Consider the following 55,854-nt stretch of genomic DNA (forward strand, 5'->3'; position numbering starts at 1 on the left):
ATGCGGAACACCCGGTGCGCGGGTTCTTCGTCGATCACGTCACGGCGGTGCGCCGGAGCATCGCCGACGTCGTCCGGGATCGCCAGGCTTCCGGGCGGGTCGCCGCGGGCATCGATCCCGATCACGTGGCGCGCGTCATGGTCGCCCTCGCCGACGGGCTGCAGGTGCAGTGGACGCTCGACCCCTCCGTCGACATGGCCGGTGACCTCGAGCGCGCCTGGGCCCTCCTCGTCGGCGACGCCGGCGCGGTGCGCTGACCCGAGCGCCGCGGAATCGGCGTGGGCGCGCCCCGGGCGCGTGAGCGCGACCCTCCGGAGACCCGCGCTCACGCGGCTGGGGTGCGCTCGCGTCAGCGCACCGCGCTGGCAGCAGCCACCCGACAGGTTTCGTGAAAACCTATTGACCGCTCGGGTTTCGCGCCTATACTCAAAGCCGTGCAGTGATCGGTTTCCCGATCCTGCCAGGACAGCACCACCCGCGGGCCAGAGCCGGTCCGCAGCTCAGCGTTGAGAGGAACTCGGATGTCCAACCCACCCCGCCGCCCCAAACCCACCGGCCAGCGAGCCTCGAGCGGCCCCTACGTCAGCCTCGTCACCGGTCCGTCGGGGCCGACGGAACGGGCGTCGAAACGGGTCGTCACCACCATGGCGCTCGCCCAGTTCGGTCTGTTCGTGGCCCTGCTCGCCCCGGTCACCGTGAGCCTGGCCCTCAAGACGCAGCAGCTCGTCCCGGGTGACCAGGCGGCGGTCGTCAACGGCAACGTCCTCTCCATCGCCGCCCTGTTCGCCCTCGTCGCGAACCCGGTGATCGGCCGCCTGTCCGACCTCACCCTCTCGCGGTTCGGTCGCCGTCGGCCATGGATGTTCCTCGGCGCGATCGGCTTCGTCGCGTCGCTCACGATCGTCGCCCTCGCGCCGAACGTCCCCGTCCTCATCGCCGGGTGGTGCCTCGCCCAGCTGACCGGCAACGCCATCCTCGGCCCGCTGCTCGCGACCATCGCCGACCAGGTCCCGCCGGAACAGCGCGGGAGCGTGTCCGCGAACGTGGGGGTCATGCAGAACGTCGGCATCCTCGCGGCGGCCTTCGTGGCCAGCTGGTTCGTCACCGACATGCTGCTCCTCTTCGTCGCCCCGGCGGTCTTCGCGCTCATCACCGTGTGGCTGTACTGCTTCGTCCTGCCGGACCGCGCGATCACGACCCGACCGGATGTCGGCGGCTGGAAGGGCCTGCTCTTCACCTTCTGGGTGAACCCGCTCAAGCACCCGGACTTCGGCTGGGTCTGGCTCTCACGGTTCCTGCTGACGCTCGCGTCGTTCCTCTTCGTCGCGTTCCGCCTGTTCTTCCTGCAGGAGGAGGTCGGGCTGACGCAGCAGGGCGCCGTCGACACCCTGACCATGGGTGTGCTGATCTACACGATCGCGCTCGTCATCACCGCGAAGCTCGGCGGTTGGCTGTCGGACCGGATGCTCAACCGCAAGGTCTTCGTCATCGGCTCCACGGTGGTGTTCGCGGTCGGACTCATCCTGCTCGCCCACACCACGACCGTGCCCATGTTCTACGTGGTCGAGGCGATCATGGGGGCGGCGTACGGCGTGTACGTCGCGGTCGACACCGCCCTCGTCGTGGACGTCCTCCCGAACCCCGACGACGCGGCGAAGGACCTCGGCGTCCTCAACATCGCGAACGCCCTGCCGCAGTCCCTCGCCGGCGCGGTGGGCGCGTTCCTCCTCGGACTCGGCGCGGTCGGCAACAACTACACAGCCCTGTTCTGGGGCGCCGGGGTCATCGCCGTGCTCGGCGCGCTGACGATCCTGCCGGTCCGACACCGCATGACCCGGAACGCCGACGGGACGATCACCGGATCGATCGCGACCCGTGGGTGACCCCGGTCACGCCTCCCGCACCCCGATCACCAGCTCCACTCCATCACCCAGCGACGCCAAGGACGGCGTCAGAACGGACGGCAACACCATGACCGCACCAGCGCTCTCCGTGCAGCTCTACAGCATCAAGGAGCACCTCGATCAGGGCCTCGACGACGCCCTCGCCCGGCTCGCCGGCATGGGCCTGCGCGAGGTCGAAGCCTTCGACTTCGTCTCCCGCGCGACCGAGCTCCGCGAGGCGTTCGACCGTCACGGGCTCGCCGCCCGCACCGGGCACGCGACCCTCCTCTCCGACGAGATCCGCTTCGGCGACCAGGTCATGCCGGTCGCCCCACAGGAGGACGTCTTCGCCGCGGCGAAGGCCCTCGGCCTCGAGATCGTCATCGACGCGTTCGTCAGCCCCGACCGCTGGCTCGACGAGGCAGCCGTCGCCGACACGGCGTCCCGCCTGAACGCCGCAGCGGAGCGCGCCGCCGACCACGGCCTCCGCGTCGGGTACCACAACCACTCGCAGGAGTTCGTCGCATCGTTCGGCGGACGCAGCGCGTTCGAGGTCTTCGCCGATCAGCTGCGTGACGACGTCGCCCTCGAGGTCGACCTGTTCTGGGCGGCGACCGCCGGTCAGGACGTCCCCGCGCTGCTCGGTCGCCTCGGCGACCGCGTTCAGGCGCTCCACGTCAAGGACGGCCTGCTGCCCGCCGACCCGTTCGCACCGGGAGCCGCGCCCTTCGTGCCGACGAGTCTCGACCAGCGACCGTTCGGGCAGGGCGAGGTCCCGCTGCGTGAGTCCCTCGCCGCAGCGCCCTCGGCGCGGTTCGCGATCATCGAGTTCGACCACTACGGCGCCGGCGACATCTTCGACGGCATCCAGGCGAGCGTCGACGCGCTCGTCGCCGAACAGCTCGTCTCGACCGAAGCGGTGGTCCGCTGATGCCCGCGGCCGCGCAGGGCACGACGGCACGCGCACCGCAGGGCAGCGGCCCGGTCGGCGTCGGGTTCATCGGCACCGGCATGATCAGCGACACCTACCTCGAGCACCTCACCGCGTTCCCCGACGTCCGCGTCGTGATCCTCGGCGACCTCGACGTCGACCGCGCGAAGGTACAGGCGGAGAAGTGGGGCGTCGGCGAGTGGGGGACCGCCGACGACGTCCTCGCACACCCGGACGTCGAGCTCGTCGTGAACCTCACGATCCCCGCCGTCCACGCGCAGGTCGCCTCGCAGGTGCTCGCCGCCGGCAAGCACGTGTGGACGGAGAAGCCGATCAGCGTCGACCGTGCGAGCGGGCTCGCGCTCCTCGAGCAGGCCGACGCCGCGGGACTCCTCGTCGGCATCGCGCCGGACACGGTGCTCGGCCCGGGCGTCCAGTCCGCGCGTCGCGCCATCGCCCGCGGTGACATCGGTCAGCCGCTCACCGCCCAGACCGTCATGCAGTACGCGGGGCCGGACATCTTCCACCCGAACCCGGAGTTCCTGTTCGCGAAGGGTGGCGGGCCGCTGTTCGACATGGGGCCGTACTACCTGACGACGCTCGTGCAGGTGTTCGGTTCGGTCGCCTCGGTGTCGGCTGCGGGCTCCCGTGGGCGTGCGACGCGGACGATCCAGCAGGGCGACCGCGTCGGCACCGAGTTTGCCGTCGAGGTGCCGACGCACGTCAGCGCCATCGCCCGCTTCGTGGACGGCGGCGTGAGCCAGAGCGTCTTCAGCTTCGAGTCACCGCTCGCGAAGATGGGCGTCGTCGAGATCACCGGCACCGAGGGGACGCTCGTGATCCCCGACCCGAACATGTTCACGGGCGAGGTGCGGATCACCCGCGCGGCACCCATCGAGCGGATGCAGCAGGATCCGGAGTGGGAGGTCGTGCCGACCGAGGGTGTCCTCGCCGGCCGCGGGACCGGGGTCCTCGACCTCGCCCGGGCGATCCGTTCCGGCGGCACGCCGCTCGCCTCGGGCGCCCTCGGCTACCACGTGCTCGACACGCTCGTCTCGATCGACGAGTCCGTGGTGTCCGGCCAGACCGTCGACGTGGCGAGCTGGGTCGCGCCGGTCCCGCTCGTCGCCGAGGACTGGGACCCGTTCGCCGCAACACTCTGAGCGCCGTGAGCCGAGCTGCCACGAGCAGAACAGAACCGAGCAGCATCGGAGCAGCCTGAGCAAGCCCCCGGTGGTGTCCGTCGCCCCACGTACGCTGAGGCGATGGACACCACCGGCCGGAGCGCCGCCGAGCACCCCGATGACGCGGCCCCTCGCCGGCGATGGATCCTCACCGGCCAGCTCGGCCCGGCGTTCGACGACGGCGGACCGATCCTGCTCATCGAATCGAAGTCCACCTTCACCAAGCGACCGATGCACCGGGCGAAGGCGCACCTCTTCCTCTCGGCCATCCGACATCGTGCGGCGGAACTCGGCGACCGGGCGGAGTTCCGCCAGGTCGACCGCTACGAGGAGGTCGTCGAGGTCGGCGCCGACCTCGAGGTGATCGACCCACCCTCGTGGACGGCTCGGCGCTTCGTCCGTGAGCGCGGCCTCCGGGTGCTCCCGAGCCGCGGCTTCGTGACCTCGGAGCCGGACTTCGCGGCCTGGGCGTCGACGCGGGACGGCAAGCGGCTCCTCCTGGAGGACTTCTACCGCACGGTGCGGGAGCGGACCGGGATCCTCATGCGCGGCGACCAGCCGGAAGGTGGCCGCTGGAACTACGACCACGACAACCGGAACCCGCCGCCGAAGGGGGCCGCCCGGCTCGGTCTGCCCGAGCCGCTCTGGCCCGAGGAGGACGACATCGACGCGGAGGTCCGGGAGGACCTCGACCGGTGGCAGCGCGACGGACTGGTCCAGCTGGTCGGCGACGACGGGCCGCGGCGCTTCGCGGTGACAGCGGCCGAGGCGGAGGCGGCGCTCGCGGACTTCATCGAGACCAGGCTCGGCGACTTCGGCCCGTTCGAGGACGCCATGCTCGGCGGCGACTGGACGATGGCGCACTCCCTGCTGAGCGCACCACTCAACCTCGGCCTGCTCGACCCGCGCGACGCCGTCGAGACGGTGATCGCCGAGTACCACGCCGGTCGTGCACCGCTGTCGAGTGTCGAGGGCTTCACCCGTCAGATCATCGGCTGGCGCGACTACGTCTGGCATCTCTACTGGCACCTCGGCGAGCCGTACCGGACGAGTCACAACGCCCTCGGAGCGCACGAGCCGCTCCCTCGCCAGTTCCGCGAACTCGACGCCGCCGCCATCCAGTCCAACTGTCTCCGCGAGACGATCGACGGGATGCGTCGCCACGGTTGGGCGCACCACATCCAACGGCTCATGGTGCTCGGCAACTGGGCCCTGCAGCACGGGTACGACCCGGTCGCACTCAACGACTGGTTCATCGACATGTTCGTCGACGGCACCCCCTGGGTGATGCCCGCGAACGTCATCGGCATGTCGCAGCACGCGGACGGCGGCATCGTCGCGACGAAGCCCTACGCCTCGGGCGGTGCGTACATCGACAAGATGTCTGACTACTGCGGTGGGTGCGTCTTCAATCCCAAGGTGCGGCTGGGCGAGGACGCCTGCCCCTTCACCGCCGGATACTGGGCCTTCCTCGACCGCGTGGAACCGCGCATCCGGCACAACACCCGCATGGCGCAACCGCTGGCCGGGATGCGACGACTGTCCGACCTGCGCGCCGTCGTCGACCAGGAGCGCACCCGCGAACAGTGGTGATCGGAGCAGTCGTCCAGCCCTCGCGCGACCCCTCGACCGGTGGGGAACGCCTCGCTAGGCTCGGCACATGACGCCCAGTGATGCAGCATCCGACCCGCAGATCGCCGCACTCCAGGCTGCCGCCGCCCAAGCCCAGGCCGAGCTCGAAGCCGCCCAGGCGCAGGCGGCGCTCGCCGCAGCGAAAGTGAAGGCGGCCGAGGCGGCAGCGGCGCTCGCCGGGGCCGGGATCACCGCGTCGGGCGGGGCCACCGGAGCGGCGTCACCGGTCGAGTCTGGGGACCCCGGTTCCGCGAGTGATGCGCCGGCCGCCGAGGCCCCATCCGACGTCCTAGCCGGCGTCCCAACCGACGAAGCGGTCGGTACCGACACCAGCACCGCCGGCACTGGCACTGCCGACACCAGCAGCACGGCCCCGAGCAGCAGCAGCGGCGACGGCGCCAGCAGCACCGACGACCTCAACGCCGACACCATCGGCCCGGGCCCGCTCGGCCTCGACGACGTGCTGAAGATCCGCGACGGCTACCTCGTGCACGGCCCGGCGCTCGAGATGGGTGCCCTGGTCAACGGGGAACCGGTGCCGGGGGTGCAGGTCCGCATCCCGCTCAGCGTCATGAACCGGCACGGGCTCGTCGCCGGCGCCACCGGAACCGGGAAGACCCGCACGCTCCAGGGCCTCGTCGAGCAGCTCTCGGCCGCCGGCGTCCCCGTGTTCGCCGCGGACATCAAGGGCGACCTCTCGGGCATCGCGACCCCGGGGGAGTCGAACGAGAAGCTCCTCGACCGCACCCGCGGGATCGGCCAGGACTGGACGCCGGCCGCCACCCCGACGGAGTACTTCGCGCTCGGCGGCGTCGGCAAGGGCGTCCCGATCCGCGCCACCATCGCGGCCTTCGGCCCGCTGCTGTTGAGCAAGGTCCTCGGCCTCAACGCAACGCAGGAGTCCAGCCTCGGTCTCGTCTTCCACTACGCCGACCAGGCGGGCCTGCCGCTCCTCGACCTGAGCGACCTGCGCGCGGTCCTCACCTACCTCGCGAGCGACGACGGCAAGGGCGAGCTGCAGGAGCTCGGCGGGCTGTCGGGCGCCACCGTCGGGGTGATCCTGCGGGAGCTCATCACCTTCGCCGACCAGGGCGCCGACGTCTTCTTCGGCGAACCCGAGATCGACACCGCCGACTTCATCCGCCTCGACCCGAGCGGCAAAGGCATCGTCAGCCTGCTCGAGGTGCCGGGCGTCCAGAACCAGCCGGCCCTCTACTCGACGTTCCTCATGTGGTTGCTCGCCGACCTCTTCAACACCCTCCCCGAGGTGGGCGACCCCGAGAAGCCGAAGCTCGTGTTCTTCTTCGACGAGGCGCACCTGCTGTTCCGCGACGCGTCGAAGGACTTCCTCGCGCAGATCACGCAGACGGTCCGGCTCATCCGGTCGAAGGGTGTCGGCATCTTCTTCGTCACGCAGACACCGAAGGACGTCCCGGGCGAGGTGCTCGCGCAGCTCGGTTCGCGCGTGCAGCACGCCCTCCGTGCGTTCACCCCGGACGACGCGAAGGCACTCAAGGCGACCGTGTCGACCTACCCGACCTCCGGCTACGAGCTCGGCGAGGTCCTCACCTCGCTCGGCACCGGTGAGGCGGTCGTCACCGTGATGAACGAGAAAGGGGCACCGTCGCCGGTCACGTGGACGAGACTGCGGGCGCCGCAGGGACTCATGTCGCCCAGTGCCGACACCGCGATCGACGCGGCGATCGCGGCCTCACCGTTGCTCGTGCGGTACGGGACGCCGGTCGACCGAGAGTCGGCGAGGGAGATCCTGACGGCGAAGCTCGAGGAGGCGAACCAAGCAGCGCTCGCGGCCGAGGCCGAACTCGAGCGGCAGCGCATCGCGGCGGAACTCGCGAAGCAGCAGGCCGCCGCCGACAAGGCGCAGGCCGCGGCGCAGAAGAAGGCGGACGCCGAGTACGAACGGTTGCTCCGGAAGACCGCCGGCACGACCCGCCGGACGTCGACGAGGTCGTCGTCGACGTCGACGTCGTCGAAGAGTCCGCTCGAGGAGATCCTCGGGTCGAAGGCGACGCGGTCGATCCTCACCGGCGTCGTCGAGGGCATCTTCGGGACGCGTCGCCGTCGCTGAGCTGCTGCTCCGGTCTTCAAGCGGTGTCCCGTCCCCTGAGCGGTTTCCCGTTCCCTGAGCGGTGTCCCGTTCCCCTGAGCGGTTCCCCGTTCCCGGAGCGGTTTCCCGTTCCCTGAGCGGCTCCCGGTCCCTTGAGCGGTTTCCCGGTCCCTGAGCTTGTCGAAGGGCGCGAACCTAGCGGAGGCCGTCTTCGGCGAGGCGACCGAGCTCGACGGTGGCGCGGGCGTCGTCGAGCAGCCCGTCCTGCAGCGACCACACGGCGGACAGCGCGGAGCGCGCGACCACCCACTCGAGGAGGACGGTTCGCGACAGGCCCAGTGATCGACTCACCAGCCCCACCCGCTCGGTGAACAGCCGCGGATTCCGCGCCGTCGCTGGATCGGGGTTGCTGAACAGCGCTGTGGCGTCGAAGGCGCGGTGGCCGATGATCCCCTTGGGGTCGATCGCCCGCCAGTCACCGGGTGCGAACTCGAGCACGTTCATGTGGTGGAGGTCGCCGTGCAGCACGACGACGTCGGCAGGCGTCGTGGTGTCGAGCAGTCGATCGGCGAGCTCCCGCCCACGCTCGAGGAACGCGGCGCTCGCCGGATCGCCGAGGAGGGTGCCGAGGGCGGGTGCGTCGTCGGCGAGCAGCTCGCGGAACCACCGGCGGAGCGTGGGGAGTTCGGCGATGACATCACCGGCATCGGTCGGCGCCGGGGTGGGGATCGCCGCGTGCAGGGTGTCGAGCACGGAGCACAGGATCGCGACGGCTCCGAGGTCGTCACCTGCGCGGGTCAGTGAGGCGAGATCACGGCCGCCCGTCGCGCGTTCCAGGACGATCGCGTGGTCATCGCCCGCGAACACCGCTGCACACCCGGCGCCGTCCCACGCCGCGAGCAGCTGACCGCCGAGTGCTTCTTCCTCGACGAGCGGAACCTTGAGCATCGCCGGTCGTCCGTGATGTGTCACGGGGAGCAGCCGGCTCGACGGCGTCACGATGAGCTCGCCGTCGCGGACGAGCCGCCACTGCTCGACGGCCGCGTCGATGCTCCCTGGTCGCCATGTCACGGGACTCAGCCTAGGCAACCCGGTCGGACCGGTGCCTGGGTCGTGCCTCGGGCGGTCTCGTGATCGCGCCTCTGTCCTTGGGTCGCGCCTCGATCGCCGCCTCGATCGGACCCTTGGTCGCCCCCGGGCCGCACCTCGGTCGGTTCCTGAGCTTGTCGAAGGGCACACGGGCGAACATCGCCCTTCGACAAGCTCAGGGACCGGAGGGTGGTGGAAGGGCAGACGAAGGAACGCCGCCCTTCGACAGGCTCAGGGACCGGGAGGGTGGGGCTCAGGGACCGGGAGGGTGGGGCTCAGGGACCGGGAGGGTGGGGCTCAGGGACCGGGAGGGTGGGGCTCAGGGACCGGGGAGGGCGGGGCTCAGGGACCGGGAGGGTGGGCTTCAGGGACCGGCGAGGATGGGGCTCTGGGACCGGGGAACGCCGGTTAGGCTGGCGCGGTGACCGAGATCCGCGCGTACCGACCGACCGACCGCGCCGCCGTGGCGGCGATCTGCACCCGAACGGGCGACTCGGGGGCGGACGCGACCGGACAGTTCAGCACGGACGACCTCCTGCCCGACATCTACGCCTTGCCCTACGTCGAGCACGAGCCCGAGTTGGCGCTGCTCGTCGACGCCGGTGCCGGTCCGATCGGGTACATCCTGGGCACCGCGGACACGACCGCCTTCGACCGCTGGTTCATCGAGCGCTGGTGGCCGACCGTCGAGGCGAAGTACGCGGTGGCCGCGGCCTCCGGTGCCGCCTCGGAGGAGGAACGCGGCATCGTCCGATCCGCGACCGATCGCGGCGGGCTGGCCCCGGACCTCCTGGCGCAGTACCCGGCGCATCTGCACATCGACCTGCTGCCGGAGACCCAGGGGATGGGTGTCGGCAGACGGCTCATCGACGCGTTCTGCGAGCTCCTCGCGGAGCGCGGCGTCCCGGGTGTTCACCTCGGCGTCGGCGTCTCGAACACCGGTGCACAGCAGTTCTACCAGCGGACGGGCTTTACCCGGGTCGACGGCGATCCCGGCGCCCACTGGTACGCGAAGGCGCTCTGACCCGGGCGGTATTCGCCTCGAGCCGGATCCCGCGGGGTGCGACGACGCCCTCGCGCTCCGTCGCGGTAGCCGGGGCAGGCCGACTCGGCGAGAGCAGTTCGGCTAGAGCAGTTCGGCGCGCGCCCAGCGCAGACGCTCGAGCGGGGTGAGCAGGTCGGGGTGGTCCTCGCGGAGGTCGTCGAGCGAGACCGGCTGGCGAGGTCGTTCCACCGGGCCGTCGTAGGCGGCGACGACGGCCGCGATGCTGTCCGTGCTCCACCGGTTGCTGCGCATGCGGAGGAGTGGGCGGTTCTCGGCGTCGCAGACGAAGAACTGCGAGCTCGCATGTAGACCCCGACCCCGGAACTCGAAGAGCAGACTGCGGCCGATCGCCTCCCGTGGAACGAACCGCTGCCGCCCGACGATGGGCTGCTCGACGAACCCGTCGTGCCGCACGACGATGCGTTGGCGACGGGAGAGGACGGCGACGCCGAGCAGGACGACCATGCCGATGATGCCGAGCGTGATGACCCACGTGCGTTCGACACTCGGGCTCGGGCCGACGAGCCAGAGCGAGACGCCCCAGACCGGGAGGACGACGATGGCGGCGCTCAGGACGGCGCTCCAGAGCACGCGAGGATGCGGTCTGACCGTCACCGGTTCATCACCCCGTTGCACCACGCGCTCACCCCCGCCGACCATGGTGTCCTGCTTTCAGTGGGTGGACAATCCGCTATCTGGGGGACAAGTAGGACGAATACCCCATTCTTCGAGCCGGTCCACTCGCTTGCGCCGATGCGCTTGACTTCTCAGTGGCGCGATGTGCAATATATTGCATGCCCGCTCCCGCTCAAGCCAACCCGCAGCGCCGGGCGCTCCTCCGCGACGACGTCTACCAGTCGCTGCGCAATGCGATCGTCGACGGGACCTTCACTCCGGGCGAGAAGCTCGTCGACACCGAACTCGAACGCTGGCTCGGCGTCAGCCGAACGCCCATCCGTGAGGCCGTCCTGCGTCTCGCCCGGAGTGGGCTCGTCATCGCGAAACCCGGACGTTCGACCGTCGTCGCCCCGCTCGACAGCCGGGCGACACTGCAGGCTCAGGCGGTCGCCGCGGCGATGCACGAACTCGCCGTCCGTGAGGCGGTGCCGCACCTGAGTGCGGCCGACCTCGACCGCATGCGCGCGGCGAACCGTGACTTCGCAGCCGCGCTCCAACGTGACGACGCCGACGCCGCGCTCGCAGCGGACGACGCCTTCCATGCCGTGGCCGTGGACGTCGCCGGGAATCCGTTCATCCGTGATGCGCTCGAGGCGGTCACTCCGCTGCTGCGCCGGATCGAACGGCTGCGGTTCTCCTCGGTCGCGGCACGCGGGTCGATCGCGCAGCACGATGCCGTCATCGAGCGCTGTGCGGAGGGGGACGTGGATGCGGCGGCCGCGCTCGTCCGGGGCAACTGGACGACCCTCGCCGACCTTGTCCTCGCCCACCTCGACGAGGACTGACCAGCTCGCGCCACCCGACCCGTTTCCCGGCACCGATCGCCACCACTCAGCCGCACCACCGAGACCCAGGAGCCACCACATGTCCCTCAGCGACTTCGCCCGCTACCCGCTCACCTTCGGACCGAGTCCCGTCCACGAACTCACCCGCCTCACCGCCCACCTCGGCGGCGCGACGATCTGGGCCAAGCGCGAGGACGTCAACAGCGGTCTCGCCTACGGCGGCAACAAGACCCGCAAGCTGGAGTACCTCATCCCCGACGCGATCGCGCAGGGTGCCGACACACTCGTGTCGATCGGTGGCTACCAGTCCAACCACACGCGGCAGGTCGCGGCGGTCGCGGCGAAGCTCGGGATGCAGGCGGTGCTCGTGCAGGAGAACTGGGTGGACTGGCCGGACGCGGTGAACGACCGGGTCGGCAACATCATGCTGTCGCGGATCATGGGTGCCGAGGTCCGTCTCGATCCCGCGGGCTTCGGCATCGGCTTCAAGTCGAGCTGGGAACGCGCCCTCGACGACGTGCGCGAACGCGGCGGCACCCCGTACGCGATCCCGGCCGGCGCGTCGGACCACCGGCTCGGTGGTCTGGGGTTCGCGAACTGGGCCGCGGAGGTCGAGCAGCAGGAGCGTGAACTCGGGGTGTTCTTCGACACGATCGTCGTCTGCAGCGTCACCGGGTCCACCCACGCCGGCATGATCGCCGGGTTCGCCGGGCAGGACCGACCGCGCCGGGTGATCGGCATCGACGCGTCGGCGAAGATCCAGGAGACCCGCGACCAGGTCGCACGCATCGCCCGCAACACGGCGGAGCTCATCGGCCTCGAACGCGAGCTCCGCGACGACGAGATCACGGTGTTGGAGGGGTGGGCCGGCGACCTCTACGGGATCCCGGTCGAGTCGACGATGGAGGCGATCCGCCTGACCGGTCGGCTCGAGGGTGTCATCATCGACCCGGTCTACGAGGGGAAGTCGATGGCGGGGCTCATCGACCTCGTGACGAGCGGTGACATCCCGGCGTCCAGCAACGTCCTCTACGCGCACCTCGGCGGGCAGCCGGCGATCAATGCCTACAGCGCCCTCTTCCGCGACTGAGCCGGTGCCCGGCGCCTCGCCCGAGCGGGGTGCCGGCGCGGTGCGCTGGGCTGAGTTGCCGAAACCTGGCGTCAGCGCGGTGCGCTGACGCGAACCCGAGGGAACCGGCGTGAGCGCGGGTCAGGCGACCGAGCGCGCCCCTCCGGAGACCCGCGCCCACGTCCATGGCCCGCGCTCGCGTCAGCGCACCGCGCTGACGCACTACCAGGGTCGATGGTCGCGGTCCAGGGGCGGGCGGCGGCGCGTGGCGGTGCGAGACTTGGACCTCCACGACGCGAGGAGGTCGCATGCGCGCACCGATGGAACCCCCACACCAGACGCGGATCGCATGATCCGTCTGCAGTCGACCGCCTGGCCAACCAGCGGCACCTCCCTCGACCTCGACGCTCTGCACGACGCGGCGACCGGATCGTTGGCGAGCATCGAGTCGCGCCTGGCCTTCACCTCCACAGCCGTGCGACTCGTCGGTCCGCTCGAGCAGCACACCGCCGGGCGCGTCTTCGCGGGACTCGGCGCGATCGCCGCGGTCGACGTCACGCTCGCACGCGTCGTCGAACCGCACCTCGACGCACTGGCCATCCTGCATCAGGCCGACCTCGAACCGCCGGCCGTCTCCACCTGGGGCGTCTTCGCGGCCGAGGCACCCGGGCTGCGTCTCGACGCGACCCTGGTCGACGACGCCTGGCAGCTGTCGGGCACCAAGCCGTGGTGCTCCCTCGCCTCCCACCTGAGCGACGCCCTCGTCACCGCCCACACCGCGCCGGGGGAGCGGCGGTTGTTCGCCGTCGCGCTCACCGATCCCGGGGTCACGACCGACGACAGCGCGTGGCTCGCCCGCGGGCTGCCGCTCGTCCCGAGTGGCCCGGTCGGCTTCGACGGCGTCCCGGCGTCCCCGGTCGGCGACGACGGGTGGTACCTGCGACGCCCCGGCTTCTCCTGGGGTGGGATCGGTGTCGCCGCCTGCTGGTGGGGCGGCGCGATCACGCTCGTCGACCGCCTGCTCGCCGCGGCACGCACCCGACCTGACGCCGACCTCCTCCTCCGCACGCTCGGCGCCGCGGCCATCGACCTCTCGATCGCCGAGCAGGCGATCGCCGACGCGGCCCAGGCCATCGAGCACGGCCACGCCGATGACACGGCCGGCCCGCGCCTCGCCCAGCGTGTGCGGTCGACGGTCCGCGGTCGGGTCGACGCCATCCGCGCCGGGGTGCTCGGAGCGCTCGGCCCCGGCCCGCTCACCTCCGAACCCGCGTATCTCGCGCGGATATCCGACCTCGAGCTCTACGTCCAGCAGGACCACGGCGACCGCGACCTCGCGCGCTACGGCCGCATGCTGGTGGAGGCCGACTGATGCCCGCGTTCGACCACCGCGACCCCGGCACGTCGGCAGCCGCCTGGGCGACCCGCTTGCACGAGCTCGACCTGCTCGTCTGGGACGGTTGGCGCCACGCCACCGGCGTCGTCGTCCTGTCACCGCACCCCGACGACGAGTCGCTCGGAGCCGGCGGGCTCATCGCGGCCGCCGCAGCCGCCGGGATCCCGGTCGAGGTCCTCCTCGTGACCCTCGGCGAGGGATCGCACCCCGACTCACCGACCACCACCCCCGAGGAGCTCGCCCCGCGTCGGGAGGCCGAGTTCGTCGACGCGGTCGGTCGTCTCCACCCGACGGTCGGGTACGACGTCCTGCACATCCCGGACGGCGGCCTCGACGCTGAACGCGCGGGCATCGCGGAGCGACTGCGAGCAGCCGTCGCCACCGCGGGATCGCGACCGCTCATCGTCGCCCCCTGGCGCGGCGACGGGCACCGCGACCACCGGATCGCGGGCGAACTCGCCACGGCCCTCGCGACCGAGCTCGACCTCGCGCTTGTGGAGTTCCCCATCTGGCTCTGGCACTGGGCCGACACCGACGACGCGACCCTGCCGTGGGCCGAGGCGCGGATCGTCCCGCTCGACGCGGCGGCGCACGGGGCGAAGATCGCCGCGATGGACGCCTACCCCTCGCAGACGGAGCCCCTCTCGGACGCACCGGGCGACGAGGCGATCGTCGACCACCACCACCTGCAGCACTACGCGCGGCGGTTCGAGGTGCTGTTCCCGAACGGGCGTGCGCTGGACCTTGAGCCCGACAGCGACCCGGACACACGTGCGGCGGCGGACACCGACACCGACCCCGCCGGCACCGATGCCGTGACGGCTGCGACGGCCGATGCGATCTCGCGGTCAAAGGAGTCCTTCGAGGACCACTATCGCGACCACCCCGGGGGCTGGGACTTCGGTTCCTGGTACGAGGAGCGCAAGCGCCGGGTCCTCCTCGCCGCCCTGCCGCGCCAGCGCTACGGCTCGGTACTCGAACTCGGTTGCGCGACGGGTGTCCTGACGGAGCGGCTCGCGGACCGCAGCGACGACGTGCTCGGTGTCGACATCGCCGAAGCACCCCTCGAGATCGCCCGTCGACGGGTGCCCGCCGCCCGGTTCGAACGCGGCACGCTCCCTGACGACTGGCCGAGTGGTGCCTTCGACCTCGTGGTGATGTCGGAGGTCGGCTACTACCTGTCGGCGACCGACCTCGACCGGGTGATCGACCACCTCCTCGGCTCACTCACGCCCGGCGGGAGCATCGTCGCATGTCACTGGCGGCACCCGGACGACCACGCCACGACCTCGGCCGAGTTCGTCCATCGCCGGTTGCTCGAACGCTGGCCCGGCCGTCGGTCGATCCAGCACGTCGAGGACGATTTCCTGCTCGACGTCCTCGTGCCTGCCGATGAGGCGAGCATCGCCGCGGTGGACGGTCTGACGGGCTGATGCTGCGACGGATCGATGCCGTCGTGCCCGCGCACGACGAGGAGGAGCTGATCGGGCCATGCCTCGACGCGCTGCTCGTCGCGCGTGCCGCCGCGCTGCGTCGTCGTCCCGAGCTGCAGGTGGGGATCGTCGTGGTGCTCGACGACTGTCGCGATGACACGGCGCGGATCGTCCGTGAGCGGTTGGCGGGATTCGGTCCTGAGGAGGCGGTCACCGTCGTCATCGACGAGCGCAGCGTCGGAGCGGCCCGTCGGGCCGGTGTCGCTGCCGCTGCGGGATCGGGCGCGGCGGACGTCTCCGCGCGGTGGATCGCCAACACCGACGCCGACTCGCGCGTTCCGGAGGACTGGTTCTCCGTCCACGCCGATGCCTTCGACGACGGTGTCGACGTCCTCCTCGGGACCGTCCGTCCCGACTTCACGGACTTCTCCGAGGACGACGTGGAGCGGTGGTCGCTGACCCACCCGCCCGGACATCTGCCGGGCAACGTGCACGGGGCCAATCTGGGTGTCCGGGCCGATCGGCTCGACGAACTCGGCGGCTTTCGTGAGCTGCCCGAGCATGAGGACGTCGAGCTCGTCGAGCGCGCCCGGGCGGCGGGTCTCCGGGTCGTGCCGACGCTGGATGCGCCCGTCGAGACCTCGGGTCGGCGACGTGGCCGGACCCCGGGTGGCTACGCCGCGTTCCTCGCCGAGACCTACCCGCGATCCTGACGGTCCAGCGCGTCTGAACCCCCGGCCCGCGTCGACCGGTCCTATCCGTCCGTCTTCGGGTCGACGATGACCTCGGTGACCTCGCCGAGGTCGAGCACCGGGTACCGGGAGACGGCCCCGACCTTCTCCTCGCTCGCGAGGACGTAGACGTCGGTACTGCGCTCGGCGAGGGCGCGCTTCGTCGCGGCGTCGTCGAGGTCGCCGGTGGTGAGGCCGTGCTCGGGATGGAAACCTGTGACACCGAGGAAGCAGGCGTCGGCGCTCAGGTGACGGATGGCCTCCGCGGCGAGGGCGCCGCCCGCGACCATCGAGTGACGTCCGAGTTCGCCGCCGATCATGATGACGCGCGCCGGCGAGTGTTCCGCCACGGCGAGGGCGACCGCTGGGCTCGGGGTGATGACGGTGAGGGTCGGATCGTCCGGGAGGAGTCGGGTGAGCGCGAGCGCGGTGGTGCCGGCGTCGATGATGATGGTGCTGCCTGGTCGGATCCGCTCGGCGGCGATGCGGGCGACGCGCTCCTTGCTCGCCGTTCCGAGGGACAGCCGATCCCGGAACGGGCGGTCGGCCGCGGGGACCGGGAGTGCGCCGCCGTAGACGCGGACGCAGAGGCCGGCTTCGGCCAGCTCGCGGAGGTCTCGGCGGATCGAGTCCTCCGAGAGTCCGAGCGCAGCGGCGGCGTCCTTCGCGACGATGCGGCCGTCGCGTTCGAGGAGGTCGAGCAGGTGCGATCGTCGTTGTGCGCTCAGCATGCGTGCTCCTTCATGATCTTGCACGAACGTGCACGGTTAACGCTACAGTGCTGGACATGACAACGCCACTCCTCATCCTCATCGCCGGCCCCTACCGCTCCGGGACCGGCGGTGATCCCGACGCCATCGCCCGCAACCTGGAACGACTCGAGGTCGCTGCAGCGCCGATCTACGCGCTCGGTCATGTCCCGATGATCGGGGAGTGGGTCGCGCTGCCGATCCTGCGTGGGATCGACACCGCGTCGGGCGATGGCGACGTGATGTACGAGACGGCGAGGCGGCTGCTCCAACACTGCGACGCCGTGCTCCGGTTGCCGGGGGAGTCGTCCGGCGCCGACACCGACGTCGCCATCGCCCGTGAGCGCGGGATCCCCGTGTACACCGACCTCTCGGAGATCCCGGCCATCGAGGGCTGAGGTCGCTTGCCCGCGGAGCCCCCGTGCTCCGGCTAGGCTGACGCGCGTGCTCGACGACCTCAGGATCCGCCGCTACCGCGACACCGATGCGCGGGCGACCAGGTCGATCTTCGAACGCGCGGTGCGGGTGACGGCTGCCGCCCACTACACGGCCGAGCAGCTCGCCGCATGGGTGCCGGACGAACCGGCAGGCGCCGTGTTGGACGACTGGGCCGACCGACGTGCCGCGGTGACGACGTGGGTGGCCGAGCTCGACGACTCGGTGGTCGGATTCACCGACCTGGACGTCGAGATCGGCTACCTCGACATGCTGTTCGTCGATCCGGACGCCGGGCGACGCGGCGTCGGTTCCGCGCTCATCCGTCAGGTGCTCGATGAAGCCCGGGTGGAGGGACTCCGGGAGGTGACCGTGCAGGCGAGTCGGACGGCGCAGCCGGTGTTCGCGCGTCACGGCTTCGTCGTGGTCCGCGAGCAGCGGGTCGAGCGTCGCGGGGTGCTCATCGAGAACGCGGTGATGCGGATACCCCTGGACGCCACTGCGGGGTGATGCTCCAGGGACGTCCCGCGCGCCCGGCGGGGTGTCGCCAGCGCGGTGCGCTGACCCGAGCGCGGTGGTGTGGGTGCCGGCGCGGTGCGCCGACGCGAGGTCGCTGCAATCGGCGTGAGCGCGGGTCATGGACGTGGGCGCGGCCCTCTGGAGACCCGCGCTCAAGCGTGTGACCCGCGCTCACGTCAGCGCACCGCGCTGGCAGTCCGTCAGGCGTCGGCGAGTTGGGCATCGGCACGCTCCGGGGAACCGGCTGCGAGGCCACGGCTGATGGCACGTCGCGAGCCGAGCCAGAGCAGGACCCCGACCAGGAAGACGATGACCTCCGTGACGGTGAGCGACCAGACGATGCCACCGAGTCCGAACCACAGGTTGCCGAGGAGGACGATCGGGACGAACAGCACGCCCTGGGTGACGGCCATGACCGCCGCGGGGAGTGCTCGCCCGGTCGCTTGGAAGAGCGAGGTGATGAGTCCGGTGAACCCGTTGGCGATCATCGCGGTGAGCTGGGCGACGAGGATCGTGACGCCGAGTCCGAGGACGGCGGGGTCGGCGATGAACGCGGAGACGATCGGCTCACGCAGGACGAAGACGACGCCGGCGAAGAGGACCGAGATCCCACCGACCGTGAGTGCCGAGGCACGGAGAGCGGATCGGAGGCGCGCACCGTCGCCCTTGCCGAACGCGTAGGCGAAGAAGGGGAGCACGCCGAAGGTGACGCCCATGACCAGGAACTCGGGCACTTGGGCGATCCGGACCGCGACGCCCATGGCGGCGAGCGGAGCGTCTCCGTAGGCTGTGGCCAGCGTGTTCAACACGAGCGCGGTGACGATGAGGAACCCCGACTGCAGAAGCGTGCTGACCCCGACACCGAGGACCGGCTTGAGGATCGTCGGCGACATCGTGAACCAGCGCGGAGCCAGACTGACGTGTTCGCTGTTGCGCTGCAACCACGCCACGAAGTAGACGAGGACACCGAGGTTCGCCAGGCCCATCGCGAGCGCTGCGCCGGCGACGCCCCAGCCGAACCCGAGGATGAAGACGAGATCGAGGACGAGGTTCGCCACGGCCGACGCGATGAGGGCGATCATCACCTGACGGGCTGCACCCTCGGCCCGCACGAGCTGTTCCAGACAGAACGCGGTCGCCATGACGGGGACGAACGCGAGCATGACACCGATGAACGCCGAGGTCGCCGGGGCGGTGACCGCGTCCGCCCCGAGCAGCGACACGAGTGGACCGAGGAACACGAGGCCGATTCCGCCCAGGACGGCGCCCGTCAGGAACGCGCCCCAGACGGAGAAGGAGGCGGCCCGTTTGATGTCCCCGGCCTGTGCCGGGTCGTGTTCCGAGGCGCCGAGGAGTCTGGAGATGAGCGCGCCGCCACCGACGCCGAACAGGTCGCCGATGGCCATGATCAGTCCGAGGATCGGGGCTCCGAGGGTGATCGCGGCGAGCAGGGTGGTGTCGTGCAGCGAGCCGACGACGCCCGCGTTGATGAGGTTGTAGACGGCGCTGACGACCAGGGCCGCTGCCATCGGGACGCACAGGTGGATGAGTGCCCGGACGATCGGGGCGGTCGCGAGGTACCAGCGGTTGCTCCCGACCGTGTCGGCGGCGGTCGAGGGCGCGGTGGCCGTCGACGGTGCGGTGCTGCTGGGGACGGGTGTTCCGGCGGTGGGATCGGTGTGGTGTTCGGGGTGCATGGCAGGCTCCGTTTCGGGCAGGTTCCGGGCGCGACGATGAGCGCCGGCGCGGCGAGGGTTCGGTGATGGGGGGTGGTCGTCCGGCGCGGGCTGGGCGGACGGGCTCAGCGGGCGTTCGGGCGCGACGGGCAGCGCCGTCGTGGCGTTCGCGGTCGCCATCGTGCGCGGCGGTCGGTGGAGGGCGCGGCGAGTGGTCTCGGCGCGTGGTCAGGGAGCTCGGGTTCCCCGAGCGGTGATCAGCGGGTCGGCTGCGGCAGGTGCGCCGTGAGCTTCGTGAGCAGAGCGTGTAGGGTGTCGCGTTCGCTCTGGTCCAACGGGGTCAGGATGATGTCGTCGGCCTCGGCCATCGCGGTCTCGAACCCGGCGATGAGGTCGGTGCCGAGCGCGGTGGCGTAGACGCGCTTGGTGCGTGCGTTCCCGTCCTCCGTGCGGCGTTCGACGAGGTCTCGACGTTCGAGTCCCTGCAGGAGGCTCGAGACGCTGGCGGCGCTCGTCCGGCTCACCTCGGCGATGTCGCGTTGGCTCGATCCTGGATGCCGGACGAGGTGGCCGAGGACGAAGGCCTGTTCGTGACTGAGTTCGCGGGCTCGGATCCAGTCCTCGCCGGCCTTGCGCTGTGCCCACCCGATCCAGCGGACCAGTTCGAGTGTGCTGCTGAGGGTGGGTGTCTCGTCGTCCATGGTTAGAACGCTAATGCTTTGACTTCTAACTGTCAACCATCGAATGATCGACTCACTCAGCGCGGTGCGCTGACGTGAGATGTGCGGACTTGGTGCCAGCGCGGTGCGCTGGCGCGAAACCGACGAGTTCGGCGTGGGCGCGGGTCGTAGCCCTGAGCGCGCCCCTCCGGAGACCCGCGCTCACGCGTGTGACCCGCGCTCACGCCAGCGCACCGCGCTGGCAACCTGAGGACACGTCGCCGGGGTGCTCCGGAAACGCAGAACGCCCCGCGCGGGGCGGGGCGTTCTGGTGAAGCTGGCGGAGAATGGGGGATTCGAACCCCCGAGGGCGTTAACCCAACACGCTTTCCAAGCGTGCGCCATAGGCCACTAGGCGAATTCTCCATGGCTGTTTGTGAAAAACGGCCAGATAGCAGCATACCTGGTTCCCGGACCGCCGCGCGCCACCCGGCCCCGCCGCCGCGCTCCGAGGCCGGCCGAGCAGGAAGGCCCGGAGTCGGAGACACCGGCACGGAGCGCCACTCGCGTCAGCTCGCAGCAGGCGGTCGCCAGTCCACCCGTTGGTCACGCCGCAGCACGAGCGACCGGGGGAGGACGGCCGCGAGCACGCGTTCGAGCGGCTGACTCGCCGACCGCAGGGCCGCCTTCGCCTCAGCCAACGCCGCGTCGACGGAACCGGCGCTCGCCGCACCACCAGCGCTCGGCGCATAGCTCTCCCGCTCGACCGCAGCCACGAGCCGGTCGACGGCCGGCGACTCGATCCGGAACTGCCCGCGCAGCCTCGACGCGAACCCGCGTGGTGACTCCGCCGACGTCACGGGGAAGCCGAGGTCGCGGGCGGTGTCGAGGAACTCCGCCCAGGCCCAGCCCGCCGAGGTCCCCTCGGCCAGTGCGCGCCGACGCCCGGCCGCACGCCGGAGACCCCGGGCGATCGACGGGGTGGCGAGCAGCACCAGCACGCCGAGCAGGATCGCGAGCGGGACGAGGGCGGCAGTGAACGCCCCGCCGGACTGGGTCGAGGTCGGTCCGCCGAGCGCGCCCGCAGTGGGGGTGGGCGTCGACGCCGCTGTCGGAGCCGGACGACTGTCGGGACTCACCGATCCGCTGCCGGGCGTCGCGGTGCTCGCGTCGCTGAACTGCGTCACGACCCCACGGCTGGCCGTCGGCTCGAACGGCACCCAGCCCACACCCTCGAAGTACAGCTCCGGCCAGGCGTGCAACTGGTCCGAGGTGACGATGTAGGTGTCGCGGTTCGCCGGGGTGTTGTCGATCGTCGTGCCCGGCAGGTACCCGATGGCGATGCGCGCGGGGATGCCGAGGACGCGCGACATCACCGCCATCGCGGACGAGAAGTGGATGCAGTAGCCGGCCTTGCGCTCCAGGAACGTCGCGATGACCTCAGCGCCGCTGCCGTCGAAGCCCTCCTCGACCGGCGCCGACTCCGAGTACTCGAAGGTGCTGCGGAAGTAGCGCTGCAGGGCGATCGCGCGGTCGTAGTCGGTGGAGGCGGTCGCCGTGACGTCCGCAGCGGTGTCACGTATGATCTGCGGCAGGTCGTCGGGCAGCTCGAGATACGGGGCGGCTGACGCCGGGTCGGCGACCGGCGGGACGTCGCGCATCTGCTGTGCGGTCGGCAGGATCGCGGTGCTCGTCGCCGTGTACGTCTGCCCGCGGGTGGATCCACGCTCCGCCATCGCCGTCAGCCCGGCGGCCTCGAACCGCCAGTCGCCGCGGAGCCCGTCGACCTTCTGCGTCGGGTACGGCAGCGGGAGCCATGGGCTCGACAGCGAGTCCACCGTGACCGTCGTCTCGAAGGTCTCCACCGGGATCGCCTCGCTGAGCCCGGCCGGCGCGGGGAAGGCGTCGAGCGTGTTGCCGTCGTTGTAGCCCGAATTGTCCGGTCCCCAGACCGTACCCGTGAAGTCGCTGAGGTCGGTGACCTTGAGGTAGGGGGCGTCGTCGGCGGTGGTCGTGTACTCGAGCGCGGTCGTGTTCGCGGGGCGCCGCAGACTCTGGCCGAGCGAGATGAGCGGGTTGATGCCGTTCACGAACGGACCGCTGCCACGGGCACCGGCGGTGACGTCCCGCACGGCGAGGTCGGGGAGCACCGCCGGCGTGAGGGGGGCGACGACCACCGCGACGGCACTGACGAGGACGGCCGGGCCGAGGCCTCCGAAGCGGCCGACACCGGTCATCGCCGACGGTCCGGCGCCGCGTCCGTCGCCGGCAGCCTGGGCCGAGGCGAGCGCTCGCAGCAACTCGCGGCGTCGGACGTCCTCGCGGAGCAGCCAGAGGAAGGAGAGGGCGACGAACGCGAACACCCACGGATCAAGGGGGAACGACACGGCGACCGTCGGCCCGGCGTACACGGCGAAGACCAGGACGGCCGCGAGCACCGGTGCGTGGCGGCCGAGCACGAGCCAGGCGACCGCCAGCGCGACGAGGCCGCCGCCCGCGGCCATGACGAAGACCACGCCAGCGTCGGTGTCGAGTGGGGCCGAGCCGTCGTGGAAGGTCTGGAACCCGGCGTCGCGCAACCGTTCGAAGGCGCCGAGCGTGGTCGGGGTCGGGACGATGCCGATGATCGCCGTCTCACTGGCGAAGAACAGCGTGATCGTCAGCAGCCATGCGACGCCAGCGCCGAGCCACACGAACACCGCCGGCAGTCTCGTGCGCCGGAGGAGGATCGCCGTGGCGAGGACGATCGCGATGACGAGGTTCGTGACGAACCACCAGTCGAGCGCGTCGAGCACCCGGCCGAACCCGAGGCCACCCGTCGCGAGGAGCAGGAAGGCGGCGAGGCCGAGACGCAGGTCGCCGACGTTCGCGGTGTCGCGCGGGTCGTCGCGGCGTCCGCCGGCGCTTCCCGACCACGACCCGCCACTGGATCCACCGCGGGACGGGCGTCGAGGGTTCGACGAGCCGGCACCAGGACGGACGCCCGATGGCACGCCTCCGCGAGACGACACTCGGCCACGGGCGGCCGCAGCCGCACGGCGTTCCTCAGCGACGGACATACGCACCTCCGGCACCCCGACGACCGCCCTGGCCACCCCGACCGCCCCGGCCGGCCGACTGCGGCGCCAGCGTGGTGGTCGCCGGACCGCTCGTGCCGGACCACAGGGCCTGGAACGAAGCGCCGCGCTCGCCGACATGGCATCGCCACCCGGCCGACTCCAGGAGCTCGATTGACCGACGCCGCGCGCCGGCCGGGAGGAGTGCGACGGGGAGTGGTGAGAGGTGCGCGACCGCGGTCAGCTCGCCGAGGTCGCCCTCCTCGACGTCGCCGAGGATCGCGATGACCGGTTGCGACCGGCGCGCGGCGATGACGGGTGAGAGGTCGAGGAACCGATCGGGCCGGACCGACGGGCGCAGGAGGGCCAGGTCGAGCAGGGCGGCGTCGAGGTCGTCCTCCTCGAGATGCTGGCCGCCGCGGGCGAGCGCATCGCCCATGTCGCCGACGGGGCTGGACCGCAGGCCACCGGCGGCAGATCTCGCACTGATCTCGCGGGAGAGCTCCTCGGTGCCGGCACCGACCAGATTGACGCGGTAGTCGGCGTCGACGAGGTGGGCGGTGATCGAGGCAGCGAGCGACACGGCCTGCTCGAACGCCGGCAGGTACGACGGATCGTCGTCGGGCCAGGCCCAGTGGGCTGCGGCCGTGTCGAGGAGGACGGTCGCCTCGGGGTCGTTGCGCTGCTCCTCCTGCCGCACCATCAGCTCGCCGTGGTGCGCGCTCGCCCGCCAGTGCAGTCGGCGGATCGCATCCCCCGGCAGGTAGGGGCGGGCGATGATGTCGTCCTCGCCGGCGCCGACGTGCAGCGACGACGGGCGCGTGGAACCGTCGCGGCTGGCCGTGAGTGCGGGGATCTCCGGCAGGACGACGACCTCCGGCAGGACGACGACCGCATGCGTCCCGCCGACGTCGCGCCGACGGACGACGAGGCCGAACGGGTCGCTCACGGTGAGTCCGAGCGGCCCGAGCTCGTGTTCCCCGCGACGCAGCGCTGTCACGGTGTACTCGGCCGTCCGACGGCGCGAACCGATGCCCGCGACGCCGGTACTCGGCAGGGTCCCCTCGGCGCTGCCGGTGAGTCCGGCCGGCACGCGGTCCTTCCACTCCGTGTGGACGTGGGGGAGCGCGCTCGTCTCGGCGATCGTGACCTCGACGGAGATCCGACCGCCGACCGCGACGAGGTCGGGCCGGGTGGTGCGGTCGACCCGGAGCGACGGCCGCTCGAGGTAGACCGCGCCGAAGCTGGCGGCGACGAGCGCGACGAGCAGGCCGGCCGCTGCGAGCAACTCCGGGGAGCCGATCCCGCGCGCGAAGATCAGGCACACGCCGGCCGCGATGAGCACGCCGACCGCGCGTCTCGTCAACGGCACGCGACGCTTCATGGGCTCAGGACCTCCGGTGCCGGATCACGGCGATCCGGCGGTCGCGGTGCGGGGCCATCGGATCAGGACCTCAGCTCGGTGCGGCCGGAGTGCGGCACGGGTGTCCGTTCCAGCAGCTCGACGAGCACTTCGGAGACCGCCTGGACGCCCGAGCGGTCGTGGGCGCTCACCGCTCGGCGGGTGGGGATGAGCCGGTGGGCGAGGACCGGTGCCAGCAGCTGGTCGATGTCGTCGGGCAGGACGAACTCGCGGCCGTCGAGCGCCGCGAGCACCTTGGCCGCGCGGACGAGTTGCAGGGTGGCGCGCGGGCTTGCGCCGAGTCGGAGTTCCGGGTGCACGCGGGTCGCCTGCACGAGCGAGACGCAGTACTGCTCGACGATCGGCGACACGAAGACGCCGCGGGCCCAGGCGATGAGGCGCTCGACATCGCCGCGTGAGGCGACCGGTCCGATGGTGTCGAGCGGGTTGACGGTGTCTCGCTGGCGGAGCATCGCGAGCTCCGCGGACGCGTCCGGGTACCCCATCGAGATACGCGCCATGAAGCGGTCTCGCTGGGCTTCCGGCAGAGCGTAGGTGCCCTCCATCTCGAGCGGGTTCTGCGTGGCGACGACGGTGAACGGCGACGGCAGGGCGTGCGTCTCGCCGTCGACCGTGACCTGCCGCTCCTCCATCGACTCGAGCAACGCCGACTGGGTCTTCGGCGAGGAGCGGTTGATCTCGTCGGCGATGACGATGTTGGCGAACACCGCGCCGGGCTTGAACTCGAACTCGCGGTCGACCTGGTTGAAGATCGAGACGCCCGTGACGTCGGACGGGAGCAGGTCGGGCGTGAACTGGATGCGGCGGACGGTGCTGCCGACGGACGCGGCGAGGGCCTTCGCGAGGACGGTCTTGCCGACGCCGGGCACGTCCTCGATGAGCAGGTGACCCTCGGCGAGCATGACGATGAGGGCCATCCTCGCGGCGAACGGCTTGCCGTCGAGGACGCGCTCGACGTTGTCGAGGATGCGCTCGGCCAGCACCTGGAACTCCTCGGCGTTCAGTGCTGGCTTCAGTTCGGCGACGGTGTCCCGTGGGGCGCGGCTCGTGTTGCTCTGCTCGGTCATGGTCGGCTCCTGCGGTCGTGGTCGAGCATGCGCTTGAACAGCAGCGCGACGATGGTGGCGAGGCCGATCGTGATGAGGGTCGGGGCGAGTGCTCCGAGGAACTGCATCCAGAGGTAGTTGTCGGTCGGGCCGCTGTCGCCGACGAACCCGCGGTAGAGCAGGGTGAACGACTGCCACAGCCCCACGCCGCCGCCGAGCGTGAAGACGACACCGACGATCCAGAGGACCCGTTCCCAGACGACGGCGCGGACGCGATGGGCGTCGACGGCGTCGAGGTACTCCTCGTACCGCTGCTGGTCGAGCTGGGTCTGCTGCGCGTCGGGACCTGCCACCCCAGGCTGATCGGCGACCGCGGCGGCGTCGCCGGTCCGGGCTTCGAACGGGTGGACGCGACGGTCGGTCTGCGAGGGCATGCCGCGGGACGGCTGGGCGCGCGGGCCGTCGTCGAACCGGTCGTCGGTCGGCGGGCGGACGGGGCGACCGTCGGTGGGCGGCTGGATGAGCTGCGGGGCGATCTCCTCGAGCGAGGCGAGGTGGCTGCGCCGGCCGGTGTCACCGGCGTTCGGGCGCGTGCGCTCGTCGGTGTGTCCGCGCTGGAACGCGGGGTCGTAGCGTTGGTCCATCGTCGGCCTCCGTCGCGCTGCGTACATCGTCCGGGCCGGAACCCGTTGCCCGATCCTAGGACTGATAACGAACAGGTAACACCCCTGGACGTGTCGCCCACAGGAACTCCATATGTGCGCCAGGTCGCGCGCACACGGTGCCGGTGCGGGTCAGGGAACTCTTCGGAGCCCGCACCCGCATCGGTTGTGTGGGCCCGAGCACTGAGCACGTACCCGGTCGGAGAGACGTCTTCCGGTCCCTGAAACCCTCTCCGGTCCCTGAAACCCTCTCCGGTCCCTGAAACCCTCTCCGGTCCCTGAGCTTGTCGAAGGGCGGGGCGTCCCGTGTGCACTTCGACAGGCTCAGTGACCGGTGTTCGTTGCCCGTCCCCGTTCCGGTCCCTGAAGCCCTCCACGGTCCCCGGAACCCTCTCCGGTCCCTGAGCTTGTCGAAGGGCGGGGTGTGGCGTGTGCACTTCGACAGGCTCAGTGACCGGTGTTCGTTGCCCGTCCCCGTTCCGGTCCCCGAAGCCCTCTCCGGTCCCTGAGCTTGTCGAAGGGTGGGGTGTCCCGTGTGCACTTCGACAGGCTCAGTGACCGGTGTTCGTTGCCCGTCCCCGTTCCGGTCCCTGAAGCCCTCCACGGTCCCTGAGCTTGTCGAAGGGCGGGGTGTCCCGTGTGCACTTCGACAGGCTCAGTGACCGGGTACCGGCTCAGGGACCGGGTCTGACGGAGACGACGACAGGCCCGGGAACGGGGATCCGTTCACCGAGCCTGTCGAGGTGCNCTCGAACTGCGTGCGGGACGCTGCGCCCGACTCGATGAGCGCGAACAGCACGGCGGCGACGTCGGCGCGCGGGATCGAGCCGCGGTCGGTGGTCGTCGCGGCGGTGATGGTGCCGGTCGGGGCGTCGTCCGTCAGGCCGCCCGGACGGACGATCGTCCAGTCGAGGTCGCGCCCGCGGAGGTCGGCGTCGGCCTCGGACTTCGCCCGCAGGTAGACCTGGAACACGTCGTCCGACTCCGGGTCGAAGTCGTCGGTGCTCATCGCGGACACCATGAGGTAGCGCGGGACCTTGGCGAGCTCGGCGGCCTCGGCGAGGAGGATGGCGCCGTCGCGGTCGAGGGTGAGCTTGCGGTCGGCGCCGCTGTTCGGGCCGGCTCCCGCCGCGAACACGACGACGTCGGCTCCGGCGAGTTCGTCGGCGAGTTCGGCTGCCGAGGAGTGCTCGAGGTCGAGGACGATGGCGCGGGAGCCGATGCCCTGGAGCTCGCCCACCTGCTCGGGGTTGCGGATGATGCCGGCGGGGGAGTGTCCTGCTTCGGCGAGCAGTCGCTGCAGGTGCAGGGCGATCTGTCCGTGTCCTCCGGCGATGACGACGTCGGTCATGTGAGTCCTCTCGTTCGATGCGGTCCCGGTCGGTGCGCCGCCCGTTCGTGGGGACGGCGGTCGATCGGTGGTCTGGGGCCAGTGGTCCCAGATCCGCCAGTCAACGCCTCAACCGGGGCGTACGCAACCCGGTCGCGGCTCGGGTACACTAGGTGACGGCTCCCCGCGTGGCGCCATCCAGGCCAACTCCCCCAGGGCGGAAACGCAGCAAGGGTAACCGGGCTCTGGCGGGTGCGCGGGGAGTCTTTTCGTGCCCGCGGTGCCCTGCTCCCGCACCCTGGCCGCTGGCGCCGCAGCAGGACATCCGCCCGGCACCAGGACATCCGGCGCTGCTTTCTCCTGCTCCCGCGCCGATCTCCTGCTCCAGCGCCGTTCTCCCGTCGCCCGCCGACGACGAAGCCCCGAAGTCCTGCGGTGGCAGGACTCCGGGGCTTGCGAGCACGTCAGGTCAGCTGAGCTGGGCGCGACGCTTCCGGACGGCGACCAGCGCGAGGCCGCCGAGGAGCAGCATCGCAGCGAGTCCGAGCGGCGCCGCGGTGTCGGCACCGGTCACCGCGAGGGTCGGGCCGTGACCGGACGCTGCGGGTGCCGCTGCGGCGGCGAGCGTGAACTGCACCGGAGCCGACGGTGCCGAGGTGGGCACCGGGACGGCTTCGCTCGGGTCGGCGATCAGCGTCGCGACAGCGGTGTAGTCACCGGGTGCCACGGCCACCGTGACCGACCAGTGGCCGTTGTCGTCGACGAGGATCGGGGCGCGTGGGTCGGCCGGAGCGGCGTCCTGGCCCTCGGGCAGGGCCACACGGGCGTTCGCGTCGGCACCGTTCGCCACGTCTTCGAGTTCCTCCTTGAGCGCGTTGTAGAACGCGGTCGGCAGGAGGGCGATACCGAGGTAGGTACCCGGTGTCGCGGTTCCCGAGAACGTCACGACATCACCCGTGAGGGCCTGGCCCTGCGTCGGCGTCTCGATCACCGGTGACGGCAGCAGCGGGGGCGCCGGAAGGGTGAAGGGGACGCTGTCGAAAGCGACCCGACGACCATCCGTCGCGACGATGGGCTGGCTCACGAGAGCGCGCGTCCCATCGCCGTAGGTCGCGGTGATGCTCCAGGTCCCGTCGACCACGGTCGTCTCGAGTCGTCCGCCCTCGGAGATGTTGAGGTAGACGTTCAGCCCGTCCCGCCCGGTTCCCGAGAAGGTGACGGTGCGATCGGTGAATACCTGGCCGGCGGTCGGCGACAGGATCTCGAAGTTCCACACCTCGGCTTGGCTCGGGAAGACGACCTGTCGCTCGATCGACTCGTTGGAGCCGTCGACCTGTTGGGTGGACATCGCGACGATCGTGACGGAATCGACCATGGGGATCGTGATGGTCGTGGTCCAGGCCTCATCGACGACCGGGACGTCGTCGGCGTACACCGTCAAGAACCCGTCGCCCTGGTCTGCGGCGATGTCGACGACCGTGCCGGACTCTCCCACGCCAGAGAACGTGACAGTCTGGCTCGTCAGGACCTCACCCGCTGTGGGCGTCAACATGTCGAATTTCGGAGCTGCCGCGCGGGCGGCCGCGTCCTCGGAGGGTACCTCGTCCGCGGGTGCCGGCGACTCCTCGGGAGCGGGGGATTCGGTCGGCGCGGTCGACTCGGCGGGTGCGGGCGATTCGGTCGGCGCGGCGGTCTCGGAGACCGACGGGACCGGCTCGGTCGCAGCGGACGCGGGCGCGGCGGTGAGCAGCGCGCCGCCGAGGGCGAGTGAGATGACGACGGGCAGCGAAAGCGCTTTCCGCCAGGACGAGGTGCGTGGCAAGGTGTTTCCCCCAGAGAAAGTCCTGCCGCGGCACTGAGGCCGCAGCAGGACGGATGTGACAGCTGTTGTTTCTGAACCTAGCAGTTTCCTGTGAGCTGGCATTGGGGTTTTCCCTATGGTCTGGAGACCTTCGCGCAGGCCGACCGATCATCTCCTGCGACCACGACATTGTGCGCTTACCCAGCCCCCGCAGAGCCCGCCCCCGTAGGCTGGAAACCGTGGCGCGAAGCATTTACATCATCTCTGCCGAAGGACACTCCGGGAAGTCGACGGTGGCCCTCGGGGTCCTCGACACCCTGAGCCATCAGATCGAGCGGATCGGGGTGTTCCGCCCCATCGCACGGTCCACCACGAAACCCGACTACGTGCTCCAGCTGCTGCTCGAGCACGACGGCGTCGACCTCGCCTACGAAGACTGCATCGGCGTCAGCTACGACGACGTGCACACCGATCCCGAGGCGGCGCTCTCGCGCATCGTCCAGCGGTACAAGCACATCGAGGCGCAGTGCGACGCGGTCGTGATCCTCGGCTCCGACTACACCGACGTCGGTAGCCCGACGGAGCTCGGCTACAATGCCCGGATCGCCACCAACCTCGGCGCGCCCGTCCTCCTCGTGCTCGGCGGTCGCGCCGGTCAGGGTGCGGGGGAGCAGCTCGGCCAGTCCGTCGCCCGCACACCCGACGACATGCGCAACATCGCCGAACTCGCCCTCGGTGAGCTCGCCGACGCGCACGCCCAGTTGCTCGCCGTGGTCGCGAACCGCGCCGATCCCGACAAGCTCCTCGAGATCACCGCCGCGATCAGCGACGCCATCCACCCGAACGGCTCCGCGAACGGTTCCGTCGTCGCCCCGGCCGGCCACGCCGCCGGTGCCGCGATGGTCCCCGTCTGGGCCATCCCCGAAGACACCTTCCTCATCGCGCCGACGATGGACAGCATCCTCGAGGCCGTCGACGGCACTCTCGTGAAGGGCAGCGAGGAGCTGCTCACCCGCGAGGCGCTCGGCGTCGTGGTGGCGGGCATGTCCATGGTGAACGTGCTCCCGCGCATCACCGAGGGATCCGTCATCGTCATCCCGGCCGACCGCACGGAGGTCCTGCTCGCCGCGCTCATGGCCAACGCCTCCGGCACGTTCCCGTCGATCGCGGGCATCGTGCTCAACGGTGGGTTCCCGCTGCCCGAGGTCGTCGAGGAGCTCATCTCCGGTCTCGGGGAGATCCCGCCGATCGTCAGCACCGACCTCGGCACCTACGACACCGCGGTCCGCGTCATGAACACCCGTGGCCGTCTCGCCGCCGACTCGCAGCGCAAGTACGACACCGCGCTCGCGTTGTTCGAGCAGAACGTCGACGCACCGCTCCTGCTCGAGCTGCTCAACGTGGCGCGCGCCGACGTCGTGACGCCACTCATGTTCGAATACGGGCTGCTGGAGCGTGCGCGATCGAACCGCAAGCACATCGTCCTTCCCGAGGGAGACGACGACCGCATCCTCCGCGCGGCCGGCACCCTGCTCGCGCGTGAGGTCGCCGACCTCACCATCCTCGGTGAGGAGATCGAGGTGCGGTCACGCGCCATTGAGCTGGGCATCGACCTCAGCAAGGCGACCATCGTCAGCCCCTTCGACGCGGTCCTGCGCCTGAAGTTCGCCGAGGAGTACGCCCGGTTGCGGGCCCACAAGGGCGTCACCATCGACATGGCGAGCGACGCCGTCACCGACGTCTCCTACTTCGGCACGATGATGGTGCACCTCGGGCTCGCCGACGGCATGGTCTCGGGCGCCGCCCACACGACGGCTCACACCATCCGGCCGTCGTTCGAGATCATCAAGACGAAGCCCGGCGTCTCCGTGGTGTCGAGCGTGTTCCTCATGGCGCTCGCCGACCGCGTGCTCGTCTACGGTGACTGCGCGGTGAACCCCGACCCGACCGACGCCCAGCTCGCCGACATCGCGATCTCCTCGGCCGAGACGGCGGATCAGTTCGGGATCGAGCAGCGCATCGCGATGCTGTCGTACTCCACCGGTGACTCGGGTGCCGGCGCCGACGTCGAGAAGGTCCGCTCAGCGACCCGGCAGGTGCGTGAGCGTCGGCCGGACCTCCTCGTCGAGGGGCCGATCCAGTACGACGCCGCTGCCGATGCCGCGGTGGCCGCGACGAAGATGCCCGACTCGCAGGTCGCCGGCCGCGCGACGGTCTTCATCTTCCCCGACCTCAACACCGGCAACAACACGTACAAGGCGGTGCAGCGTTCGGCTGGCGCCGTCGCGATCGGTCCGGTGCTGCAGGGCCTCAACAAGCCGATCAACGACCTGTCGCGCGGCGCGCTCGTGCAGGACATCGTCAACACCGTCGCGATCACCGCCATCCAGGCGCAGGAACAGGAATAGGTCCAGACACACATGCCCACCGTCCTCGTGGTGAACTCCGGTTCCTCGTCGTTCAAGTACCAGCTCATCGATGTCGAGACGGAGCGGACGCTCGCCAGCGGACTCGTCGAGCGCATCGGCGACGCGACGGGTGCCGCCGAGCACCGGTCCTACCTCCCGGATGCGGCCGGCGCGACGACGCCGCCCATCGAGGAGCGTTGGGTCATCGAGCGCGAGATCCCCGATCACACGGCCGGGTTCCGGGTCATGCTCGACGCGTTCGCCGAGCACGGGCCGTCACTCGACGAGCATGCGCCGATCGCGGTCGGCCACCGGGTGGTGCACGGCGGGAAGCGCTTCTTCGAGCCGACCGTGGTCACGGACCTCGTGAAGATCAACATCGAGGACATCTCCGAGCTCGCGCCGCTGCACAACCCGGCGAACCTGCAGGGCATCAACGCGGCGCAGGTCGCGTTCCCCGACGTCCCGCACGTGGCGGTGTTCGACACGGCGTTCCACCAGACCATCCCGGCCGCGGCGTACACGTACGCGATCGACGCTGAGCTCGCCGCGAAGCACCGCGTGCGTCGGTACGGCTTCCACGGCACCTCGCACAAGTTCGTGTCGGAGGCGGCTGCTGCGTTCCTCGACCGTCCGCTCGGTGAGCTGAAGCAGATCGTCTTCCACCTCGGCAACGGTGCGTCGGCGTGCGCGATCGACGGCGGGCGCTCGGTCGACACCTCGATGGGCATGACGCCCCTCGAAGGACTCGTCATGGGCACGCGCTCCGGCGACCTCGACCCCGCGGTGCTGTTCCACCTGCATCGCAAGGCGGGGCTCGGGTTCGACGAGCTCGACACGTTGCTCAACCGCCGCAGTGGTCTGCTGGGGCTGTCGGGTTCCGGAGACATGCGCGACGTCACCGAGTCGGCATCGAAGGGCGACGAAGCGGCGCAGCTCGCGCTCGACGTGACCGTCCACCGCTTGCGGCACTACCTCGGGGCGTACCTCGCGGTCCTCGGTGGGCTCGACGTGGTCGTGTTCACCGCCGGTGTCGGTGAGAACGCGCCGTTGATCCGCGCGGGTGCGGTGCAGGGCCTCGAGGGCCTCGGCATCATCCTCGACGAGGACCGCAACGCTGAGCGTGCGCGTGGCATCCGGGTGATCTCGACGGACGACTCCCCGGTGACCGTCCTCGTCGTCCCCACGAACGAGGAACTCGAGATCGCCCGCCAGACGGTCGCCGCCCTGGCGTAGTCCCGGCGCTTCGACTCGTCTCGTCGCTGAGTCCCGCCTCCGGTCCCTGTGCGCCCCTTCCGGTCCCTGAGCGACCCCGCTGGTCCCTGAGCGACCCCGCTGGTCCCTGAGCTTGTCGAAGGGCCCACGGGCGACCTGTTCGATCGGCGGACTTCCGCGCGCGCACTTCGACAGGCTCAGTGACCGAAGCTGTTCCCTGGGGCCTTCCGCCGGTCCCTGAGCCACCCTCGCCGGTCCCTGAGCTTGTCGAAGGGAGGGTCTCTCGTGTGCATTTCGACAGGCTCAGTGACCGGTGTTCGTCGCCCGCTCCTGTTCCGCGAGTCCCTCTCCCGGTCCCTGAGCTTGTCGAAGGGCGGTCGAGGAACTCTCGTTCTCATGTCCCCCCTCCTGAGGACAAAAGAATGAGTGGTTCCCCCTATTAACTTTCCCTGAGAATCCACTTAGTCTCAGAAAACCAACAGGTACGTCGCGCCTGTCGGACCCCTAGACGAAAGTACTCACCTCAGTGAATTTGAAGACGTCACGCCGCGCTGCGGCTCTCACCACCGGCCTCGCAGTTGTCGCCGGATCCACCCTCCTCCTCGCCGGACCCGCGTCCGCAGCTGAGATCCAGGTCACCGATGACCAGGTCGCTGCCAACGAGACGGTGTACACCGGCTGGCACGAGGGCTACGGCCTTCCCGGCTCGACCACTCCTCCCGGCGCTGACGCAGTCGTCACCGAGGCCGGGCTCGACATGACCGGTCCGTCACAGATCATCAACGGCCTCGCAGCTCCGCTGGCCGTCAACGGGACGACCGCCACCTTCGCGACGATCGCGGCCACGGCTGGAGTCGTGTCGACGAACAACCTGGCATACTTCCAGATCCCGGTCTACGCCGAGACCGGCGACACCAACACCTTCACCACGCTTCGTCCCGAGAACCCGGGCGCAGCGGGTCTCACCGGCAACTGGGTCGCGAGCAGCGATGACATTGCGGGCATCGCAGCGAACACGCCGACGTCCATCGCTGACCTGAGCACCGCGCTCGGCAGCTTCGACCTGCTCGCCTTCGGTGTGCTCGTCATCGCAGGTGGCGACGACGTCGTCCAGACGATCTCCTTCAACGGCGACAACTACAACTTCGCCGCTCCGGTCGTCGCTCCGGTCTTCGACCCCCTGGTGGTCGTCGACCCCGACACGATCTACTTCTCCGACGTCCGTCCCGGTGGTGCAGGCTTCAAGGTGACCGTCACGGGCTTCACCCCGGGTGACACCCTGACGATCGCCGTCATCGACCCCAACGGCGAGGTCTTCGGCTCCGCTGACGGTGGCGACACGGTCATCGCCGGCGCAGACGGTGGCTTTGCCGCTGAGAACCTCACCTTCGTGGGCGAGGGCATCCAGGTCGGTACGTACACCTTCCGCGTGACTGACAGCGCGGGTGTCTTCGCCGAGGACGCGATCGCCGTCATCGCCGACCCGGTCGCCGCTGGCGCCCCGGTCGTCCCGACGCTTGCTGACACCGGCTCGGACTCGGGTGTCCTCGTCGGTGGCGCTGCCGCGCTGCTGCTCCTCGGTGCTGCCGGCATGCTGTTTGCAGCTGCTCGCCGCAAGGGCGCGCAGGTCACGGCCTAGTCTCACCCTGCGAAGCCCCGTCCTCGACTCCGGTCGAGGGCGGGGCTTCGTGCTGCCGCCGGGTGCCCTGACACGCCTGAGCTTGTCGAAGAGTCTTCCGGGTGACTGGTCCGATCGGGAAGGTCGTCCGTGGTGCATTTCGACAAGCTCAATGACCGGTCTCCGTTCCGGAACGCTTCCCCCGGTCTCTGAGCTTGTCGAAGGGCAAGGTTTCTCGTGTGCACTTCGACAGGCTCAGTGACCGATACCGCCCCGCCGGTCCCTGAGCTTGTCGAAGGGCAAGGTTTCTCGTGTGCACTTCGACAGGCTCAGTGACCGATACCGCCCCGCCGGTCCCTGAGCTTGTCGAAGGGCTTACGGGAGAGTTCTTGGTTCGAGCCCAGCGGGAGAGGAAGGCGGAGCGGCAGCTCCATTGCTGCACTCCGCCCGGTCGCACGTGCCGGGACCGCTTGGCCCAGGCCATGCGCGCCGGCCATTTGCGCGTTCGGGTAACGAAAATGACCGGAAACAGTGCTTCGGAGCGTCCGGCCGCGTGGATTGGGTTGACGTCAAGATAATCGTCCGGTCGTGCTGAGCACGTCACGCAGCGCGCAGCCTCGGCTTGCCGCCGCGTCGTGGAATGCGATGCGGATCGATGTGCGCGGGCGGGATGAACCAGGGCACGTGGTCGCGCACGATGACCTCCCATCCGTCGTTGTGGATGCGATGGTGATGGAAGCTGCACAGCAGGATGCCGTTGGACAGGTCGGTCGGCCCGCCCCGTGACCACCAGATGAGGTGATGGGCCTCGGTATACGACGGTGGATGGGTACAGCCCGTCCAGGCGCAGCCGCCATCACGCTCGGCGAGGGCCATCTTCTGCCCCTTGGTGAACAACCGTGTGCCAACTCCGAGGTCGAGCACCTGCGACGGCCCGCCGAGCACCATCGGGATGATCCGGCCATCGGCCGCCATGCACCGTGCGGTGCCGGCGGAGATCGGTTCGGAGACGCCGTCGATGTAGGCCTTGCCGTCGGACCATTGGCCGTCGTCGGCCAGATCGGGTTCGTCCATGCGGATGATGAGGGAGACGGGCGCCAGTTCCATGACGGCCGACTCGCAACCCGCGGCGTGACGGAAGACCCCGACGAGGGCCTCGACCCGGCGTTCGTCCATCGTGCGGGTGTCTGGCATCTCTGCGGCCGGAACGTAGGCGTCGTCGAGGGGATCGGCTGAGGGCAGCTCACTGTTGGTTGCTGCCGCCGCGGCCGTTTCATCGGAGGGATCGACGAACCGGACCTGCCGCAGCTGTTTGCCGACGACGGCGTCCATCGTCGCGCGGACCCATCCCGCCGCCTCGGGCGCGAGGAAGGCGCGGAGCTCGGTCATACCGTCGGGGAGTTCGCGGAGGGTGCAGCGCTGCTGCTTCCGGAGCGCGATCTCGCGCGGCACGGGGCCGTCTTGGTCGAGGCTGGTGCGGACGAGCTTGGCGAGGCTGCTGACCTCGGCGAGCGGTGCACCGTCGCAGTGCTCGATGCCGGCGCTGACGGCGCGGTGGACGCGTTCGTCGTCGACACCGGAGCCCACCAGTCGCAGCTCGCGCAGCAGGATGCCCGCGCCCTCGACGCTGAGTGCGGATCGGACGAAGCCGGATGGGGCGGCCGCCTCGTCGTGGTCGACGGTGCAGGTCGAGTTGTCGCCTTCGGACAGCGGCAGGCAGGGGGCGTCGGCGGCGGGCCGGGGTTCGATGGCCGCGGCGATCTCGGGGCGGTCGCATTCGATGACGTCGCCGGTGAGGGCGCGCTTGGGGGTGATCGCCTGGGCGACCGAGGTGATGGTGGCGGCGCGTCCGCGAGGGATGCGCCACCGCTCCGAGAGCATGACGGCCGGCGTCGCATACCCGTGGCTGCGGGCCAACGGGTCGTGGCCGACGATGCCGCCGCGGGAGCGCTCGGACACCGAGCCCATTACACGTGCTGCCAGGACCTCGACCACGTGCTGTACGGCACCCAGCTGGTCGAGGACGCGGACCACGCCCGCGTCGTTCATGCCGGCGAGCTGCTCGATGGCGTCGTCGCCCGGCCGGATCGGGTCGAGCGCACCCGACCAGGTGCGCAGGAGCTCGGACACCGTCTCGCCGAGCGTGCCCAAGGGGTCGGCGGAGACCGGACCGAGGGGAACGCGTGGGCCGCTGGACATGGGACCATCCAAACATGAGCCACTGACATTCGAACGCCGACCGATTCCGCCGCTGATCTGGGATATTTAGCCAACGTCTGTTGCGCGCGGATGCCTCGCCGGGCTCTGTGAGCGGCGAGGGACTTCTCGTGTGGCCCGCGTACACTCGCCATATGCGCCCCCTGTCCGACCGCGAGCGCGACCTCATAGTCGCCCTGATCGCCCGCGGTACGGAGCCGGGTGCCGACCGGGCCATCGCCGCCTCCGATCGAGAACGGTGGGCGGGACAACTCCCGGGCGTCATGGTGCACGGGACGTGCGGGTGCGGTACCTGTCCCTCGATCGACCTGATTGGCGACAGCGGCGGCCGGCCGGCCCCGACGCGTCAGACGGTCCTCGAGGCGAGTACCGCGAACGCGTTCCTGCTCCTCTTCATCGAGGACGACCGGCCGACGTACCTGGAACTCGCCCCGTTCGGCGATGAGCCGATCACCGAGTTCCCGCTGGTGGCGGACGTCGAGTTCTGAGGTCGCCGGTCGACGGGCTCGCACCTCGATGGGGGTCGCCGCCCTTCGACAGGCTCAGGGACCGGGAAAGGTGCTCAAGGACCGGGTGGGGTGCCCAGGAATCGGGAGGGGTGCTCGGGGACCGCGAGGGGCGCTCGGCGACCGGGAGAGGTGCTCAGGGATCGGGTGGGGTGTTCAGACCGGGAGGATGCTCAAGGACAAGGCGGGGTGCGCAGGGGCCGGGAGCGGTGCGGAGAGAACCGGAGCGTTCGCGCCCGTCGCGATCCGGTTCGGTCCCTGAGCTTGTCGAAGGGCACCACCGCCCGCTCAGTCCCGCGTGCCGAACAGTCCTGCTCCGTGCTTCGTCAGCACCTCGTACGCGTCGGCGTAGTTGTCCGGCAGGGGCGCTCCGGGTTCGTACTTCGCGAGGAGGATCCCGATGAGTCCGAGGGCCGGAGGCGTGAGTGGTCGCTTGCGGTCCTTGTCCTTGTCGGCACGGGCGTTCGCCTCGGGGTTGGGCGGCACGTAGGCGGGCGTCACCGTCGGCCACAGCACCGGTTGCCGCGGTGAGGTGAGGTTCACGGCGTTGAAGATGCTCGTGGCGGTGCGGTCGCGTTCGGTCAGCGGGTCGAGTCCGTGCAGTTCGGCGAGGGTCTTCATGAGTGAGCCGTGGTGCATCTCCTCGTTGATGACGCTGCCGGCCTTCGTGTACGCGGAGATGACGATGGTCGGCACTCGCAGCCCGAGACGGTCGAAGGTGAAGCCCATCTCGCCCGCCTCCGGCTCACCTGACGGCGGGGTCGCCTTGGGTGGTGCGACGTGGTCGTAGATGCCGCCGTGTTCGTCGAAGGTGACGAGCATGACCGTGTTCATCGCGTTCGAGCCGGTGGTCGACGCCCCGTGCTTGATCGCCGTGTAGACCTCGCCGAGGAGTTGCTCGCCGGCGCGCATGTCGGAGTAGGCGGAGTCGAGCTCCGGGTCGACGTCGTCGCGGCCCGGGTTGTCGGGACGGACGACCGGCGGGTGCATGTCGTTGTGGTCGAACACCATGCGTGGTTCGACGAACGCGTAGTCGGGCAGGTTGCCGTTCGCCGCGTCCTCGTGGAACTGCTCCATGCTGCGGAAGTTGGTCTTCCAGTACTGCTCGATCGACGGCGCGCTCAGGAGGCCGGTGAGGGAGACGACCTGTTGGGCGTCGTAGTAGACGCGCCAGGTCTTGCCGGCCTCCTCGAGGCGGTTGAACACGGTGGGGACGGCCGGTGCGCTCAACCACTTGCCGATGCCGTCGCCCTCGATGTTGGTGACGTAGCCGTGGGAGGTGCTCGCGTGGAAGAAGGAGCGGTTGCAGAAGGTCTGGGAGGGGACCGCTGCGTACCAGTGGTCGTAGACGCCGAAGTTCTTGGCGAGCGTGGACAGCACCGGCAGCATCTCTGGGGAGAAGCCGCCCATGACGGTGGAGTACTCCTCGGGCGTCGGCTTGCGGCCGCGGGCGAGCGTGGAGTTGACGATGTAGTCCTTGACGAAGCCGTCGTTCTTGGGGGAGGAGGTGTCGGCTGGGAGGTTCCACGGCGGCTGCAGCGGGTTGCGGAGGTCGCCGTTGCTCTCGGGGTCGATGGTGCCGAAGAGCTGCGTGTTGACGTGTGGGTAGAACTCGCCGGGGTCCGGGTCGGGTTGGGCCATGATCTGGTCGGTGGGGCCCGTGTAGACGTGGGCTGGGACGGCTTCGCCGGACTCGCCGGGGTTGCTGTAGTCGCCCTGGGCGAGGCCGTCGAAGGTCTGGCCGGCCGGTTCGCCTCCGGCGGGGTACAGCCATCCGAGCATGTGGTCGAACGAGCGGTTCTCGAACATCACGACGACGACGTGGTCGAACCCCGGTTCGCTGCGCTTGGGGAGCGGCGTGAAGCCGTAGTCCTCCTGCGGGTTGGACGCGGTGGCGGCTGCGATCCCGCCGGCGACCGCTCCTCCCGCTGCCAGCCCCGCGACGCCGAAGCCTGCGGCGCGGAAGAAGTCGCGGCGGGAGGTGGGGTGAGAAGGAGACGTGGAGTAACCGTCGGGCATCTGGCCGGATCCCTCGTCGTGTGTTGTCACTCTTGCCTCCTATCTGCATCGCGGTGGACCCGTATGGGGCCATGAGTTGTTGACTCAGGATACGACGATGACCATCAGAGCTTCACCGCGGCCGATAGCCCACCGGAGAGCTCCGGATGTAGCGGTCCCTGCGGGCTTCGGTGACCTAGCCGCAGCCGAGATACCCCGTCGAAACATGATCGTCACAGAAAGGGGGACATCATTGTTTCGAAAATTCGAATAAAATAGGCCGCAAGCCGCTGACTTCTGTGGTGCTGTGATGGGAGTACCGTGAGTTTTGCTGGAACACATACCGCGCGAAAGATTGAGTTTCTCGAGGCTGTGAGGGGAATCGCGGCGGCCGTTGTTGTTGTTCAGCATGTCCTCGCCGCGGACATTCCGGGCTATGCAGAAATATCGAATCAGTACCTCGACCTTGGCCGTGTGGGAGTTGTCGCCTTCTTCCTGGTGAGCGGGTACGTGATTCCGATGAGCCTGCAATCACAGTCGCTCAAGGTGTTTCTCACTCGCCGCTTCTTTCGGCTATATCCAGTCTATTGGATCGCTCTGGCTATATACTGTCTAATCAATATCAACGCCGGCGTGTTCGCAGACGAAAATCTTATGACAGTAATGGCAAACATATTTATGATACAAGGCCTTCTTGGGCTCGCATCAATATTGCCGCCGGCATGGACGCTCTCCATCGAGCTGCTCTTCTATGGGCAAGCTGTTGGGGCTCAAATCATGAACAGACTGCGTTTGATAGCTCTCTCGGGATGGTGTTGGTTGGCGCTTTATCTAATTCTCTGCTTAGCAGCGCGACTGTTGAACCGAGATATGCCAGTAACATTCGCTCTTCTTCTATTCGTTGCGGCGGTCGGGAACAGCGTCTATCGGCGTGATCAAGGTACGACATCGCTCCTGGTCCCCTATCTTATTGCCGCCGCCGTAGTCATCCCGGTTGGATCAGTGCTCTCCGTTGATGGCGAGTGGCCGCCGTTTACATATACAATTTCGACATTCGCCGGCTTCGCTCTATTTTTCGCGATGTACGCGATCAGAAACCGACAATTTTCTTCAGTCGTAATCAAGTTGGGCGCGATCAGCTATGCAGTATACATATTCCATCCCATTATTGCTGACTTGATTCAAATCTTGCCCGCAATCTCGGGCTGGTTGGCGGTGGGCCTGAACTTTGTATTGGTTCTAGTCGTGGGGCTTGCTGTGCATCGGTATGTTGAATTACCCTTCATTGGCCTCGGGCGGCGTATCAGCAAAAGCTATCGCGGCCCTGACGACAAACCGACTGATCCAAAGTCACCGGCCACTAGTCGCGTGTGACACCGCTTCAACCTGCGCGGCATTTGAAGGTGGACGGAAGCTGCGGAATCGCGATCTAACGAAAACTTCGCGGGATGTTCGCGAGACCAAAAATGGTGGCCGAGACACCAGGCTTACCGTGTCTGAAAGCTGCGCGAATCATGTCAATGACACCTCTTGTATTCTTAGTGCGTGCCGCGTAGCTGGTACAGCTCGTTAAAATGAAGTCACCAAGACTCCGTGGATCGTCGACAATATTGGTCAAGGCCCATGTCAGTGACATCTCCGCAGAGATGCGACTTGACACGCTCCCGGATGCAATGGCGTATCGGGTGAGGGGGGACGGGACCTGCAAGACGCGGAGATCGGGCACTTCGCTGTCGAGGCGAACTAACCAATCAATATCCTGATGGAAGCGTAGCGACGTATTGAACGGCACCCTCAGGGCGAGACTGCGAGGAAACAATAGGGTTGATGCCTGAATGAAGCCAACGCCCCCTATCGGGCGGTGCTTTCTAAAAATGTAGTGGGGGAGGCTCTCTCGCCCTGCGATTAGCCTCGTTGGCCAAATTTCTTCACTGCCGTTCGAGAACGCGGCGGTCAGTTGAGAGGTAGCTAGCCAAGAGTCCTCAGGCTGCACTTCCCGCTCCACTAGTGCGAGCTGGCGTGAGAGTTTGTCCGGTTGCCAGGTATCGTCGTCGTCGAGTAGGGCAATGAGATCACCGGACGCAGCTTCAATGCCGGCCTGCCGGGCCGTGTTGCCCCCTGCGCCGGGGCCCACGCGGAGACCCCAGACACGTGGGTCATCTCCTAGTTGGACGTCTCTGTCGGTGTCTAGGCACACGATCACCTCGAGAACGCTAAAGGTCTGCAATAGGGCAGACTCGATCGCGCTTTGCAACTGATCTTTTCCGACGGAAGGGATGACTACTGAAACTGAGACCATTGAAGGATATCCTTAATCGATAGACTTCTGTGTGTTAGTGGAAGCCGTGCGGTGAGGTTGATGCGGATAGTGGCGCTGGTCAGGAGTGACCTTCGAACGGTTTCCAAATGGTGCGCATGCCAATCCGACAAGAGCCAACATCACGACCACGGCGGCGAAATTGACGAAGTTATAAGCGAGGCCGCCTTTCAGAATCCAGCTATAAAGAGCGAGGGCGACCACAGCGCTAAGACTTATTCCGACCGTCGACACTCGTTCAATACGCTCTAGGCGTGCGAACAACATGCCGCACAGATACATTCCTAGTAGCGCTCCCGGTATTCCGAAGGTGAACGACAATTCAGCGAATCCGCCGATGGTCACAGGGGGAGCCCACGCAGATGAGGCTGGCGGCACATTAAGAATGGAAGCCGAAACGGCCCGTTCGAACGTGAATGCGCCGGGAGGGGTCTGGCCAGTATATTTGGCAATAAAGTAGAAGAAGTCATTAAGGAGCGCGTTGCCTGTCATTGAGACCCTGCCCTCCATGGCGTACTGGGTCGGCTCCGCAGATACGATCGTCGTTCGCTCGATTAGCTGGACGACTATAGATGAGCTTGATGCTGCATAGGTTGAGTACAGACCTGCCACGGACACAAAGTAGGCAATTGGTGCAGCGGCTGCCCACCAGTAGCGCTTTGCAACAGTACCGAGCTTGAGAACGGAGCCAGTGATTATGCAGTACAGTGCGACAATAGTCACAACTAGTACCAGTAGTTCACCCTTGAACCCACTCAGCAGCGACGTTAGGACGAGAAATCCAGTCGCCCATCTCCACGGGCCGTAACTGCGCCACTTATGGCCAAGAAGGTGGGCATTCGCTGATGCGACGATCCACGCGATATTGACGCCAAACAGGTACATGCGCCCAGGTATGCCGAAGAAGCCCGACGAGGTGAAGTCGAATCGTGACGTTTCGATCGAAGAGGAAAACAGCGGTATGCCGATAGCTACCAAATGGTAGAGACTGAGGCCACCGCTCACCAGTACGATGCCCCACACCGCGCCGTTCGGAAGCACTCGCACCTTCTTTTGCGCTGTGACTATTGGTCGTCGACGCTGACTAGAGGAAGAGATTGCAACAGCAGAAAAGTAGCCGAGCGCCATGGCGACTATCGATAGCGCAAAGAACCAGGCAGTGGACGGTCGTGCGAGATCCTCCGTTGACAGACGGAATAGACCAATCGCCCGCAAGGACAGCTGGAGCGTCACGGCCAGCATGAAACCCACAGGCGAACGCAGAAGCAGGGTGACACCTGCGCAGGCGAGTATGAGAACCGCGAAAACTTCCATAACTAGTCAACCTCTACGGCGTCGGCTGTTTGGATGAAGTCCGACTTCTTCCATTTTAGGCCGGAAGCCAATCCCGCTAGCACATCGAATCCTGCGTGCAAACCTGCGCTCCAGGCCATTTTCAGTGCCCACATGAGCCGCGAGACGATTACGGTTAGTAAGAATTTTCTCAGACGATCGTGCTTCCGAAACAGCACAATGCTGCTGCGGGTCGCATGGTGAAGAGTGGTCTTGGACCGCCGTCCCGATTGTGAGCCCGTCGTCAGTCCGCTAGCGTGCTCAATTCTCAAGCCGGCAACCATTCCGATCTCATCACCTTCGATTCCATGTCGGAGGAAGAAGTCCGCTTCCTCTCCATAGAGAAAGAAGTCCTCGGACAAGCCCGCGCCGGCGTCCCACAGACTGACGGAAGTCAAGAAAAAGTGACCTCCAGCGTAGTAGAGCGAGCGTGTCGAATCTGAGATCGGATCCCCGTTACGCAACTGATGGGAGCGACCAGTGACAAGGTCGAGGCGGGCCGTCCCGGTCAATAGCGCTCCCGCGTCCGTCGCTGTCTCTGCTGCCCAGACACGGTGGCCTGTTCGTAGGGCCGCCAAACACGCACAGTAGACGTCGCCTACGGAAACGATTACATCAGGGTTCAAAATTAGGATGCCTGAGAGATCGTTGCCAAGTAGGTTCCTCGCACGGTTGTTGCCGCCGGCGTAACCCATGTTGTGGGGTGCGGCGTCAATCCGTATCGACGCGAAAGAATCGATTGAGCGGAGTGTCTGTAGCTGTGCAAACTCTGCTGAATTGCAGGAGTTGTCGACAATCGCAAGAGCAAGACCCTGCGCGCCTGCTTGCGCGGCTAGTCCGCGCACGAGAGTACCCACACTGCCGTTCGAGAAATAGTTCACGATCAGCACGCCGAGAGGGCGGTCTCCCTCGCGCACTCTTTTGTCAGTCGGATTCATCATGTGCGGCCTTTCGCCTAACGGCACTCTTCGCGAACGAAATAAGGGTCGCGAAATCGCGTCGTACACGGGGAACGAAGATTCCAACGATTGTGACCCAGCAACCTGCAGCGATCATTCCGACTACGAGCTGCAGGATCGCGCCTGGAAGCAAGGAAGCAACCAACGCAGCGAGTACTCCAGCGGGTGCACTGACCAAAAGAATGGCCCGAACCGCGTCTTGGAAGAACCCACGGGTCGAGATTTTCGATACGTGTCCGGCCCAGAGCAGCGCAATTGCCCAGTAGACGGTAAACGAAACCGAGTGAGCAACCGCAACGCCGATTGGACCCCACGGTAGTCCTGCGAGAATACCGGCGACGAGCAGTGGTTGGGAAACGAGGTAAAACCGTAGCTGTGCCCGTGTGTGCCCGAGGCTGACATACATCCAATAGGTGACCTGCACCAGCGAACGGAACAGGCCACCGACTGCAAGTATCTGCAAAAGAATCGCCGCAGAGGGCCAAGCGGGCCCGAGGAGCAGCGCGACGACACTCGGCCCGAGTGCAATGGCCATAATATAGATCAGTGAGCTGAGGTAAGCCCCGATCAAATGGGCCTTACGGAGAGCCGCAGTGAATCGAGCCGTGTCATCCTTGACCTGTGCAAGTAGTGGAAGGGCTACCCGTGTGAGTGGTGCACCGATCTGATTCAAGGGGACGATCATGAGTTGATAGGCCCGATCGTAGAGTCCAAGCCCGGTGGACCCCCAAACGCGTCCAATGGCGATGCTGTCGACGTTCTTCGGCCAGTACGCGAGTAGCTGGGTCACGGTCAGATGCCACCCGCTACGCAGGAGATCATCCATGTCGGTCCTGCGAGAGGGAGGTCCGGGGATCCACCGGGCTAGGACGGCGGCCAGAACTAGACCACCGGCTGCGATGACTAGTTGCTGTGCCACCAGCGCCCAGACACCGAATCCGACGAGAGCGCCGGTTGCTGCCACGCACAGTGCGGTGGCGATCGGAACAAGGTCGCAGATTGCCAAGGCGGAGAAACGTAGTTGGCGATTCAGTCGTACGCGGAACTGCGTAGCCAGCCCGTTTAGGAGAAAAATCGAGCTTGTTGCTGCTGTGATCGGCAGGAGCTCTGGCTGGCGAAAGAAGCCCGCGATGAGAGGCGAGGCAGCCAGGACCAGCGCGGAGCAAACGGCTCCAATCGCGGTGTTCAGCCAAAAGAGATTTGACTGTTGAGCGGCTGTGAGGTTCTTTTTGCGGAGTGCTGCGTGGGAGAAGCCGAAGTCGCGAATGAGCTCGCCGAATCCGACGACCGTCAGAACCATTGCGATAAGCCCGAAGGCACCTGGCTCCAACAGCCGAGCCAGCACCGCGGTTGACAGAAGCGTGAGAGCTAAGCGTGCTAGCTGGGATGCAATGGTTATGGCACCGCCGCGTGCGGCGTGAGAAGTCAAGTTTGCCATATCAGCATTCCTGAGGCGCGCGCGTTGTGAGAATGCATGATGAAGCTGTTCACAGCCGACCGACCTCATCCGCGCATGTGGAAAGTTGCGCGCGGGCGCTTGCCACGGCGCTGTACTGCGGCGTGGAGCGAACGAGTGTCACGGCACGATCCAACTGCGCCGTGTCCATGCTGTCTGCCGCGAAGCACAAGTCTTGAAGCCCCACGACCGCGAGCGTGCGGTGCAACTTTTCTGGACTGCCCACGGTGAGTCCCACTGGAGCCGCGCCTTCAGTCGCACCAATTATGAGCGCATGCAGGCGATCACTGACTACGACGGAGCTGCTCGCATATAGGGCACGCACGGTTGTTTCCCGTACGGTGTGATTTTCCATTTCCCAGGGTACGAACCTAGCTCCAAGACGTTCGCTTAGTTCTCGGTTATGACGATTATCGCGCCTCACCTGGGGAACGACCACAATTTCTAGATCGAGGACTTGTGCTAGCGCGAGCACAGAGTCAAACCAATTCGGCGGAGGAAAATCGCGATCGCCGCGCATCGATAGCGACAGATAATTCCGTGAGTTGAGACGGCCTTTGTCGAGTTGTTGCGCAGACTGGCCGGTCGAAAATGCCCAGTCTGGCGTTACCGAGCCCACACGCATTAGTCTCGCGCTTGATGAGTCTCTCCAACTGCTCAAGCGGGTGAGCCGGAGCATCATCCCGATAGTTCTGCGCCACCGGTAGGCAGACTGACGTACGCCGTACCCGAGATGCAGACTGTATCCACCGTGTAAGCGAGAGAGAAGTACCAGTGGAAGGTGGCCGAGGTAGGTTTTTAAGTAGGCTGAGTCGAGGCGAATCTCTCCGCAGTTGAACGCCAGCGCGGTCCGGCGACGCAGCATTGACATGGCCGCCGACCGCCGCCATCCCGCAGGCGACGAGTACTGAACATCCTCGGCGGATAAGCCGAGTCCGGAAATGTAGTCCTGGCTGTTCGCGCCGACGAGCACGTGAAGTGAGCCAAACGAGCGGAGAAAATCCAGGTGAGCGCGTCGGAGTACAGAATCACCAATGTTGTCATCTTGACCGGTGGCTGAGACAAACATTCTTGTCGGACGCGGTATGCGGTCTGGCGTAGTCAATCTAGTTGCACTTCTCCTCGTGAATCACGCTCGTTGCCGATGAATCGTCCTACGCTCGGCTGGGGCTCACTTCTCTCTACCCATGCCTTCGCGCGCGTCTGGAACGCGTTAGAACCGAACGTTGACGCTGCCGCTTTCACCGCGGTCCTCATGTCCTTGCCAAGCGCGAAGTGAATCCCTGGGTGAAGGCTGGCATCCTCGAGCGAATCGATGACAGTACCCCCGTCCAACGCGAGCACGCTCTCCGATGCCCCACCTTCGGCGACGACCAGTACCGGAGTGCCGAGCGCCATCGCCTCGACGGGCATGATGCCGAAGTCCTCGACCGCTGCGAACACGAGGAGGGAGGCCGCCTGGTACAAAGCGAACAGCAGTTCGTCACTCGGCCGGGTTATGAACATGACGGGCACCGACGCACGATCGGCGATCGCCTGCAGTTCTGCGTACTGCGGTCCGGCGCCGGCCAGCACGACGGGGAGTCCCGCGAGCTCACCTGCACGGATGGCGACGTCGAGTCGCTTGTAGTCGACGAACCGGGAGGCCCCGAGGATGAACTCCTTCGGCAACGTTGAGAAGACGTATTCGTCGGCGCTATCAAGCTGGTCCGCCCACGACGCGACACTCTGCAGGTGCTCGACGCGGACTGGGGGATGGATCACCGTCGCTTCGACACCCCAGGCGCGCTCCATCCGCTGACGGATGTAGGCGCTATTCGCTGCGAACGTTGCGCCGTCGTGCGCGCGCTTGCGGTCGATCCGACGTAGAGACGGCGCCACGGCGCGTGCGATGACGTTGCCGCCACGGACGTCGAGTTCGGGTGCCCACAGATAGCGGGCCGGCGTGTGTACGTAGACGAAACGCTCCGGGCCGTCGGGTGTCTGGCGTCCTCCAGCGTGGTGGGCGAAGGCGTGTGAGCTGATGAGCACAAAGTCCGCCTTGGACACCCTCGTCGCGGCCCACGTCGCAGGCATGAACGGCAGCGCGGCCGCCTTGCTCTTGCGGAGCGGTGTTCGAGCCAACCAGGACTCGGTCACGCTCCTACCGGGATATCGGTCCGGGGCGTTGTTCCAGAGGCAGTGGATGTCGGCATCCGGGAATGCCGCGGCCATCTCATCGACGACGTTCTCCGAACCACCGTGCCGCTCGATCCACTCGTGGATGATGAGCCCCGCCATCAGTGGGCTTCCTTCCCAGGAGCGACGACCGCACGGATCGTGCGCCACAGGATGACGACGTCGCCCATGAGCGACCAGTTCTCGACGTAATACAAGTCCAGGCGGATGGCGTCCTCCCAGCTGAGCGCGGACCGGCCGCTCACCTGCCAGAGGCCCGTCATCCCGGGCTGCACGATGAGGCGACGCTTGGCGGCCGAGTCGTACAGGGCGACTTCGCCTTCGCGCTGCGGGCGTGGCCCGACGAGGCTCATATCGCCGCGGAAGACGTTGATGAGCTGGGGGAACTCGTCGAGTGAGAACTTCCGCAGGGTGGCGCCGACGCGGGTGAGGCGCGGGTCGTTCTGCACCTTGAAGAGTGGGCGGTCGTGCGTCCCCTGCTGGGCGAGCAGCGCGGCGAGTTCGTCGTCCGCATTGACCCGCATGGAGCGGAACTTCAGCATGTTGAACGGCTCGCCGTTGAGCCCGACCCGCTCCTGGCGGTACAAGACCGGTCCGGGGCTGGTCAGCTTCACGAGCAGGGCGACGACAAGAAGGATCGGTGACGCGACGAGGAGAATGGCGCCAGAACCGAGGATGTCGAAGAAGCGCTTTGAGAACCGCTTCCGGCCCTCGTAGCGCGGGGTCTCCACGTGAATGAGCGGCAGGCCGGCCACCGGTCGGGTGTGGATGCGGGGACCACCGATGTCGGTGAGGCTCGGCGCGACGATGAGGTGCTGACGACCGGGCTCGAGACTCCAGCTGAGCTGCCGGACCCGCACCGGCGTGAGCTCGTCGGAACTCGTGATGATGACGGTGTCCGCCCCAGTCGCTTCGAGCGCCTGCAGGACCGTGTCGACGGTGCCGGACACCGGGATCGTCGTCGATCCGAGTGTGCCGCCGACCTTGCCCGTCGGAACGCAGGCGCCGACGACGCGGTACCCCGAATCTGTCGAGCGACCCAGCTCGGCGGCGATGTGCTCCGCGGAGTCGGCTGACCCGACGAGGAGCACCAGCGAAGAGTACTTGCCCCGGGCTCGCTGGACCGACAGCCACTGCCGCCACATCCAGCGCGACAGGAGGAGCACGAGGATGCCGAGCGGGAACGCGAGGAGGAAATACCCGCGGGCGAGGTCGAGTTTGAAGAGGAACGCGACGATCGCGACGAGCCCGAACAGTCGGATGCTCGCGTCGGCGATGAGCTTGTACTCGGCGTTGCCGTTGCCGACGATTCGAGCCTCTCGGGTGCCGAACACGCGGAGGGTCAGCATCCACGCGCCGATGAGGACGAGCGAGATGACCGTGTAGTTGACGGCGACGTACATCCTGTTGGAGAGGCCGACATCGGTCGTCTCCTGGTCGAAATCGAACCAGACGAGCTGCGTGCCGAACACCACCCAGATGAGGACGAGCGCATCGGTCAAGGCCAAACGGTTCGCGTACACCCGACGCCAATCGCGCACGGCGACGGGAGCTGGGGCGGGGGCAGTGCTCGCAGGCGTCGTTGACAGCGGCACGGAAGGCTGCGACAGCATGCGGTCTCCGTGGTGGAACACGTAGTTAGTACTGATGGCGTTGGGCGGAATCGCTGTTTCGATACGCGGCTGTATCGGTGTTGTTGAGACTAGCGGTCGAGATGCGCAACATCTGTCCCCTTTTTGGTGGATGTCCCCCGTTTGGGCCACGAGAGCGACAAATGTAGGGAAAACCCTACTGCGAGTGGCGTCTGAAGAGCGGCTCAGGACGCGAGCGCTGTCCAGGTGGCACCGCCATCGCTCGAGGTGAAGAGCGCATCGCCGACCCAGAGCCAGCTCGCGCCGTCGCTGGAGGCGAATGCCGCCGGTGCCGCGAGGTCGGCGTCGGAAACGCAGCCGATGCTCTCAGTTGCAGATGCCGAGGTGAGCGTGGCGCCCGACACGCGAAGCACGCCAAGTCCTGCGCACCCCGGAACGCCCCTGGCAGCGAATAGGATCTGCTCGGCCTGGACATCGAGGGCGTGGATACCGGCGAACGGGATCGCCGACCAGGATCCGGTCGTTGCGTCCCACTCTGCGAGCACAGCTGAACAGGCGGCGACGGTGCGCTCGGACCCCGCCGCCATGGCCTCGACCCCTGGACACGGTGCGGCGACCGTCTGACCGGCCAGCACAACAGCTCTCGAGCCATCGGCTGCTCCACCCGGCGTCTGGTACGCGACGGTCGAGAGCAGTTCGGGCGAGGAGTCCCAGGTGTCGCCGGCGTCGGTCGACGAGAATCCGCCGACCGCGCAGTCCGCCCCGGCTGATCCGACGAGCTGCACCTCGTCCTCGCTCGTCGCCGTGAGCGCGTAGACGACGCGGAGATCGAACGCCTGGGCGGTCGGGATCACCGCCCACGTGACACCAGCGTCCTCGCTGCGCTCGACGACGGCGGGAGCTTCGCAAGTGCCCTGAGTCGCACGCCAGAGGACCGTTGCGTTCCCAGCAGCCATGAACCGCTCGGTCGACTCAGCGGCAACGGGCTCCTCGGCGACCTCCGGCGAGGCGGTGGTCGACGGCGTCCCGCCGAACGTCGGAATCGGGCGCTGTGTGGGCTCATCGGTGCTGCGGCCGTTGGCCGTGAGCGCGAGCCCGACGAGGACGACGTCGGCGATGAGGAAGAGCGCCAGCCCGATGATCGCCAGCGTCCGACGTCTGGAGCCGAGCCGATCCCAGAAGGTCTCCTTGCGATCGCCCGCGCGATACGTCGACCTGCTCTGCTTGGGTGTCACTATCGGTCGCCTGCCTGAGCGAGTCGATCCGCGATGACGGAGACGTGGTCGTGGATCTGGTCGCCGACCCGCGCGTAGGTGGACGCGCTCCGGCGGTACGGGTCTTCGATGTCGTCGTCCTGCGGGTCCTCCGGAGGCGGGACGGACCCGCGCTGCGCGGCGACCTCGTCGACGAGTGTCCATGGGTCGGAGACAACGGGGGCCTCTGCGACGAGCCTCGCGAACTGCGGCACGGTGAACGTGACGCGGGAGGCCCGAGGGAGGAGCCGTGCCACGACGCTGCGGTGCTCGCGGGTCGCCGTCAGGATCAGGTCGGCGTCGGCCACGAGGTCGCGGTCGAGCGGGGTGGGGACGTGGCCTTCCGGTGAGCCACCGAACCGGCGCGACTGTTCGACGACCTCATGAGGCATCTCGAGGCCCTGGCCGACGCCCGTCCCCGCGCTCGACACGGCGATCGGCCGCCCACCCGCGGTGACGCCGGCGGCCGCGAGCCTCGCGGTGAGGATCTGCGCCCCCAGTGCCGAGCGGCAGATGTTGCCGGTGCAGACGAAGAGGACCGAGAACGGCCGAGAAGGGGTTCCAGAGGAACCGGTCACTTCTTCACATCCTCGGCGTAGCCGTACCCGGCTCCGTAGCCGTAACGTGCGTACCCATAGGCGTCAGGGCCCTTCGTCGGCACCATCGTCATGACGAGTCCGGCGACCGAGGCATTCACGTGCGCCAGTGATTCGAGCGCACCCTTCAGCTGGTTCTTGTGGGTCCGGCCGGCTGCGACGACGACGAGCGCCCCGCCAGTGTGACGAGCGAGGAGCGCCCCGTCGGTGACCGGCAGGAGCGGCGGTGCATCGATGATCACGTAGTCGAACTGCTGCTCCAGCCCACGGATCAGCTTCTGCATGACGACGGAACCGAGGAGCTCGCTCGGGTTCGGCGGTACGGCACCGGCGGGGAGGATCTGCAGCAAGCCGCGCCCCCACTGCTGCATGGTGTCGTCGAGCGTGGCTCGACGGATGAGGACGTCGCTGAGTCCGACGGCGCCCTCGATGTCGAAGTAGTTCGCGAGCTTCGGGCGGCGGAGGTCCGCGTCGATCAGGACGACCTTGTGGCCGGCATCCGACAGCGCGATCGCCAGGTTCGCCGCCGTCGTGCTCTTCCCCTCGCTCTGGATCGACGAGGTGATGACATAGCTGCGTGGCTGGTCGGTGACGTCGAGGAACTGCAGGTTCGTCCGCAGGCTGCGGAACGACTCGGCGCGCGGGCTCTTCGGGTCGGCCTGCACGATGAGCGGACGCTGCTTCGCTTTCGGGTCCCAGGCGATCCCACCCATGAGCGGGATGTCCGTGACACCTTCGACGTCGCGCTCATTGCGGATGCGGGTGTCGAGCGTCTCCTTCAGCACGGCGAAACCAACACCGATCGCGAGGCCGACGAGCAGGCCGAGCGCGATGTTGAGCGGAACGTTCGGGCTCACCGGAGTGTTCGGGACGCCGGCCTGCTGCACCAAGGTCAGTTTGACCGGGCTGGACGCCCCGTCTTCCGGCGTCTCGATCTTCGACACGACGGCCGTGAGGCTCTCCGCCGTGGTGTTGGCGATCTCCGCGGCCAGCACCGGGTCGGGGCTCATGGCCGTGATCTCGATGAGCGTCGTGTCGAGCGGCGCCGAAGCGGTGATCTGCTCGGCGAGCTCGCCCGCGGTGATGTTGAGTTCCAAGGAGCCGACGACCGGGAGCAACACGATCGGGGTGCTCACGAGGTCGGCGTAGGTCTTCACCCGCTGCTGCGTGAACGTGTTCCCCTGAGCCAGTTCCTGCACGTTGTCGCTGGACTGCGTCGAGACGAACACCTTCGCCGATGAGCTGTACTCGGGCGTCTTGATGAGCGAGTAGGTCGCTGCGATCGCGACCCCGAGGAGCGAGAGCGCGACGATCAGCACCCAGTACTTGCGAAGGACACGGAGATAGTCACGAAGCTCCACGCGGTGGCATCCGATCAGTCAGAGGGGAGAGCATGGCACCTCGGTTGGAGGCGGCCCCGAAGAGGGGGTTGTGAGCCATGGTGCCACAAACCGTCAACTGTTCCCGAGCGTCGTGATCGAGCGGGTCGACGCGTGGCGTAGCTTTGCGACCGTGACGGACGACCCAGGAACCCCTTCGAGCACGGACACGCGACGCGCCAGGACGAGGGTGACCATCGCGCTCATCGGGCTCGCGGTGGCAGCGCTCCTGGGCGCGACCATCCGTGCCGGGGTGCAGATCCCGCAGCCGTTCGATGCCCTCGGTGGCTACGTACTCGTGTGGGTCCCGCTTCTCGGCGCGGTGCTCGTCGCCCGGTTCGCCGTCTCGTCCCCTCGTGGAAGTGCGCCCGTGCTCGGCCTCGCCTTCCGACCGATCGACCTGCTCTGGGGGCTGGCCGCGGGGCTGCTCCTCCGCATCCTCGTCAGTGTCCTCGAGGTGGTCGTCTACGGCTCACTGCCGTCGACGGCCGGCGGCGGAGTGCCGGCCGGGAGTGCGCTCATCGTGGCCTCGTTCGTCGTCGCGGTGCTCGCGGCGACGGTGATCGCCCCCGTCGTCGAGGAGCTGTTCTTCCGGGGGCTGCTGTTGCGATCGGTTCGCGGAAGTCTGCCCGGCCGGGCCGCTTGGATCGCCGTCGTGATCTCCGCAGCGCTGTTCGCGTCGCTCCACCTGGTGGTCGCCAGCGGGCCGTCGGAAGCACTCGTCACCGGTGTCGGGACGTTCCTCGTCGGCCTCGGAACCGGCACAGCCGCAGTGCTCACCGGGCGACTCGGTCCGGCCATCGTGACGCACATCGTCTTCAACGCCTCGGTCCTCGTGCTCGGTGTGACCGCCGTGACCGGTGGAACAGGCGTCGTGATTGAATAGCGCCCATGCCGTCCCCATCCGACGACCGTCGTTCATCTTCCGGCGATCGCCCCGCCGCCCGACGGTCCGAGGGATCGAGCCGCATTGACGGCTCCCGCCGGAGGTCGAGCGCCAGTTCGCGGGCCCGTCGTCGGGAGGGCGCGCGTGACGAGCGACTGAAGGTCCGCCGTCGCAGGACGCTGCTCATCGTCGGTGGCCTCGTCCTCGTCGTCGTCGCGGCTGTGGCTTGGATCGGTGTGCGCGCCTTCCTCGCCAAGGGGGAACTCGAAGCGGCCGTTCCGCTGGCGCAGACGGTTCGCGAACAGGTCGTCGCCGACGATCCCGGTGCGGCCGGCAAGACCGCACGCGAGCTGGCTGCGCATGCTCGAGCGGCCGCCGGCCTGACGAGTGATCCGATCTGGCGGGCCGCCGAGATCGTCCCGTGGGTCGGACCGAACCTCACCGCCGTCCGCGAGCTGGCCGGCGCGACCGAAGACGTCGCCGTCGGCGCCATCACGCCGCTCGTCAACCTCGCAGGCTCGCTGCGCCCCGAGCTGTTCAAGCCGGTCGACGGCGCGGTGCCGCTGCAACCGATCGTCGATGCGCAGGAGGACGTGCGCAAGGCCGACGACGCGTTGGAAGGTGCCGCCGAACGCGTGCGGACGATCGACGAAGGCTCGCTCATCAGTCAGGTCCGTGGCGCGGTCGATCAGCTGCGCCCCGTCCTCACCGAGACCGCCGACACCGTGGACGCGGCGAGGCGGGCGATCGACCTGATGCCGGCCATGCTCGGCGCCGACGGACCGCGCACCTACCTCGTGATGTTCCAGAACCCGGCCGAGCCGCGCGCGAGTGGCGGGAACCCCGGCGCGCTCGCGCTCATCGGGACCGATGGCGGACGGATCACGTTGCTCCAGCAGGCGTCCACCGCCGACTTCCCGCGGTTCCCGGAGCCCGTGTTGCCGCTTGCGAGCGACACCGCCGGCATCTACGGGAACATCACCGGTCGATGGCTGCAGAACGTCACGCTGACGCCCCGGTTCCAGGAGTCAGCCCAGCTGGCCTCCGAGATGTGGCTCGAACGGTTCGGAACCCGGGTCGACGGTGTGCTCAGCATCGACCCGGTCGCCCTCGGCTACCTGCTCGACGCGACCGGACCGATCGCCCTCGCCACCGGAGACGAGCTGACCTCGGCGAACGCAGCCGCACTGCTGCTCAACGAGGTGTACATCCGGTACCCCGCCGGTCCCGACCAGGACGCGTTCTTCGCTGCGGCGTCTGGCGCGGTCTTCGACCGGATCGCCTCCGGGAACTTCGACCCCACCGCGTTCATCGGCGCGCTGGCGAAAGCCGGTTCGGAACGACGAGTGCTGATCTGGAACGCGGACGAGACGGAACAGGCCCTGCTGGACGGGACGACGCTGACGGACCTGCTGCCGACCGCGGCCCAGGCGCCCAACGCGTTCGGCGTGTACATCAACGACGCCACCGGCAGCAAGATGGGCTACTACCTCGACGTGCAGACGGCAGTCGGGTCGGCGCAGTGCGGCTCCGACGGGAAACTCCTCGGCCTGCGCTTGACCCTGACGAACACCGCACCTGCTGACGCGGCGACGACGCTCAACGACTACATCACCGGCCAAGGCCAGTACGGCGTGCCCAAGGGCAGCTTCCGGTTCCGCGTGATCGTCTACGCGCCCCCCGGGTCCATGCCGGGCGGCGTCGAGCGGGACGGAGCGGTGCTCCCATCGCAGCCGGCGACCGACGGTGAGTTCCCGATCACACAGTTCGCCATCGAACTCGCGCCTGGCGAGAGCACGACCGTCGACCTCGGTGTGACGGCGTATGACGCATCGGGAACCCCGGAAGTCGTGGCCACGCCGAAAGTTCATCTCTCTGAAACACAACAGGCGTCCATTAACTGTGAATTTGCTCTACAGTAAGGACTGTTGTCGCTCTTGACCCGTTTTCGGGGGGTGTCGGGGAGGCACGCTCTACTTCCGCCGCACGACGACATCGTCAAGGCGGTCGGCTACAGCACTGTCATTGCACCAGCACACCTGCAGAGCCTTCAAGGGGACACTCATGATCAAGAAAATCACCGCGATCTTCGCGCTGGTCCTCGCGGGCCTGTTCATCGCGCCTGTCGCAGCCAACGCCTTCTACGCTCCCGACGGATCCGTCACGGTCAGTGGCACGATCACGCCGGGCGGCACCAGCACGGTCGCCTTCACCGCCGGATCCTTCCAGCCCGGCGAGACGGTCTCGTTCACGCTGACCGGTGAGAACGCCTCCGGCGCCACCCTCGCAGCGGTCGACTCGAAGTCGCTCCAGAAGACGGCTTCCGGAACCGGCGCCGTCAACCTCAACGTGACGCTCCCCAGCAACGCGTCCGGCACGTACACGGTCACGGCCACCGGCCTGACCTCGCTCGTCACCGTGAACGCGACCCTCACGGTCACCGCTGCCGGCTCCGGCTCGGGCGGCAACGACAACGACCTCGCTGACACCGGCTTCGGCGCTCCGGCGTTCGTCGTCTGGGGTGCAGCCGGCGCAGTCGCCCTCGGCGCAGCGCTCATCGCGGTCCTCGTCATGGTTCGCCGCCAGCGCGCTTCGCTCGCGGCCTAGTCACATCGCGGCTCACGCCGCACACGAAACGGCGGCCGGTGCTTCTGCACCGGCCGC

At 68.1% G+C, this 55,854-nt stretch carries 44 protein-coding genes, 1 tRNA gene, 1 other RNA gene and 1 pseudogene (1 of these 47 cut by a window edge); 23 read left to right on the top strand and 24 right to left on the bottom strand.

Annotated features, from left to right (window positions below):
- From IFU11_RS15355 to IFU11_RS15380, 6 genes are all read left to right on the top strand, one after another.
- On the top strand, positions 1-257 hold the 3' portion of the coding sequence (locus IFU11_RS15355) for a TetR/AcrR family transcriptional regulator (RefSeq protein WP_137243780.1). The gene continues 337 nt to the left of window position 1, outside the view; 257 of the gene's 594 nt are visible here — the last part of the coding sequence; its start codon lies off the left edge, out of view; the stop codon is at positions 255-257.
- Positions 258-521: 264 nt separating this feature from the next.
- Positions 522-1,883 (top strand): MFS transporter, encoded by a 1,362-nt coding sequence (locus tag IFU11_RS15360; protein ID WP_192019496.1) that lies wholly within the window; start codon positions 522-524, stop codon positions 1,881-1,883.
- 88 nt (positions 1,884-1,971) lie between these two features.
- The gene (locus IFU11_RS15365; RefSeq protein ID WP_192019497.1) at positions 1,972-2,814 is read left to right on the top strand and encodes a sugar phosphate isomerase/epimerase family protein; all 843 of its coding nucleotides are present in this window, start codon (positions 1,972-1,974) and stop codon (positions 2,812-2,814) included.
- The gene (locus IFU11_RS15370; RefSeq protein WP_192019498.1) at positions 2,814-3,977 is read left to right on the top strand and encodes a Gfo/Idh/MocA family protein; all 1,164 of its coding nucleotides are present in this window, start codon (positions 2,814-2,816) and stop codon (positions 3,975-3,977) included. The genes IFU11_RS15365 and IFU11_RS15370 overlap by 1 nt, the downstream gene beginning before the upstream one ends.
- A 102-nt stretch (positions 3,978-4,079) precedes the next feature.
- Entirely contained in the window at positions 4,080-5,591 is a 1,512-nt protein-coding gene (locus IFU11_RS15375; protein ID WP_192019499.1) for a cryptochrome/photolyase family protein, read from the top strand.
- Positions 5,592-5,658: 67 nt separating this feature from the next.
- A complete protein-coding gene (locus tag IFU11_RS15380) occupies positions 5,659-7,719 on the top strand; it encodes a helicase HerA-like domain-containing protein (protein ID WP_192019500.1) in 2,061 nt (686 codons plus the stop codon).
- Between the two features lie 174 nt (positions 7,720-7,893).
- Here IFU11_RS15380 and IFU11_RS15385 read toward each other — a convergent pair whose 3' ends face one another.
- Positions 7,894-8,769 carry an aminoglycoside phosphotransferase family protein gene (locus IFU11_RS15385; RefSeq protein WP_371742797.1) on the bottom strand — a complete coding sequence of 292 codons (876 nt, stop codon included), beginning with the start codon at positions 8,767-8,769 and terminating at the stop codon, positions 7,894-7,896.
- A 439-nt stretch (positions 8,770-9,208) separates the two neighbouring features.
- On the opposite strand from IFU11_RS15385, the gene IFU11_RS15390 reads away from it, so the two are divergent.
- The gene (locus tag IFU11_RS15390) at positions 9,209-9,811 is read left to right on the top strand and encodes a GNAT family N-acetyltransferase (protein ID WP_192019501.1); all 603 of its coding nucleotides are present in this window, start codon (positions 9,209-9,211) and stop codon (positions 9,809-9,811) included.
- Positions 9,812-9,913: 102 nt separating this feature from the next.
- Here the strand turns inward: IFU11_RS15390 and IFU11_RS15395 are convergent, their stop codons facing one another.
- On the bottom strand, positions 9,914-10,447 hold the full coding sequence (locus tag IFU11_RS15395; RefSeq protein WP_207185357.1) for a hypothetical protein: 534 nt from the start codon (positions 10,445-10,447) through the stop codon (positions 9,914-9,916).
- A 179-nt stretch (positions 10,448-10,626) separates the two neighbouring features.
- Here IFU11_RS15395 and IFU11_RS15400 point away from each other — a divergent pair, with 179 nt between their 5' ends.
- The 5 genes from IFU11_RS15400 to IFU11_RS15420 all read left to right on the top strand — a co-directional run bounded on the left by IFU11_RS15400 (position 10,627) and on the right by IFU11_RS15420 (position 15,906).
- A complete protein-coding gene (locus IFU11_RS15400) occupies positions 10,627-11,295 on the top strand; it encodes a GntR family transcriptional regulator (protein ID WP_192019503.1) in 669 nt (222 codons plus the stop codon).
- A gap of 79 nt (positions 11,296-11,374) precedes the next feature.
- Positions 11,375-12,385 carry a 1-aminocyclopropane-1-carboxylate deaminase gene (locus IFU11_RS15405; RefSeq protein ID WP_192019504.1) on the top strand — a complete coding sequence of 337 codons (1,011 nt, stop codon included), beginning with the start codon at positions 11,375-11,377 and terminating at the stop codon, positions 12,383-12,385.
- Positions 12,386-12,713: 328 nt separating this feature from the next.
- Positions 12,714-13,736 carry an acyl-CoA dehydrogenase gene (locus IFU11_RS15410; RefSeq protein WP_192019505.1) on the top strand — a complete coding sequence of 341 codons (1,023 nt, stop codon included), beginning with the start codon at positions 12,714-12,716 and terminating at the stop codon, positions 13,734-13,736.
- The gene (locus IFU11_RS15415) at positions 13,736-15,193 is read left to right on the top strand and encodes a bifunctional PIG-L family deacetylase/class I SAM-dependent methyltransferase (protein WP_192019506.1); all 1,458 of its coding nucleotides are present in this window, start codon (positions 13,736-13,738) and stop codon (positions 15,191-15,193) included. The genes IFU11_RS15410 and IFU11_RS15415 overlap by 1 nt, the downstream gene beginning before the upstream one ends.
- Before the next feature lie 23 nt (positions 15,194-15,216).
- Complete coding sequence (locus IFU11_RS15420) at positions 15,217-15,906, top strand: glycosyltransferase (RefSeq protein ID WP_371742798.1); 690 nt, start codon at positions 15,217-15,219, stop codon at positions 15,904-15,906.
- A gap of 41 nt (positions 15,907-15,947) precedes the next feature.
- Here the strand turns inward: IFU11_RS15420 and IFU11_RS15425 are convergent, their stop codons facing one another.
- A complete protein-coding gene (locus IFU11_RS15425) occupies positions 15,948-16,655 on the bottom strand; it encodes a DeoR/GlpR family DNA-binding transcription regulator (RefSeq protein ID WP_192019508.1) in 708 nt (235 codons plus the stop codon).
- Between the two features lie 56 nt (positions 16,656-16,711).
- On the opposite strand from IFU11_RS15425, the gene IFU11_RS15430 reads away from it, so the two are divergent.
- Both IFU11_RS15430 and IFU11_RS15435 read left to right on the top strand, forming a co-directional pair.
- Positions 16,712-17,071, top strand: coding sequence for a DUF4406 domain-containing protein (locus IFU11_RS15430; protein ID WP_192019509.1), 360 nt, complete (start codon positions 16,712-16,714; stop codon positions 17,069-17,071).
- Between the two features lie 46 nt (positions 17,072-17,117).
- Positions 17,118-17,618: a GNAT family N-acetyltransferase gene (locus IFU11_RS15435; protein WP_192019510.1), complete on the top strand. Its 501-nt coding sequence runs from the start codon at positions 17,118-17,120 to the stop codon at positions 17,616-17,618.
- Positions 17,619-17,827: 209 nt separating this feature from the next.
- Here IFU11_RS15435 and IFU11_RS15440 read toward each other — a convergent pair whose 3' ends face one another.
- The 8 genes and pseudogenes from IFU11_RS15440 to IFU11_RS15475 form a co-directional block, all read right to left on the bottom strand.
- The gene (locus tag IFU11_RS15440) at positions 17,828-19,324 is read right to left on the bottom strand and encodes an MATE family efflux transporter (protein ID WP_192019511.1); all 1,497 of its coding nucleotides are present in this window, start codon (positions 19,322-19,324) and stop codon (positions 17,828-17,830) included.
- A gap of 236 nt (positions 19,325-19,560) precedes the next feature.
- On the bottom strand, positions 19,561-20,004 hold the full coding sequence (locus IFU11_RS15445) for a MarR family winged helix-turn-helix transcriptional regulator (protein WP_086475007.1): 444 nt from the start codon (positions 20,002-20,004) through the stop codon (positions 19,561-19,563).
- 296 nt (positions 20,005-20,300) lie between these two features.
- Positions 20,301-20,388: transfer RNA gene (locus IFU11_RS15450), tRNA-Ser, on the bottom strand.
- A gap of 143 nt (positions 20,389-20,531) precedes the next feature.
- The gene (locus IFU11_RS15455; protein ID WP_192019512.1) at positions 20,532-23,021 is read right to left on the bottom strand and encodes a transglutaminase family protein; all 2,490 of its coding nucleotides are present in this window, start codon (positions 23,019-23,021) and stop codon (positions 20,532-20,534) included.
- Positions 23,008-24,402, bottom strand: coding sequence for a DUF58 domain-containing protein (locus tag IFU11_RS15460; protein ID WP_192019513.1), 1,395 nt, complete (start codon positions 24,400-24,402; stop codon positions 23,008-23,010). Before IFU11_RS15460 ends, IFU11_RS15455 begins: the two co-directional genes overlap by 14 nt.
- A 62-nt stretch (positions 24,403-24,464) precedes the next feature.
- Positions 24,465-25,508 carry an AAA family ATPase gene (locus IFU11_RS15465; protein ID WP_086475010.1) on the bottom strand — a complete coding sequence of 348 codons (1,044 nt, stop codon included), beginning with the start codon at positions 25,506-25,508 and terminating at the stop codon, positions 24,465-24,467.
- Positions 25,505-26,131, bottom strand: a complete 627-nt coding sequence (locus tag IFU11_RS15470; RefSeq protein WP_191941691.1) for a hypothetical protein — start codon at positions 26,129-26,131, stop codon at positions 25,505-25,507. The genes IFU11_RS15465 and IFU11_RS15470 overlap by 4 nt, the downstream gene beginning before the upstream one ends.
- 766 nt (positions 26,132-26,897) lie before the next feature.
- Positions 26,898-27,500 (bottom strand): annotated as a pseudogene (locus IFU11_RS15475) (SDR family oxidoreductase); the annotation flags it as partial.
- A 154-nt stretch (positions 27,501-27,654) separates the two neighbouring features.
- On the opposite strand from IFU11_RS15475, the gene ffs reads away from it, so the two are divergent.
- Positions 27,655-27,751: signal recognition particle sRNA small type (gene ffs, locus IFU11_RS15480), an RNA gene on the top strand.
- Positions 27,752-27,948: 197 nt separating this feature from the next.
- Here ffs and IFU11_RS15485 read toward each other — a convergent pair.
- Positions 27,949-29,301, bottom strand: coding sequence for an LPXTG cell wall anchor domain-containing protein (locus tag IFU11_RS15485; RefSeq protein ID WP_192019514.1), 1,353 nt, complete (start codon positions 29,299-29,301; stop codon positions 27,949-27,951).
- Between the two features lie 218 nt (positions 29,302-29,519).
- Here IFU11_RS15485 and pta point away from each other — a divergent pair, with 218 nt between their 5' ends.
- The 3 genes from pta (at position 29,520) to IFU11_RS15500 (ending at position 34,542) form a co-directional block, all read left to right on the top strand.
- Positions 29,520-31,688, top strand: coding sequence for a phosphate acetyltransferase (gene pta / locus IFU11_RS15490; RefSeq protein WP_191941688.1), 2,169 nt, complete (start codon positions 29,520-29,522; stop codon positions 31,686-31,688).
- 12 nt (positions 31,689-31,700) lie between these two features.
- Positions 31,701-32,924, top strand: a complete 1,224-nt coding sequence (locus IFU11_RS15495) for an acetate/propionate family kinase (protein WP_192019515.1) — start codon at positions 31,701-31,703, stop codon at positions 32,922-32,924.
- 505 nt (positions 32,925-33,429) lie between these two features.
- The gene (locus tag IFU11_RS15500) at positions 33,430-34,542 is read left to right on the top strand and encodes a hypothetical protein (protein WP_192019516.1); all 1,113 of its coding nucleotides are present in this window, start codon (positions 33,430-33,432) and stop codon (positions 34,540-34,542) included.
- A 579-nt stretch (positions 34,543-35,121) separates the two neighbouring features.
- On the opposite strand, the gene IFU11_RS15505 is transcribed toward IFU11_RS15500, so the two are convergent.
- Positions 35,122-36,720 carry an HNH endonuclease signature motif containing protein gene (locus tag IFU11_RS15505; protein ID WP_192019517.1) on the bottom strand — a complete coding sequence of 533 codons (1,599 nt, stop codon included), beginning with the start codon at positions 36,718-36,720 and terminating at the stop codon, positions 35,122-35,124.
- Between the two features lie 152 nt (positions 36,721-36,872).
- Here IFU11_RS15505 and IFU11_RS15510 point away from each other — a divergent pair, with 152 nt between their 5' ends.
- Positions 36,873-37,226: a hypothetical protein gene (locus IFU11_RS15510; protein WP_192019518.1), complete on the top strand. Its 354-nt coding sequence runs from the start codon at positions 36,873-36,875 to the stop codon at positions 37,224-37,226.
- A 306-nt stretch (positions 37,227-37,532) separates the two neighbouring features.
- On the opposite strand, the gene IFU11_RS15515 is transcribed toward IFU11_RS15510, so the two are convergent.
- The gene (locus IFU11_RS15515) at positions 37,533-39,293 is read right to left on the bottom strand and encodes an alkaline phosphatase family protein (protein WP_371742799.1); all 1,761 of its coding nucleotides are present in this window, start codon (positions 39,291-39,293) and stop codon (positions 37,533-37,535) included.
- 270 nt (positions 39,294-39,563) lie between these two features.
- Here IFU11_RS15515 and IFU11_RS15520 point away from each other — a divergent pair, with 270 nt between their 5' ends.
- The gene (locus IFU11_RS15520; RefSeq protein WP_192019519.1) at positions 39,564-40,616 is read left to right on the top strand and encodes an acyltransferase family protein; all 1,053 of its coding nucleotides are present in this window, start codon (positions 39,564-39,566) and stop codon (positions 40,614-40,616) included.
- Between the two features lie 55 nt (positions 40,617-40,671).
- On the opposite strand, the gene IFU11_RS20830 is transcribed toward IFU11_RS15520, so the two are convergent.
- The 10 genes from IFU11_RS20830 to IFU11_RS15570 all read right to left on the bottom strand — a co-directional run bounded on the left by IFU11_RS20830 (position 40,672) and on the right by IFU11_RS15570 (position 52,286).
- Complete coding sequence (locus IFU11_RS20830) at positions 40,672-41,541, bottom strand: glycosyltransferase (protein ID WP_192019520.1); 870 nt, start codon at positions 41,539-41,541, stop codon at positions 40,672-40,674.
- Positions 41,542-41,553: 12 nt separating this feature from the next.
- The gene (locus IFU11_RS15530; RefSeq protein ID WP_192019521.1) at positions 41,554-42,873 is read right to left on the bottom strand and encodes a hypothetical protein; all 1,320 of its coding nucleotides are present in this window, start codon (positions 42,871-42,873) and stop codon (positions 41,554-41,556) included.
- Positions 42,874-42,875: 2 nt separating this feature from the next.
- Positions 42,876-43,832 carry a glycosyltransferase family 2 protein gene (locus IFU11_RS15535; RefSeq protein WP_207185358.1) on the bottom strand — a complete coding sequence of 319 codons (957 nt, stop codon included), beginning with the start codon at positions 43,830-43,832 and terminating at the stop codon, positions 42,876-42,878.
- A complete protein-coding gene (locus IFU11_RS15540) occupies positions 43,816-45,288 on the bottom strand; it encodes a lipopolysaccharide biosynthesis protein (RefSeq protein WP_192019523.1) in 1,473 nt (490 codons plus the stop codon). The genes IFU11_RS15535 and IFU11_RS15540 overlap by 17 nt, the downstream gene beginning before the upstream one ends.
- A gap of 49 nt (positions 45,289-45,337) precedes the next feature.
- Positions 45,338-46,375 carry a polysaccharide pyruvyl transferase family protein gene (locus IFU11_RS20835; protein ID WP_192019524.1) on the bottom strand — a complete coding sequence of 346 codons (1,038 nt, stop codon included), beginning with the start codon at positions 46,373-46,375 and terminating at the stop codon, positions 45,338-45,340.
- A 32-nt stretch (positions 46,376-46,407) separates the two neighbouring features.
- Positions 46,408-47,520, bottom strand: coding sequence for a glycosyltransferase (locus tag IFU11_RS15550; RefSeq protein ID WP_244631837.1), 1,113 nt, complete (start codon positions 47,518-47,520; stop codon positions 46,408-46,410).
- A 65-nt stretch (positions 47,521-47,585) separates the two neighbouring features.
- Complete coding sequence (locus IFU11_RS15555; RefSeq protein WP_192019526.1) at positions 47,586-49,097, bottom strand: sugar transferase; 1,512 nt, start codon at positions 49,095-49,097, stop codon at positions 47,586-47,588.
- Positions 49,098-49,300: 203 nt separating this feature from the next.
- Positions 49,301-50,311, bottom strand: coding sequence for a hypothetical protein (locus IFU11_RS15560; RefSeq protein ID WP_192019527.1), 1,011 nt, complete (start codon positions 50,309-50,311; stop codon positions 49,301-49,303).
- Positions 50,311-50,907 carry an arsenate-mycothiol transferase ArsC gene (locus IFU11_RS15565; protein WP_192019528.1) on the bottom strand — a complete coding sequence of 199 codons (597 nt, stop codon included), beginning with the start codon at positions 50,905-50,907 and terminating at the stop codon, positions 50,311-50,313. Before IFU11_RS15565 ends, IFU11_RS15560 begins: the two co-directional genes overlap by 1 nt.
- Complete coding sequence (locus IFU11_RS15570; protein ID WP_192019529.1) at positions 50,904-52,286, bottom strand: polysaccharide biosynthesis tyrosine autokinase; 1,383 nt, start codon at positions 52,284-52,286, stop codon at positions 50,904-50,906. The genes IFU11_RS15565 and IFU11_RS15570 overlap by 4 nt, the downstream gene beginning before the upstream one ends.
- A 151-nt stretch (positions 52,287-52,437) precedes the next feature.
- Between IFU11_RS15570 and IFU11_RS20840 the strand changes: the two genes are divergently transcribed.
- From IFU11_RS20840 to IFU11_RS15585, 3 genes are all read left to right on the top strand, one after another.
- Positions 52,438-53,190, top strand: a complete 753-nt coding sequence (locus tag IFU11_RS20840; RefSeq protein ID WP_192019530.1) for a CPBP family intramembrane glutamic endopeptidase — start codon at positions 52,438-52,440, stop codon at positions 53,188-53,190.
- A gap of 5 nt (positions 53,191-53,195) precedes the next feature.
- Positions 53,196-55,112 carry a DUF4012 domain-containing protein gene (locus IFU11_RS15580; protein WP_192019531.1) on the top strand — a complete coding sequence of 639 codons (1,917 nt, stop codon included), beginning with the start codon at positions 53,196-53,198 and terminating at the stop codon, positions 55,110-55,112.
- A gap of 142 nt (positions 55,113-55,254) precedes the next feature.
- Entirely contained in the window at positions 55,255-55,797 is a 543-nt protein-coding gene (locus IFU11_RS15585; protein WP_124769927.1) for a hypothetical protein, read from the top strand.
- The last annotated feature ends 57 nt before the right edge of the window (positions 55,798-55,854 follow it).

The organism is Plantibacter sp. CFBP 8804, assembly GCF_014841225.1.
GTDB lineage: Bacteria > Actinomycetota > Actinomycetes > Actinomycetales > Microbacteriaceae > Plantibacter > Plantibacter auratus.

Bases quoted from the DNA above. Each gene is read 5' to 3' on its own strand.
- IFU11_RS15550 (WP_244631837.1), bottom strand. From the start codon at position 47,520: ATGGCCGCGGCATTCCCGGATGCCGACATCCACTGCCTCTGGAACAAC.
- IFU11_RS15460 (WP_192019513.1), bottom strand. From the start codon at position 24,402: ATGAAGCGTCGCGTGCCGTTGACGAGACGCGCGGTCGGCGTGCTCATC.
- IFU11_RS15585 (WP_124769927.1), top strand. From the start codon at position 55,255: ATGATCAAGAAAATCACCGCGATCTTCGCGCTGGTCCTCGCGGGCCTG.
- IFU11_RS20835 (WP_192019524.1), bottom strand. From the start codon at position 46,375: ATGTTTGTCTCAGCCACCGGTCAAGATGACAACATTGGTGATTCTGTA.
- IFU11_RS15510 (WP_192019518.1), top strand. From the start codon at position 36,873: ATGCGCCCCCTGTCCGACCGCGAGCGCGACCTCATAGTCGCCCTGATC.
- IFU11_RS15495 (WP_192019515.1), top strand. From the start codon at position 31,701: ATGCCCACCGTCCTCGTGGTGAACTCCGGTTCCTCGTCGTTCAAGTAC.
- IFU11_RS15430 (WP_192019509.1), top strand. From the start codon at position 16,712: ATGACAACGCCACTCCTCATCCTCATCGCCGGCCCCTACCGCTCCGGG.
- IFU11_RS15445 (WP_086475007.1), bottom strand. From the start codon at position 20,004: ATGGACGACGAGACACCCACCCTCAGCAGCACACTCGAACTGGTCCGC.
- IFU11_RS15415 (WP_192019506.1), top strand. From the start codon at position 13,736: ATGCCCGCGTTCGACCACCGCGACCCCGGCACGTCGGCAGCCGCCTGG.
- IFU11_RS15580 (WP_192019531.1), top strand. From the start codon at position 53,196: ATGCCGTCCCCATCCGACGACCGTCGTTCATCTTCCGGCGATCGCCCC.
- IFU11_RS20830 (WP_192019520.1), bottom strand. From the start codon at position 41,541: ATGGTCTCAGTTTCAGTAGTCATCCCTTCCGTCGGAAAAGATCAGTTG.
- IFU11_RS15410 (WP_192019505.1), top strand. From the start codon at position 12,714: ATGATCCGTCTGCAGTCGACCGCCTGGCCAACCAGCGGCACCTCCCTC.
- IFU11_RS15400 (WP_192019503.1), top strand. From the start codon at position 10,627: ATGCCCGCTCCCGCTCAAGCCAACCCGCAGCGCCGGGCGCTCCTCCGC.
- IFU11_RS15365 (WP_192019497.1), top strand. From the start codon at position 1,972: ATGACCGCACCAGCGCTCTCCGTGCAGCTCTACAGCATCAAGGAGCAC.
- IFU11_RS15440 (WP_192019511.1), bottom strand. From the start codon at position 19,324: ATGCACCCCGAACACCACACCGATCCCACCGCCGGAACACCCGTCCCC.
- IFU11_RS15470 (WP_191941691.1), bottom strand. From the start codon at position 26,131: ATGGACCAACGCTACGACCCCGCGTTCCAGCGCGGACACACCGACGAG.
- IFU11_RS15555 (WP_192019526.1), bottom strand. From the start codon at position 49,097: ATGCTGTCGCAGCCTTCCGTGCCGCTGTCAACGACGCCTGCGAGCACT.
- IFU11_RS15465 (WP_086475010.1), bottom strand. From the start codon at position 25,508: ATGACCGAGCAGAGCAACACGAGCCGCGCCCCACGGGACACCGTCGCC.
- IFU11_RS15505 (WP_192019517.1), bottom strand. From the start codon at position 36,720: ATGTCCAGCGGCCCACGCGTTCCCCTCGGTCCGGTCTCCGCCGACCCC.
- IFU11_RS15540 (WP_192019523.1), bottom strand. From the start codon at position 45,288: ATGGCAAACTTGACTTCTCACGCCGCACGCGGCGGTGCCATAACCATT.
- IFU11_RS15360 (WP_192019496.1), top strand. From the start codon at position 522: ATGTCCAACCCACCCCGCCGCCCCAAACCCACCGGCCAGCGAGCCTCG.
- IFU11_RS15530 (WP_192019521.1), bottom strand. From the start codon at position 42,873: ATGGAAGTTTTCGCGGTTCTCATACTCGCCTGCGCAGGTGTCACCCTG.
- IFU11_RS15405 (WP_192019504.1), top strand. From the start codon at position 11,375: ATGTCCCTCAGCGACTTCGCCCGCTACCCGCTCACCTTCGGACCGAGT.
- IFU11_RS15380 (WP_192019500.1), top strand. From the start codon at position 5,659: ATGACGCCCAGTGATGCAGCATCCGACCCGCAGATCGCCGCACTCCAG.
- IFU11_RS15370 (WP_192019498.1), top strand. From the start codon at position 2,814: ATGCCCGCGGCCGCGCAGGGCACGACGGCACGCGCACCGCAGGGCAGC.
- IFU11_RS15425 (WP_192019508.1), bottom strand. From the start codon at position 16,655: ATGCTGAGCGCACAACGACGATCGCACCTGCTCGACCTCCTCGAACGC.
- IFU11_RS15535 (WP_207185358.1), bottom strand. From the start codon at position 43,832: ATGATGAATCCGACTGACAAAAGAGTGCGCGAGGGAGACCGCCCTCTC.
- IFU11_RS15455 (WP_192019512.1), bottom strand. From the start codon at position 23,021: ATGTCCGTCGCTGAGGAACGCCGTGCGGCTGCGGCCGCCCGTGGCCGA.
- IFU11_RS15375 (WP_192019499.1), top strand. From the start codon at position 4,080: ATGGACACCACCGGCCGGAGCGCCGCCGAGCACCCCGATGACGCGGCC.